57 protein-coding genes, 1 other RNA gene, 1 pseudogene and 1 riboswitch (2 of these 60 cut by a window edge) are annotated in these 54,877 nt (G+C 60.9%); of the genes and pseudogenes, 39 read left to right on the forward strand and 20 right to left on the reverse strand.

Annotated features, from left to right (window positions below; genetic code table 11):
- The 5 genes in view from lptB to ACVWVP_RS04750 are tightly spaced (at most 8 nt apart) and all read right to left on the reverse strand, a layout consistent with a single transcriptional unit that may run on beyond the window.
- A protein-coding gene (gene lptB / locus ACVWVP_RS04730) for an LPS export ABC transporter ATP-binding protein (protein ID WP_016974288.1) crosses the window boundary here: on the reverse strand, positions 1-458 show its 5' portion. 268 nt of this gene lie to the left of the window's left edge; only the first 458 of its 726 coding nucleotides appear in the window; its start codon is at positions 456-458; the stop codon falls past the left edge of the window.
- The gene (gene lptA / locus ACVWVP_RS04735; protein WP_178922699.1) at positions 458-991 is read right to left on the reverse strand and encodes a lipopolysaccharide transport periplasmic protein LptA; all 534 of its coding nucleotides are present in this window, start codon (positions 989-991) and stop codon (positions 458-460) included. The genes lptB and lptA overlap by 1 nt, the downstream gene beginning before the upstream one ends.
- On the reverse strand, positions 978-1,550 hold the full coding sequence (lptC, locus tag ACVWVP_RS04740) for an LPS export ABC transporter periplasmic protein LptC (protein WP_178922701.1): 573 nt from the start codon (positions 1,548-1,550) through the stop codon (positions 978-980). Before lptC ends, lptA begins: the two co-directional genes overlap by 14 nt.
- Before the next feature lie 8 nt (positions 1,551-1,558).
- Positions 1,559-2,083 (reverse strand): KdsC family phosphatase, encoded by a 525-nt coding sequence (locus ACVWVP_RS04745; RefSeq protein ID WP_178922703.1) that lies wholly within the window; start codon positions 2,081-2,083, stop codon positions 1,559-1,561.
- Positions 2,083-3,057 (reverse strand): KpsF/GutQ family sugar-phosphate isomerase, encoded by a 975-nt coding sequence (locus ACVWVP_RS04750; protein WP_178922705.1) that lies wholly within the window; start codon positions 3,055-3,057, stop codon positions 2,083-2,085. The genes ACVWVP_RS04745 and ACVWVP_RS04750 overlap by 1 nt, the downstream gene beginning before the upstream one ends.
- A gap of 312 nt (positions 3,058-3,369) precedes the next feature.
- Between ACVWVP_RS04750 and ACVWVP_RS04755 the strand changes: the two genes are divergently transcribed.
- The 10 genes from ACVWVP_RS04755 to hisC all read left to right on the forward strand — a co-directional run bounded on the left by ACVWVP_RS04755 (position 3,370) and on the right by hisC (position 11,408).
- Complete coding sequence (locus ACVWVP_RS04755) at positions 3,370-4,179, forward strand: ATP-binding cassette domain-containing protein (protein WP_053254426.1); 810 nt, start codon at positions 3,370-3,372, stop codon at positions 4,177-4,179.
- Positions 4,179-4,976: a lipid asymmetry maintenance ABC transporter permease subunit MlaE gene (gene mlaE, locus ACVWVP_RS04760; protein ID WP_178922707.1), complete on the forward strand. Its 798-nt coding sequence runs from the start codon at positions 4,179-4,181 to the stop codon at positions 4,974-4,976. The genes ACVWVP_RS04755 and mlaE overlap by 1 nt, the downstream gene beginning before the upstream one ends.
- Entirely contained in the window at positions 4,976-5,443 is a 468-nt protein-coding gene (gene mlaD, locus ACVWVP_RS04765) for an outer membrane lipid asymmetry maintenance protein MlaD (RefSeq protein ID WP_005784855.1), read from the forward strand. Before mlaE ends, mlaD begins: the two co-directional genes overlap by 1 nt.
- Positions 5,444-5,454: 11 nt before the next feature.
- Complete coding sequence (locus ACVWVP_RS04770; RefSeq protein ID WP_176995074.1) at positions 5,455-6,105, forward strand: MlaC/ttg2D family ABC transporter substrate-binding protein; 651 nt, start codon at positions 5,455-5,457, stop codon at positions 6,103-6,105.
- On the forward strand, positions 6,102-6,407 hold the full coding sequence (locus ACVWVP_RS04775) for an STAS domain-containing protein (protein WP_457404552.1): 306 nt from the start codon (positions 6,102-6,104) through the stop codon (positions 6,405-6,407). The genes ACVWVP_RS04770 and ACVWVP_RS04775 overlap by 4 nt, the downstream gene beginning before the upstream one ends.
- A 114-nt stretch (positions 6,408-6,521) precedes the next feature.
- Positions 6,522-6,761, forward strand: coding sequence for a BolA family protein (locus tag ACVWVP_RS04780; protein ID WP_178922711.1), 240 nt, complete (start codon positions 6,522-6,524; stop codon positions 6,759-6,761).
- A 23-nt stretch (positions 6,762-6,784) separates the two neighbouring features.
- Positions 6,785-8,050 carry a UDP-N-acetylglucosamine 1-carboxyvinyltransferase gene (gene murA / locus ACVWVP_RS04785; RefSeq protein ID WP_178922713.1) on the forward strand — a complete coding sequence of 422 codons (1,266 nt, stop codon included), beginning with the start codon at positions 6,785-6,787 and terminating at the stop codon, positions 8,048-8,050.
- A gap of 215 nt (positions 8,051-8,265) precedes the next feature.
- The gene (hisG, locus tag ACVWVP_RS04790; protein ID WP_003188599.1) at positions 8,266-8,901 is read left to right on the forward strand and encodes an ATP phosphoribosyltransferase; all 636 of its coding nucleotides are present in this window, start codon (positions 8,266-8,268) and stop codon (positions 8,899-8,901) included.
- A gap of 128 nt (positions 8,902-9,029) precedes the next feature.
- On the forward strand, positions 9,030-10,352 hold the full coding sequence (gene hisD / locus ACVWVP_RS04795) for a histidinol dehydrogenase (RefSeq protein ID WP_457404553.1): 1,323 nt from the start codon (positions 9,030-9,032) through the stop codon (positions 10,350-10,352).
- Positions 10,353-10,355: 3 nt separating this feature from the next.
- Entirely contained in the window at positions 10,356-11,408 is a 1,053-nt protein-coding gene (gene hisC, locus ACVWVP_RS04800; RefSeq protein WP_178922717.1) for a histidinol-phosphate transaminase, read from the forward strand.
- Positions 11,409-11,538: 130 nt separating this feature from the next.
- Here hisC and ACVWVP_RS04805 read toward each other — a convergent pair whose 3' ends face one another.
- Together ACVWVP_RS04805 and upp are read right to left on the reverse strand one after the other, a co-directional pair.
- Positions 11,539-12,813 (reverse strand): uracil-xanthine permease family protein, encoded by a 1,275-nt coding sequence (locus tag ACVWVP_RS04805; RefSeq protein WP_016974275.1) that lies wholly within the window; start codon positions 12,811-12,813, stop codon positions 11,539-11,541.
- Positions 12,814-12,815: 2 nt separating this feature from the next.
- Complete coding sequence (gene upp, locus ACVWVP_RS04810) at positions 12,816-13,454, reverse strand: uracil phosphoribosyltransferase (RefSeq protein WP_105520868.1); 639 nt, start codon at positions 13,452-13,454, stop codon at positions 12,816-12,818.
- A 164-nt stretch (positions 13,455-13,618) separates the two neighbouring features.
- Here upp and ACVWVP_RS04815 point away from each other — a divergent pair, with 164 nt between their 5' ends.
- The 4 genes from ACVWVP_RS04815 to ACVWVP_RS04830 all read left to right on the forward strand — a co-directional run bounded on the left by ACVWVP_RS04815 (position 13,619) and on the right by ACVWVP_RS04830 (position 15,648).
- Positions 13,619-14,176 carry a hypoxanthine-guanine phosphoribosyltransferase gene (locus ACVWVP_RS04815; RefSeq protein ID WP_176995068.1) on the forward strand — a complete coding sequence of 186 codons (558 nt, stop codon included), beginning with the start codon at positions 13,619-13,621 and terminating at the stop codon, positions 14,174-14,176.
- Between the two features lie 3 nt (positions 14,177-14,179).
- A complete protein-coding gene (locus ACVWVP_RS04820) occupies positions 14,180-14,647 on the forward strand; it encodes a WbuC family cupin fold metalloprotein (RefSeq protein WP_178922719.1) in 468 nt (155 codons plus the stop codon).
- A gap of 35 nt (positions 14,648-14,682) precedes the next feature.
- Complete coding sequence (locus ACVWVP_RS04825) at positions 14,683-15,168, forward strand: hypothetical protein (RefSeq protein WP_178922721.1); 486 nt, start codon at positions 14,683-14,685, stop codon at positions 15,166-15,168.
- 192 nt (positions 15,169-15,360) lie between these two features.
- A complete protein-coding gene (locus tag ACVWVP_RS04830; protein ID WP_016976601.1) occupies positions 15,361-15,648 on the forward strand; it encodes a PA4642 family protein in 288 nt (95 codons plus the stop codon).
- 69 nt (positions 15,649-15,717) lie between these two features.
- Here ACVWVP_RS04830 and mqo read toward each other — a convergent pair whose 3' ends face one another.
- A complete protein-coding gene (gene mqo / locus ACVWVP_RS04835; RefSeq protein ID WP_457404554.1) occupies positions 15,718-17,226 on the reverse strand; it encodes a malate dehydrogenase (quinone) in 1,509 nt (502 codons plus the stop codon).
- A gap of 724 nt (positions 17,227-17,950) precedes the next feature.
- A complete protein-coding gene (locus ACVWVP_RS04840) occupies positions 17,951-18,184 on the reverse strand; it encodes a hypothetical protein (RefSeq protein ID WP_178922725.1) in 234 nt (77 codons plus the stop codon).
- Between the two features lie 182 nt (positions 18,185-18,366).
- Between ACVWVP_RS04840 and ACVWVP_RS04845 the strand changes: the two genes are divergently transcribed.
- A complete protein-coding gene (locus ACVWVP_RS04845; protein ID WP_178922727.1) occupies positions 18,367-18,954 on the forward strand; it encodes a YajG family lipoprotein in 588 nt (195 codons plus the stop codon).
- Between the two features lie 57 nt (positions 18,955-19,011).
- Here the strand turns inward: ACVWVP_RS04845 and ACVWVP_RS04850 are convergent, their stop codons facing one another.
- Positions 19,012-19,221, reverse strand: a complete 210-nt coding sequence (locus ACVWVP_RS04850) for a hypothetical protein (protein WP_176995062.1) — start codon at positions 19,219-19,221, stop codon at positions 19,012-19,014.
- Between the two features lie 182 nt (positions 19,222-19,403).
- On the opposite strand from ACVWVP_RS04850, the gene ACVWVP_RS04855 reads away from it, so the two are divergent.
- Entirely contained in the window at positions 19,404-19,661 is a 258-nt protein-coding gene (locus tag ACVWVP_RS04855) for a hypothetical protein (protein WP_176995061.1), read from the forward strand.
- A 157-nt stretch (positions 19,662-19,818) separates the two neighbouring features.
- Here ACVWVP_RS04855 and ACVWVP_RS04860 read toward each other — a convergent pair whose 3' ends face one another.
- Positions 19,819-20,982 carry a 1-acyl-sn-glycerol-3-phosphate acyltransferase gene (locus tag ACVWVP_RS04860; protein ID WP_176995060.1) on the reverse strand — a complete coding sequence of 388 codons (1,164 nt, stop codon included), beginning with the start codon at positions 20,980-20,982 and terminating at the stop codon, positions 19,819-19,821.
- A 132-nt stretch (positions 20,983-21,114) separates the two neighbouring features.
- Between ACVWVP_RS04860 and ACVWVP_RS04865 the strand changes: the two genes are divergently transcribed.
- The 3 genes from ACVWVP_RS04865 to ACVWVP_RS04875 are packed head-to-tail and all read left to right on the forward strand — an operon-like array spanning position 21,115 to position 22,226.
- Positions 21,115-21,297, forward strand: coding sequence for a CPXCG motif-containing cysteine-rich protein (locus ACVWVP_RS04865; RefSeq protein ID WP_457404555.1), 183 nt, complete (start codon positions 21,115-21,117; stop codon positions 21,295-21,297).
- 11 nt (positions 21,298-21,308) lie between these two features.
- Positions 21,309-21,569, forward strand: a complete 261-nt coding sequence (locus ACVWVP_RS04870) for a putative signal transducing protein (RefSeq protein WP_457404556.1) — start codon at positions 21,309-21,311, stop codon at positions 21,567-21,569.
- Positions 21,570-21,605: 36 nt separating this feature from the next.
- Positions 21,606-22,226, forward strand: a complete 621-nt coding sequence (locus ACVWVP_RS04875; RefSeq protein WP_259171940.1) for an SOS response-associated peptidase — start codon at positions 21,606-21,608, stop codon at positions 22,224-22,226.
- Between the two features lie 125 nt (positions 22,227-22,351).
- Here ACVWVP_RS04875 and ACVWVP_RS04880 read toward each other — a convergent pair whose 3' ends face one another.
- Positions 22,352-23,194: a methyl-accepting chemotaxis protein gene (locus ACVWVP_RS04880; RefSeq protein WP_371262124.1), complete on the reverse strand. Its 843-nt coding sequence runs from the start codon at positions 23,192-23,194 to the stop codon at positions 22,352-22,354.
- Positions 23,195-23,209: 15 nt separating this feature from the next.
- Positions 23,210-24,490, reverse strand: a pseudogene (locus ACVWVP_RS04885) (HAMP domain-containing protein); the annotation flags it as partial.
- Positions 24,491-24,718: 228 nt separating this feature from the next.
- On the opposite strand from ACVWVP_RS04885, the gene ACVWVP_RS04890 reads away from it, so the two are divergent.
- A complete protein-coding gene (locus ACVWVP_RS04890; RefSeq protein WP_178922737.1) occupies positions 24,719-25,537 on the forward strand; it encodes a M48 family metallopeptidase in 819 nt (272 codons plus the stop codon).
- 162 nt (positions 25,538-25,699) lie between these two features.
- On the opposite strand, the gene ACVWVP_RS04895 is transcribed toward ACVWVP_RS04890, so the two are convergent.
- From ACVWVP_RS04895 to ACVWVP_RS04905, 3 genes are all read right to left on the reverse strand, one after another.
- Complete coding sequence (locus ACVWVP_RS04895; protein ID WP_101266603.1) at positions 25,700-26,284, reverse strand: TMEM165/GDT1 family protein; 585 nt, start codon at positions 26,282-26,284, stop codon at positions 25,700-25,702.
- Between the two features lie 88 nt (positions 26,285-26,372).
- Positions 26,373-26,494, reverse strand: a riboswitch (yybP-ykoY riboswitch).
- A 50-nt stretch (positions 26,495-26,544) separates the two neighbouring features.
- Positions 26,545-27,543 (reverse strand): methyltransferase, encoded by a 999-nt coding sequence (locus ACVWVP_RS04900; protein ID WP_457404557.1) that lies wholly within the window; start codon positions 27,541-27,543, stop codon positions 26,545-26,547.
- A gap of 30 nt (positions 27,544-27,573) precedes the next feature.
- Entirely contained in the window at positions 27,574-28,539 is a 966-nt protein-coding gene (locus ACVWVP_RS04905) for a 2-hydroxyacid dehydrogenase (RefSeq protein WP_457404558.1), read from the reverse strand.
- Between the two features lie 84 nt (positions 28,540-28,623).
- On the opposite strand from ACVWVP_RS04905, the gene ACVWVP_RS04910 reads away from it, so the two are divergent.
- The 7 genes from ACVWVP_RS04910 to ACVWVP_RS04940 all read left to right on the forward strand — a co-directional run bounded on the left by ACVWVP_RS04910 (position 28,624) and on the right by ACVWVP_RS04940 (position 39,529).
- Entirely contained in the window at positions 28,624-29,256 is a 633-nt protein-coding gene (locus tag ACVWVP_RS04910; protein ID WP_176995052.1) for a LysE family translocator, read from the forward strand.
- A gap of 265 nt (positions 29,257-29,521) precedes the next feature.
- Positions 29,522-31,204 carry a fatty acid--CoA ligase gene (locus ACVWVP_RS04915; RefSeq protein ID WP_457404559.1) on the forward strand — a complete coding sequence of 561 codons (1,683 nt, stop codon included), beginning with the start codon at positions 29,522-29,524 and terminating at the stop codon, positions 31,202-31,204.
- A gap of 333 nt (positions 31,205-31,537) precedes the next feature.
- On the forward strand, positions 31,538-33,397 hold the full coding sequence (locus ACVWVP_RS04920) for a DUF1302 domain-containing protein (RefSeq protein ID WP_178922748.1): 1,860 nt from the start codon (positions 31,538-31,540) through the stop codon (positions 33,395-33,397).
- Positions 33,398-33,440: 43 nt separating this feature from the next.
- Positions 33,441-34,805, forward strand: a complete 1,365-nt coding sequence (locus ACVWVP_RS04925; RefSeq protein WP_178922750.1) for a DUF1329 domain-containing protein — start codon at positions 33,441-33,443, stop codon at positions 34,803-34,805.
- A gap of 256 nt (positions 34,806-35,061) precedes the next feature.
- Positions 35,062-37,791, forward strand: a complete 2,730-nt coding sequence (locus ACVWVP_RS04930; RefSeq protein ID WP_457404560.1) for a LuxR C-terminal-related transcriptional regulator — start codon at positions 35,062-35,064, stop codon at positions 37,789-37,791.
- A 90-nt stretch (positions 37,792-37,881) separates the two neighbouring features.
- Positions 37,882-38,526: an MBL fold metallo-hydrolase gene (locus ACVWVP_RS04935; protein ID WP_178922754.1), complete on the forward strand. Its 645-nt coding sequence runs from the start codon at positions 37,882-37,884 to the stop codon at positions 38,524-38,526.
- A 232-nt stretch (positions 38,527-38,758) separates the two neighbouring features.
- Positions 38,759-39,529, forward strand: coding sequence for an OmpA family protein (locus tag ACVWVP_RS04940; protein ID WP_178922755.1), 771 nt, complete (start codon positions 38,759-38,761; stop codon positions 39,527-39,529).
- A 66-nt stretch (positions 39,530-39,595) separates the two neighbouring features.
- On the opposite strand, the gene ACVWVP_RS04945 is transcribed toward ACVWVP_RS04940, so the two are convergent.
- The 4 genes from ACVWVP_RS04945 to ACVWVP_RS04960 all read right to left on the reverse strand — a co-directional run bounded on the left by ACVWVP_RS04945 (position 39,596) and on the right by ACVWVP_RS04960 (position 43,042).
- A complete protein-coding gene (locus ACVWVP_RS04945; protein ID WP_178922757.1) occupies positions 39,596-40,177 on the reverse strand; it encodes a BON domain-containing protein in 582 nt (193 codons plus the stop codon).
- A complete protein-coding gene (locus tag ACVWVP_RS04950) occupies positions 40,174-40,767 on the reverse strand; it encodes a phosphoheptose isomerase (RefSeq protein WP_024073509.1) in 594 nt (197 codons plus the stop codon). Before ACVWVP_RS04950 ends, ACVWVP_RS04945 begins: the two co-directional genes overlap by 4 nt.
- 92 nt (positions 40,768-40,859) lie before the next feature.
- Positions 40,860-41,231, reverse strand: coding sequence for a YraN family protein (locus ACVWVP_RS04955; RefSeq protein ID WP_259171935.1), 372 nt, complete (start codon positions 41,229-41,231; stop codon positions 40,860-40,862).
- Positions 41,231-43,042 carry a penicillin-binding protein activator gene (locus ACVWVP_RS04960; RefSeq protein ID WP_178922760.1) on the reverse strand — a complete coding sequence of 604 codons (1,812 nt, stop codon included), beginning with the start codon at positions 43,040-43,042 and terminating at the stop codon, positions 41,231-41,233. Before ACVWVP_RS04960 ends, ACVWVP_RS04955 begins: the two co-directional genes overlap by 1 nt.
- Before the next feature lie 176 nt (positions 43,043-43,218).
- On the opposite strand from ACVWVP_RS04960, the gene rsmI reads away from it, so the two are divergent.
- The 12 genes from rsmI to murG all read left to right on the forward strand — a co-directional run.
- Positions 43,219-44,124, forward strand: a complete 906-nt coding sequence (gene rsmI / locus ACVWVP_RS04965; protein WP_178922761.1) for a 16S rRNA (cytidine(1402)-2'-O)-methyltransferase — start codon at positions 43,219-43,221, stop codon at positions 44,122-44,124.
- 96 nt (positions 44,125-44,220) lie between these two features.
- Positions 44,221-44,574, forward strand: an RNA gene (gene rnpB / locus ACVWVP_RS04970) — RNase P RNA component class A.
- A gap of 355 nt (positions 44,575-44,929) precedes the next feature.
- Complete coding sequence (gene mraZ, locus ACVWVP_RS04975) at positions 44,930-45,385, forward strand: division/cell wall cluster transcriptional repressor MraZ (protein ID WP_003171868.1); 456 nt, start codon at positions 44,930-44,932, stop codon at positions 45,383-45,385.
- Positions 45,382-46,329: a 16S rRNA (cytosine(1402)-N(4))-methyltransferase RsmH gene (gene rsmH, locus ACVWVP_RS04980; RefSeq protein WP_372339928.1), complete on the forward strand. Its 948-nt coding sequence runs from the start codon at positions 45,382-45,384 to the stop codon at positions 46,327-46,329. The genes mraZ and rsmH overlap by 4 nt, the downstream gene beginning before the upstream one ends.
- On the forward strand, positions 46,326-46,619 hold the full coding sequence (ftsL, locus tag ACVWVP_RS04985; protein ID WP_003171871.1) for a cell division protein FtsL: 294 nt from the start codon (positions 46,326-46,328) through the stop codon (positions 46,617-46,619). The genes rsmH and ftsL overlap by 4 nt, the downstream gene beginning before the upstream one ends.
- Positions 46,619-48,361: a peptidoglycan D,D-transpeptidase FtsI family protein gene (locus ACVWVP_RS04990; RefSeq protein ID WP_176995252.1), complete on the forward strand. Its 1,743-nt coding sequence runs from the start codon at positions 46,619-46,621 to the stop codon at positions 48,359-48,361. The genes ftsL and ACVWVP_RS04990 overlap by 1 nt, the downstream gene beginning before the upstream one ends.
- Positions 48,361-49,824 carry a UDP-N-acetylmuramoyl-L-alanyl-D-glutamate--2,6-diaminopimelate ligase gene (locus ACVWVP_RS04995; protein ID WP_178922762.1) on the forward strand — a complete coding sequence of 488 codons (1,464 nt, stop codon included), beginning with the start codon at positions 48,361-48,363 and terminating at the stop codon, positions 49,822-49,824. The genes ACVWVP_RS04990 and ACVWVP_RS04995 overlap by 1 nt, the downstream gene beginning before the upstream one ends.
- Entirely contained in the window at positions 49,817-51,187 is a 1,371-nt protein-coding gene (locus ACVWVP_RS05000; RefSeq protein WP_457404562.1) for a UDP-N-acetylmuramoyl-tripeptide--D-alanyl-D-alanine ligase, read from the forward strand. The genes ACVWVP_RS04995 and ACVWVP_RS05000 overlap by 8 nt, the downstream gene beginning before the upstream one ends.
- On the forward strand, positions 51,187-52,269 hold the full coding sequence (mraY, locus tag ACVWVP_RS05005; RefSeq protein ID WP_123714635.1) for a phospho-N-acetylmuramoyl-pentapeptide-transferase: 1,083 nt from the start codon (positions 51,187-51,189) through the stop codon (positions 52,267-52,269). Before ACVWVP_RS05000 ends, mraY begins: the two co-directional genes overlap by 1 nt.
- A 6-nt stretch (positions 52,270-52,275) precedes the next feature.
- Positions 52,276-53,622, forward strand: coding sequence for a UDP-N-acetylmuramoyl-L-alanine--D-glutamate ligase (gene murD, locus ACVWVP_RS05010; RefSeq protein ID WP_259171932.1), 1,347 nt, complete (start codon positions 52,276-52,278; stop codon positions 53,620-53,622).
- Entirely contained in the window at positions 53,619-54,842 is a 1,224-nt protein-coding gene (ftsW, locus tag ACVWVP_RS05015; protein ID WP_176995035.1) for a putative lipid II flippase FtsW, read from the forward strand. The genes murD and ftsW overlap by 4 nt, the downstream gene beginning before the upstream one ends.
- Positions 54,832-54,877 carry the 5' portion of an undecaprenyldiphospho-muramoylpentapeptide beta-N-acetylglucosaminyltransferase gene (murG, locus tag ACVWVP_RS05020; RefSeq protein WP_178922765.1) on the forward strand. 1,025 nt of this gene lie beyond the right edge of the window, so only the first 46 of its 1,071 coding nucleotides appear in the window; its start codon is at positions 54,832-54,834; the stop codon falls past the right edge of the window. Before ftsW ends, murG begins: the two co-directional genes overlap by 11 nt.

The following is a 54,877-nucleotide window of genomic DNA, read 5'->3' on the forward strand; positions in this document are numbered from 1 at the left end:
GCCAATGCGCGGGCGATTTCCACACGGCGACGCTCGCCACCGGACAGGCTCATGCCCAGGTTGTCGCGGATGTGGTTGATATGGAATTCCTGCAGCAGGCTTTCCAGCTCCTTACGGCGGCCGTCACGGTCGAGTTCCTTACGGGTCTCCAGGATCGCCATGATGTTGTCCGAAACCGACAGTTTGCGGAAGATCGACGCTTCCTGGGGAAGATAGCCGATACCGGCGCGAGCACGACCGTGCATCGGCTGGTGGCTGACATCCAGGTCGTCGATCAGTACGCGACCCTGATCTGCCTGGACCAGGCCGACGATCATGTAGAAACAGGTGGTCTTGCCGGCACCGTTGGGGCCGAGCAGGCCGACGATCTGGCCGCTGTCGATCGACAGGCTGACGTCGCGCACGACCTGACGGCTTTTGTAGGCCTTGGCCAGATGCTGGGCTTTCAGGGTTGCCATTACTCGGCCTTCTTCTTCGGCTGGATAACCATGTCGATACGCGGACGAGGTGCGGTGACCTTGTTGCCATTGGCGCGACCGGCGTTGGCGACCTGTTTCACGGTGTCATAGGTGATTTTTTCACCTTCCGTGGTGTTGCCGTCGGTGCTGACGACCTTGGCCTGGTCAATCAGGACAATGCGGTTCTGCTGGGCGTGATACTGAATGGTCTTGCCATAGCCCTTCATCGGGGCGGTGTCGGCAGGTGCCTGCTTCTGTTCGAAATAGGCCAGGTTGCCCACCGAGGTCACGACGTCGATGTCGCCGCTCTTGGTGCGGGTCAGTGTCACCGTGTTGCCAGTGATCTTCATCGAGCCCTGGGTAATGATCACGCCACCGGTGTAGGTCGCGACGCCTTGCTTGTCATCCAGCTGCGCATCGTCAGCCTGGATGTGGATCGGTTGCTGGCTATCGTTCGGCAGAGCCCAGGCGCTCACGCTTCCCAGTGCTGCGCCCAGACCGAGCAAAATAGGGAGAGTTTTAACGAGCCTCATACTGTCCTCTTACGTTCGATAGCAGGTGTATCCTGCTTTCTTTCAAATACGCTTTCATTCCCTTGCCAGTCGATACACCGCCAGCGCCGTCGATTCTAACGTCTTGCTCGGTCTGCGCATATTGCTTCTGCGGGAATACGGTCATGCGACTGGTGGTGATCACGGTGTCGCGGTTCTTGTCGTCAGTGCGCGCAACGCGTACCGAGTCGATCAGTTCTACTTGGGTGCCGTCCGGGTTGACCTCGCCACGCTTGCTGGTGACGTGCCACGGAAACTCGGTGCCGCGATAGATGTTCATGTCGGGATTGGTCAGCAAGGTCACTTCAGTAGCCTTCAAGTGCTCGACCTTGTCCGACGTCATTTCGTACTGCACCTTGCCGTCGGGCAGGAACTGCACGCTTTTGGCGTTGATGGCGTAATAGTCGATGGCCCCGTCGTCAACCTGCGCTACAGGCTTGTCGAGGAAGCGCTCCGGGCTGATATTCCAGTAGCCCACCGCGAGGAACAGCGCGGCGATGACCCCGAATAGCAGGAAGTTGCGAATCTTTTTGCTCAGCATAAAACGCTCTATAAGTAGGCGGCGTGGGCCGCTTCAAGGCTGCCCTGGGCGCGCAGGATCAATTCGCAGAACTCACGCGCGGCACCTTCGCCGCCACGGGCCGTGGTGATGCCATGGGCGTGTTCACGAACAAATGCCGCCGCGTTGGCGACAGCCATGCCCAGGCCTACCCGGCGAATGACCGGCAGGTCGGGCAGGTCGTCACCGAGGTAGGCGACCTGCTCATAGCTTAGGTTGAGTTGGCCAAGAAGCTCGTCCAGAACCACCAGTTTATCCTCACGGCCCTGATACAGGTGAGGAATCCCCAGGTTTTGTGCACGACGTTCCACAACCGGGGTCTTGCGACCGCTGATAATGGCCGTTTGCACACCTGCCGCCATCAGCATCTTGATGCCCTGGCCGTCGAGGGTATTGAACGTCTTGAATTCGCTGCCGTCTTCGAGAAAGTACAGGCGGCCATCGGTCAGCACGCCGTCGACGTCGAAAATCGCCAGCTTGATGTTCTTGCCGCGTTGCAACAGGTCGCCTGTCATTACATTACTCCCGCACGCAGCAAGTCGTGCATGTTCAGGGCGCCGATAGGGCGGTCATCTTCATTGACCACCACCAGCGCGCCGATCTTGTGGTCTTCCATGATCTTCAGCGCTTCTGCAGCCAGCATTTCCGGGCGTGCGGTCTTGCCATGAGGGGTCATGACCGCATCGATGGTCGCGGTGTGGATGTCGATGGTGCGGTCCAGGGTGCGGCGCAAGTCGCCGTCGGTGAATACCCCGGCCAGGCGGCCATCGGCTTCCAGGATAACGGTCATGCCGAGGCCCTTGCGGGTCATTTCCATCAGCGCGTCCTTCAGTAGCGTGCCGCGCTGGACGTGAGGCAATTCATCGCCTGCATGCATGACGTTTTCCACTTTCAACAGCAGGCGGCGGCCCAGGGCGCCACCCGGATGGGAGAAAGCGAAGTCTTCTGCGGTAAAACCGCGGGCTTCCAGCAGGGCAACGGCCAGCGCATCACCCATGACCAGGGCGGCGGTGGTCGAGGACGTCGGCGCCAGGTTCAGCGGGCAGGCCTCGTGGGCCACGTGAACGTTGAGGTTCACTTCGGCGGCCTTGGCCAGCGTCGATTCCGGGTTGCCGGTGATGCTGATCATCTTGATGCCCAGGCGCTTGATCAACGGCAATAGGGTGACGATTTCGTTGGTGGTGCCGGAGTTGGACAGCGCCAGGATGATGTCATCCTTGGTGATCATGCCCATGTCGCCGTGGCTGGCTTCTGCCGGATGCACGAAAAACGAGGTGGTCCCGGTGCTTGCCAGCGTGGCGGCGATCTTGTTGCCGATGTGTCCGGATTTACCCATGCCGACCACAACAACGCGGCCTTTGCTGGCCAGAATCATCTCGCAGGCGCGTACGAAATCCGCGTCGATATGGGCCAGCAAGCCCTCTACGGCTTCGAGCTCGAGGCGGATGGTGCGCTGTGCGGATTGAATAAGGTCGCTGGATTGGCTCATGTCTGAAATCGTATAGCCTGACGAAAAGTCGGCGATTATAGCGGTAATGATCAATTCCCTCACGCAAGTTCGTCAGGCTTTATTCACAAGGCGTCAGAGATTCCGCTCCCGCCCAACACAGTCGGCAATGTTTTTCCCTGTCGTCAATCTGAACAAGCGCAGTTCCGGCCTTGGGGGCGCCGCACCAGCAGTGATATAGTTCGCCGCCAGTTCGGTTCACCCAACCCATGTGGCTACCTGCTTGCACATCCGTTGCAAACGAATGTCGTACACATGGTGTCTGAGTGAGAGGCTGCATCCCAAGGAGTTTAGATGAGTGCCGATAACGCCTACGCGGTCGAGCTGAAGGGCCTTACCTTCAAGCGCGGGACGCGCAGCATCTTCAATAACGTCGATATTCGCATTCCCCGCGGCAAGGTCACGGGCATCATGGGCCCTTCAGGCTGTGGCAAGACCACCCTGTTGCGCCTGATGGGCATGCAATTGCGGCCCAGTGCCGGCGAAGTGTGGGTCAATGGACAGAACCTGCCGACGCTGTCGCGCAGCGACCTGTTCGATGCGCGCAAGCACATGGGTGTGCTGTTCCAGAGCGGTGCGTTGTTCACCGATCTCGATGTATTCGAAAACGTGGCGTTTCCGCTGCGGGTGCATACCCAGCTGTCCGATGAAATGATTCGTGACATTGTGTTGCTGAAACTGCAGGCCGTGGGCCTTCGCGGTGCCGTCGACCTGATGCCTGACGAACTGTCCGGTGGCATGAAGCGCCGTGTCGCACTGGCGCGGGCCATCGCCCTCGACCCGCAGATCCTCATGTACGACGAACCGTTCGTGGGCCAGGATCCGATCGCCATGGGCGTATTGGTACGCCTCATTCGACTGCTCAACGATGCGCTGGGTATCACCAGTATCGTGGTTTCCCATGACCTGGCCGAAACCGCGAGCATCGCCGACTACCTCTATGTCGTCGGTGATGGCCAGGTGTTGGGGCAGGGCACTCCAGAAGAGTTGATGAACGCCGATAACCCGCGCATTCGCCAATTCATGACCGGCGATCCTGATGGCCCGGTGCCTTTTCATTTTCCGGCAGCGGACTACCGCTCAGATCTTCTGGGGAAGCGCTGATGCGCAAGACATCTCTTATCGAAAAGGTTCGCCTTTTCGGCCGCTCGGGCATCGACATTGTCGAAGTGCTGGGCCGTTCCACCCTCTTCCTGTTTCATGCCTTGCTCGGTCGTGGCGGCATCGGCGGCGGTTTTGGCCTGCTGATCAAGCAGTTGCACTCGGTGGGCGTGATGTCCCTGGTGATCATCGTCGTTTCCGGCGTGTTCATTGGCATGGTGCTGGCGCTGCAGGGTTTCAACATTCTGTCCAGTTACGGTTCGGAGCAGGCGGTGGGGCAGATGGTCGCCCTGACGCTGTTGCGTGAACTGGGGCCGGTGGTCACCGCCTTACTGTTTGCCGGGCGCGCCGGTTCTGCCCTGACGGCAGAAATCGGCAATATGAAGTCCACCGAACAGCTGTCCAGCCTGGAAATGATCGGCGTGGACCCGCTCAAGTACATCGTCGCCCCGCGCCTGTGGGCCGGCTTCATTTCCCTGCCGCTGCTGGCAATGATCTTCAGCGTGGTCGGTATCTGGGGCGGTTCGTGGGTGGCGGTTGACTGGCTGGGCGTCTATGACGGTTCCTACTGGGCCAACATGCAGAACAGCGTGACCTTCAGTGGTGACGTGCTCAACGGCATCATCAAAAGCATCGTTTTCGCCTTTGTAGTGACCTGGATCGCCGTATTCCAAGGCTACGACTGTGAGCCCACCTCAGAAGGGATCAGTCGCGCCACCACCAAGACCGTTGTGTACGCCTCGCTGGCGGTACTGGGCCTTGACTTCATTTTGACCGCCTTGATGTTTGGAGATTTCTGATGCAAAACCGCACTGTGGAAATCGGTGTCGGCCTTTTCTTGCTGGCTGGCATCCTGGCTTTACTGTTGCTGGCCCTGCGGGTCAGTGGCCTGTCGGCCAGCCCCACCGCCGATACTTATAAACTTTATGCGTACTTCGACAATATCGCCGGTTTGACGGTCAGAGCTAAAGTGACCATGGCCGGCGTTACCATCGGCAAGGTCACGGCAATCGATCTGGATCGCGACAGCTTCACCGGCCGGGTGACCATGCAGGTGGACAAGAAGGTAGATAATCTGCCGACTGACTCCACTGCATCTATCCTCACAGCGGGTCTGCTGGGCGAGAAGTACATCGGTGTCAGCGTGGGCGGGGAAACAGCCCTGCTCAAGGATGGTTCGACCATCCACGACACGCAGTCGTCGCTGGTGCTTGAAGACCTGATCGGTAAATTCCTGCTCAATACGGTCAATAAAGACGCCAAATGAGGAATCTGTTCATGATCTCTACCTTGCGACGTGGCCTGCTGGTATTGCTTGCAGCGCTGCCGCTGCTGGCCAACGCGGCAGGTTCTGCGCACGATCTGGTGCAGGATACGACCAGCAAGATGCTGGCCGACCTGACTGCCAACAAAGAGCAGTACAAGCAGGACCCGAGTAAGTTCTACGACGCGCTGAACTCGATCGTGGGCCCGGTGGTGGATGCCGAAGGCATTTCCCGCAGCATCATGACCGTCAAGTATTCGCGCAAGGCGACCCCGGCGCAGATGCAGACCTTCCAGGAAAACTTCAAGAAGGGCCTGTTCCAGTTCTACGGCAACGCGTTGCTTGAGTACAACAACCAAGGCATCACCGTGGACCCTGCCAAGGACGAGTCGGGCGACCGTACCAGCGTCGGCATGACTGTCAAAGGCAACAACGGCGCGGTCTACCCTGTGCAGTACACGCTGGAGAAGGTCAACGGCGAGTGGAAACTGCGCAACGTGATCATCAACGGCATCAACATCGGCAAGCTGTTCCGCGACCAGTTCGCTGACGCCATGCAGCGCAACGGCAACGACCTGGACAAGACCATCAACGGTTGGGCCGGTGAAGTGGCCAAGGCCAAGGAAGAAACTGACAAGCAAGCTGCCGGGAAGTCCGCACAATGACCGAGTCGGCTGTTCGTCTCGGCGACGCCGGCGAGTTGTTCCTCAGCGGCGTGCTGGACTACCGCACCGGGCCTGACCTGCGCAAGCAGGGCCAGGCGCTGATCAAGACCAGCACCGCGCCTGCACTGGTGCTCGATTGCTCGGCGGTGACCAAGTCCAGCAGCGTTGGCTTGTCGTTATTGCTGTGCTTTATCCGTGATGCCGAGGCGATCAAAAAGCCGGTCAGCATCCGTGCAATGCCCGAGGACATGCGGGAAATTGCCGAGGTTTCTGGCCTGAGCGAGCTGTTGGCGCATCCTTAATAGCCATTTTCAGGAAAGCCCCCCGTCAGAGTCCTGCTATGCGGGGTTCGCAGGCGCGGGGCTTTTTTGTATGATGTGCGACCCGTGCGCACTGGGCGCCGATAGAGGTTGAGCATGCAGGCCCTAGAAGTTAAGCGCTTCCTTGAAGGAAAGCTGCCGGATACGAACGTAGAAGTTGAAGGCGAAGGCTGCAACTTCCAACTGAACGTGATTAGCGATGAACTGGCGGCATTGAGCCCGGTCAAGCGTCAGCAGCAGATCTATGCCCATTTGAACCCATGGATCACCGATGGCAGCATCCATGCGGTCACTATGAAATTTTTCAGCCGCGCGGCCTGGGCCGAGCGCACCTGAGCCCCCAAGGCGTCGAGATTCTTATGGATAAATTGATTATTACCGGCGGTGCCCGCCTTGATGGCGAGATTCGCATTTCCGGTGCGAAAAACTCCGCTCTGCCGATCCTGGCGGCGACCCTGCTGTGCGATGGCCCGGTTACCGTGGCCAACCTGCCGCACCTGCACGACATCACCACCATGATCGAGCTGTTCGGTCGCATGGGCATTGAGCCGGTGATCGACGAGAAGCTGGCCGTCGAAATCGACCCGCGCACCATCAAGACCCTGGTCGCTCCGTACGAACTGGTGAAAACCATGCGTGCCTCGATCCTGGTACTGGGCCCGATGGTTGCCCGTTTCGGCGAAGCCGAAGTGGCACTGCCTGGCGGTTGCGCCATCGGTTCGCGTCCGGTTGACCTGCACATCCGTGGCCTCGAAGCCATGGGCGCGACCATTGACGTCGAAGGCGGCTACATCAAGGCCAAGGCGCCGGAAGGCGGCCTGCGTGGTGCCAACTTCTTCTTCGATACCGTCAGCGTGACCGGTACCGAGAACATCATGATGGCCGCTGCCCTGGCCAACGGCCGCAGCGTCCTGCAAAACGCCGCGCGCGAGCCGGAAGTGGTCGACCTGGCCAACTTCCTGATCGCCATGGGTGCCAATATCACCGGCGCTGGCACCGACACCATCACCATCGACGGTGTGAAACGCCTGCACTCGGCCACCTACAAAGTAATGCCGGACCGTATCGAGACCGGCACTTACCTGGTTGCCGCTGCCGTCACCGGTGGCCGCGTCAAGGTCAAGGACACCGATCCGACCATCCTGGAAGCGGTGCTTGAGAAGCTGCGCGAAGCCGGTGCCGAAATCACCACCGGCGAAGACTGGATCGAGCTGAACATGCACGGCAAGCGTCCCAAGGCCGTCAACGTGCGTACCGCTCCCTACCCAGCGTTCCCGACCGACATGCAGGCGCAGTTCATCTCCCTGAACGCCATTGCCGAAGGCACCGGTGCGGTCATCGAGACCATCTTCGAAAACCGCTTCATGCACGTGTACGAATTGCACCGCATGGGCGCCAAGATCCAGGTCGAAGGCAACACCGCCATCGTGACCGGCACCGAGAAGCTCAAGGGCGCGCCAGTGATGGCCACCGACCTGCGCGCCTCGGCCAGCCTGGTAATATCGGCGCTGATCGCCGAGGGTGACACCCTGATCGACCGCATCTACCACATCGACCGTGGTTACGAGTGCATCGAAGAGAAACTGCAGATGCTCGGCGCGAAAATCCGCCGCGTACCGGGCTAGTTGCTGCTTGTAGTGAGCGGGCTTGCCCCGCGCCGCGGTGTATCAGGTAGGGTTAAGGCGCCTGACACACCACGTCGCGGGGCAAGCCCGCTCACTACAAGTTGAAGAAGCAATATGCTGAATTTGTTTAAAATCGAGGCTGTAATGGCCTCGATCTGTGTCTGGCGCCGTTCGCGACCGGACAGCAATAGCCTGATGAAGGACTGACGTTTCCCATGTTGACCATCGCACTGTCCAAGGGCCGCATCCTTGACGACACTTTGCCGCTTCTGGCTGAAGCGGGCATCGTGCCGACCGAGAATCCGGACAAGAGCCGCAAGCTGATCATCCCCACGACCCAGGACGACGTTCGTCTGTTGATCGTGCGGGCTACCGACGTGCCGACCTACGTTGAGCATGGCGCGGCCGACCTGGGTGTCGCCGGCAAGGACGTGCTGATGGAATACGGCGGCCAGGGTTTGTACGAGCCGCTGGACCTGCGTATCGCGCTGTGCAAGCTGATGACTGCCGGCCGTGTCGGTGATGTCGAGCCAAAGGGGCGCCTGCGCGTGGCCACCAAGTTCGTCAATGTTGCCAAGCGTTACTACGCCGAGCAAGGTCGCCAGGTCGACATCATCAAGCTCTACGGCTCGATGGAGCTGGCCCCGTTGATCGGCCTGGCCGACAAGATCATCGACGTGGTCGACACCGGCAACACCCTGCGTGCCAATGGCCTGGAGCCTCAGGATTTCATTGCTGACATCAGCTCCCGTCTGATCGTCAACAAAGCGTCGATGAAGATGCAGCACGCCCGTATCCAGGCGTTGATCGACACCCTGCGCAAGGCAGTGGAGTCGCGACACCGCGGTTGACTCACCCGCGTAGCTGAACAGCTGCGCCCGTCTATCCGCCTCATAGCCAGAATTCTCAGGTGCCCAAGCGGATCGACTGCTAACTTTCGGCGCCTGAGCATTTTTGCCAATCCTATGAGGCCCTCGCTATGACCACGTCCACTGCAATTGCCCGACTCAACGCTGCCGATCCGGATTTCGCCCATCATCTGGATCATCTGCTGAGCTGGGAAAGCGTGTCCGACGATTCGGTCAACAGGCGGGTGCTCGACATCATCAAGGCCGTGCGCGAGCGCGGTGATGCGGCGCTGGTGGACTTCACCCGCCAGTTCGATGGCCTGGACGTCAAGTCCATGGCCGACCTGATCCTGCCCCGCGAACGCCTGGAGCTGGCCCTGACGCGCATCACTGCGCCCCAGCGCGAAGCCCTGGAAGTGGCGGCGGCGCGGGTGCGCAGCTACCACGAGAAGCAAAAGCAGGACTCTTGGAGCTACACCGAGGCCGACGGCACCGTGCTGGGCCAGAAGGTCACGCCGTTGGACCGTGCCGGCCTGTATGTGCCAGGCGGTAAAGCCTCCTACCCATCGTCGGTGTTGATGAACGCCATTCCCGCCAAGGTGGCCGGCGTGACCGAAGTGGTCATGGTGGTGCCAACCCCGCGTGGTGAAATCAACGAACTGGTGCTGGCGGCAGCGTGCATCGCCGGTGTCGACCGTGTGTTCACCATCGGTGGCGCACAGGCCGTTGCGGCCCTGGCCTATGGCACCGAAAGCGTGCCGAAGGTCGACAAGGTGGTCGGCCCTGGCAACATCTACGTTGCCACTGCCAAGCGCCACGTGTTCGGCCAGGTTGGTATCGACATGATCGCCGGCCCTTCGGAAATCCTCGTGGTATGCGACGGCCAGACCGACCCGGACTGGATCGCCATGGACCTGTTCTCCCAGGCCGAGCACGACGAAGACGCCCAGGCGATCCTGGTCAGCCCGGATGCCGAGTTCCTCGACAAGGTCGCCGCCAGCATCAATAAGCTGATGCCCACCATGGAGCGCGCCGAGATCATCGAGAAGTCGATCAATGGCCGCGGCGCGCTGATCCTGGTGCGTGACATGGAGCAGGCCATCGAAGTGGCCAACCGTATCGCGCCGGAGCACCTGGAACTGTCCGTGGCCGACCCTCAGGCCTGGCTGCCGTCGATTCGCCACGCCGGTGCGATCTTCATGGGCCGCCACACCAGCGAAGCCCTGGGTGACTACTGCGCGGGCCCGAACCACGTACTGCCGACCTCCGGCACTGCACGCTTCTCGTCGCCGCTGGGGGTGTATGACTTCCAGAAGCGTTCGTCGATCATTTTCTGCTCGCCGCAGGGCGCTTCCGAGCTGGGCAAGACCGCTTCGGTACTGGCCCGCGGTGAGTCCCTGAGTGCCCACGCCCGCAGCGCCGAATACCGTATCCTTGAACAGAAGGGGAACTGAGACATGAGCAAATTCTGGAGCCCTTTCGTCAAGGACCTCGTGCCTTACGTGCCCGGCGAGCAGCCGAAGCTGACCAAGCTGGTCAAGCTCAACACCAATGAAAACCCCTACGGCCCATCGCCCAAGGCGTTGGCCGCGATGCAGGCCGAGCTGAACGACAACCTGCGCCTGTACCCGGACCCCAACAGCGACCTGCTCAAGCAGGCAGTGGCCAAGTATTACGGCGTGGATGCCGGCAAGGTGTTCCTCGGCAACGGTTCCGACGAAGTCCTGGCGCACATCTTCCACGGTTTGTTCCAGCACGATCTGCCGCTGCTGTTCCCGGACATCAGCTACAGCTTCTATCCGGTCTACTGCGGCCTGTACGGCATCCAGTCGGCCCCTGTGCCCTTGGACGAGCAGTTCCAGATCCGGGTAGCGGATTACGCCAAGCCCAACGGCGGGATCATCTTCCCCAACCCGAACGCGCCGACGGGCTGCGTGCTGGCGCTGGATGCGGTGGAGCAGATCCTCAAGGCCAGTCCGGATTCGGTGGTGGTGGTCGATGAAGCCTATATCGACTTCGGCGGTGAGACCGCGATCAGCCTGGTTGACCGCTACCCGAACCTGCTGGTGACCCAGACCCTGTCCAAATCGCGCTCACTGGCCGGTTTACGCGTGGGCCTGGCCGTGGGCCACCCGGACCTGATCGAAGCGCTGGAGCGGGTCAAGAACAGCTTCAACTCCTACCCGCTGGATCGCCTGGCGATTGTCGGCGCGGCGGCAGCGTTTGAGGACCGTGAGTATTTCGAGAAGACATGCCAACTGGTGATCGACAGCCGCAATAAGGTGGTCGCTCAGTTGGAAGGCAAGGGGTTTGAGGTGTTGCCTTCGGCGGCCAACTTCATCTTTGCCCGTCATCCCAAGCACGACGCTGCCGGCCTGGCGGCCAAACTGCGTGAGCAGGGTGTGATCGTGCGGCACTTCAAGCAGGAGCGGATTGCCCAGTTCCTGCGGATCAGCATCGGTACGCCGGAGCAGAATCAGGCGCTGATCGACGGCCTGGGCGAGCTCTAAGCTCCCTGAAGATCAAAAAATGTGGGAGCGGGCTTGCTCGCGAATGCGGTGGTTCAGTCACTGATGTGCTGAATGACACACTGCATTCGCGAGCAAGCCCGCTCCCACATTTGGTTTTGCGTTGAGGCAGTTAGATCAACGGCTCATCCGACTTCTTGTTCTTCCAACCATCATTGCCCGGCAGCAGCAGGTTCAAACCAATCGCCACCACCGCACACAGGGCAATGCCCTTGAGGCCGAAATCATCCGGGCCGGTGCCGGTGCCAACCAGCACACCGCCAATCCCGAACACCAGCGTCACCGACACAATCACCAGGTTGCGCGCTTCGCCCAGGTCGATCTTGTGGCGGATCAGTGTGTTCATCCCCACCGCCGCAATCGAGCCGAACAGCAGGCACAGAATCCCGCCCATCACCGGCACCGGAATGCTCTGCAGCAACGCGCCGAACTTACCGATAAACGCCAGGCTGATGGCAAAGATGGCCGCCCAGGTCATGATCTTCGGGTTGTAGTTCTTGGTCAGCATCACCGCACCGGTCACTTCGGCGTAGGTGGTGTTCGGCGGGCCGCCAAACAAACCGGCTGCCGTCGTGGCGATGCCGTCACCCAGCAGGGTGCGATGCAGGCCGGGCTTCTTCAAGTAGTCGCGACCGGTCACGCTGCCCACCGCAATCACGCCACCGATGTGTTCGATCGCCGGGGCCAGGGCCACTGGGACGATAAACAGGATGGCCTGCCAGTTGAACTCCGGCGCAGTGAAGTGGGGCAGGGCGAACCACGGTGCAGCGGCAATTTTTGCGGTGTCGACCACGCCAAAGTAGAACGACATGGCAAAACCGACCAGCACGCCGGAGATGATCGGCACCAGGCGGAAAATGCCTTTGCCGAACACCGCCACGATCAACGTGGTCAGCAGCGCCGGCATCGAGATCATCATTGCCGTCTGGTAATGGATCAGTTCGCTGCCATCACCGGCCTTGCCCATCGCCATATTGGCCGCAATCGGCGCCATCGCCAGGCCAATGGAGATAATCACCGGGCCGATGACCACAGGGGGCAGCAACCGGTCGATAAACCCGGTGCCCTTGATCTTCACCGCCAAGCCCAGGAAGGTATAAACGAAACCGGCCGCCATCACCCCGCCCATGGTCGCGGCGAGGCCGAACTGGCCCTTGGCGAGAATGATCGGCGTGATGAAGGCAAAGCTCGACGCCAGGAAAACCGGCACCTGACGACCTGTCACCAGCTGGAACAACAACGTGCCCAGGCCGGCGGTGAACAGTGCAACGTTTGGATCAAGACCTGTGATCAGCGGCATCAACACCAGCGCGCCAAATGCCACGAAGAGCATTTGTGCGCCAGACAGGATCTGGCGCCAAAGCGGGTCGTTGAATTCATCCTGCATGCTCACGCGTCCTTCTGCTTGGTGCCGAAGATCTTGTCACCGGCATCGCCCAGGCCCGGGATGATGTAGCCGTGCTCGTTCAGGCGCTCATCAATGGACGCGGTGTAGATCTGCACGTCCGGGTGGGCTTTCTCGACAGCGGCGATACCTTCCGGCGCAGCCACCAGCACCATGGCGCGGATGTCCTTGCAGCCGGCTTTTTTCAGCAGGTCGATGGTGGCAACCATGGAACTGCCGGTGGCGAGCATCGGGTCGATGATCATGGCCAGGCGCTCGTCGATTTCCGGGACGAGTTTTTCCAGGTAGGTATGGGCTTCCAGCGTTTCTTCATTGCGGGCCACGCCTACGGCGCTGACCTTGGCGCCCGGAATCAGGCTGAGGACGCCTTCGAGCATGCCGATACCGGCGCGCAAAATAGGCACCACAGTGATTTTCTTACCAGCGATCTTCTCGACCTGGACGGGACCGGCCCAACCGGGGATCTCGTAGGTTTCCAGGGGCAGATCCTTGGTGGCTTCGTAAGTGAGCAACGCTCCGACTTCCTGAGCAAGCTCACGGAAATTCTTCGTGCTGATGTCGGCGCGGCGCATAAGGCCGAGTTTGTGTCGGATCAGCGGGTGGCGGATCTCGCGAGTGGGCATGGGAAAGGCTCCGGCGGCGGGCAAAAAAACCGGCCTAGATTAATCTATCCGAGGGTGTTGTCCTATAGACATCTAGTACGTTAGTCCATTAAGGCTTGCTCGGAGCGCACGAGAAGCGTACCTTCGCCCGCTTTTCTTGCCACAGCACCCCCTTGGAGAGCGCCATGTCCGCTGATCTTGAGCATATCCGTCAAATCATGCGTGAGGCTGACTGCCTGTACACCGAAGCGCAAGTCGAAGCAGCGATCGCCGAGGTCGGCGCACACATTACTCGCGAAATGGCCGACACCAACCCGGTGGTCTTCTGCGTGATGAACGGTGGCCTGATCTTCGCCGGCAAATTGCTGACCCACCTGCAATTCCCGCTGGAAGCGTCCTACCTGCACGCCACCCGTTATCGCAACGAGACCAGCGGCGGCGACCTGTTCTGGAAAGCCAAGCCAGAAGTCTCGTTCATCGACCGTGACGTGCTGATCATCGACGACATCCTCGACGAAGGTCACACCCTGGGCGCGATCATCGACTTCTGCAAACACGCCGGCGCGCGCAAAGTGCACACCGCCGTGCTGATCGACAAGGACCACGACCGCAAGGCTCGCCCAGACCTGAAAGCCGATTACGTGGGCCTGCCGTGCATCGACCGTTACATCTTCGGTTACGGCATGGACTACAAAGGTTACTGGCGCAACGCCAACGGTATCTATGCCGTCAAAGGGATGTAAGCCATGACTCGCTTTCTTGATCAGACGCTGTTTGCCGAATTGGCCGAGAAAGCGGGCGCCAGCCCCCGTGGCCGGACCCACCACAACTTCCACCAGATGGAAGAGCCGTGCCATCGCATGGCGGTGGGGCTGCAGCCCAGCACCTATATTCCGCCTCACCGACACTTGGGGGCTGACAAGGCAGAAACCTTGCTGGTCCTTCAAGGGCGCCTGGGCCTGCTGGTGTTCAGCGAAGCCGGCGAAGTGATTGCCAAGCGCGTGATGCAGGCGGGCGGCGAGTGCTCCGGTGTCGATCTTGCGCCCGGCATATTCCACGGCCTGGTGGTGCTTGAGCCCGGCACGGTGATGTTCGAATGCAAGGCCGGCCCCTATCGGCCGGTGGGGGAGGGCGAGCAGCCTGAATGGGCGCCTCGCGAAGGCGATGCCGGCGTGGCCGAGTATCAACGCTGGATGCTTGCCCAGTTCGATTGAGCTACAGTGCTCGGCCACCTTTTCTGGAGCGGCCCATGAGCCTGTTGATACGCACCTGCGCTGCCCTGGCGCTGACCCTCAGCTTGCCACTGGCGGCTGCGCCTGCGGTGATGCACAGCCAGTTTTTGCCGCCCGACGACCTGACCCTGCGCGCAGAGGCTGCCGACCAGCAGCAACTGTTGCAAGTCACGGAGTACGCGGTTGTCGTCGGCAACCAGCGTCAGTCCACCCAGCAGCCGATTCCGGTGACCTCGCCGCTGATGATCCGCCTCAAGGGCAAGTCCTTGAACAAGGGCGCTACCATCGCCCAGGTGGTGCTCAACTTCGATGCCGAAAGCAAAAGCCTGAAAAAGCCGGCCTACGACGACAAGAGCAAGACCCTGACCTTGTCCTACCCCGTGGCCCAGTACCGTGTGATCGTCGACTTGCTGCGCAATGAAACGGTGTATGTGCAATTCCTGAGCTACGCCAATGGGCATATCTGGGCGGATCTGCATACCGGCGCCGTGCGTACCCAGTAGCCAGAACACAGTAGATCCAATTGTGGGAGCGGGCTTGCTCGCGAATGCGATAGGTCAGTCAACTTATCTTTAACTGACATTCCGCATTCGCGAGCAAGCCCGCTCCCACATTGGATCTTCATTGTTTCCGAAGCACGCGCGCCGCAGGTAAACTGCTTTTCCCGTGTAAATGTCTGCAGGCTGGAGTCGGTAATGCGTAAAGATAAGAAACAGGTGATTGGTGACGAGATCGGCGACGACCAGATCAAGTTGTTCCTGGACTTCGAACCGGTTGATGCGACTTCGCCGTCCCTGCACAAACTGATCAAGGCCTACCGTGGCCTGCGTATCGACGATTTCGAGCGATTCCTGGGCTTCTTCAAGGAGGCCGGCCTGGACCTCGACGGCAAGGACGAGCATGGCCAGACCTTCGTCGACCTGATCAAGGACCAGCGCAACGCGGACGAGTACATCGAATTGATCGAAAACGCTCGCGGCTGATTATCCGAGGCATAAAAAAACGCCCCGTTCTCATGCAGAGGACGGGGCGTTTTTTATGGCTTCAAGGCCTCAAGCGTAGCTCTCGGTCTCGGCGGCAGGCACAACCAGCTCCAGGCTGATGTTGTTCTGCGCGTTGATCTTGCGATACAGCTCGGCGTCCGTTTCCAGGACTTTTTCCCGCGCCGGGAAGATCTCGTGCAGTTTGGCAGCCCATTCGCCGGCGGCTTTCTGCGGGAAGCACTTCTCGATCAACTCCAGCATGATCGAAACCGTCACCGAAGCACCCGGAGAGGCGCCCAGCAGAGCGGCCAGCGAGCCGTCCTTGGCCGCGACAAGCTCGGTGCCGAATTGCAGCACGCCGCCTTTCTTCGGGTCTTTCTTGATGATCTGCACCCGTTGGCCGGCCACTTCCAGGCGCCAGTCTTCGGCTTTCGCTTCCGGGTAGAAACGACGCAGGGATTCCAGGCGCTGTTCCATGGACTGGCGCACTTCGCTGACCAGGTACTTGGTCAGGTCCATGTTGTCACGGGCTACCGCCAGCATCGGGCCGATGTTGCCGGCGCGAATCGACATGGGCAGGTCAAGGAACGAGCCGTGCTTGAGGAACTTGGTGGTGAAGCCAGCGTATGGCCCGAACAGCAGAGACTTCTTGCCATCGACCACGCGGGTGTCCAGGTGCGGCACGGACATCGGCGGCGAACCTACGGCAGCCTGGCTGTAGACCTTGGCCTGGTGGTGCTTGACCACGTCCGGGTTGTCGCAACGCAGCCACTGGCCACTGACCGGGAAGCCGCCAAAGCCTTTGCTTTCCTCGATGCCCGAGGCCTGCAGCAGCGGCAGGGCAGCGCCACCGGCGCCGAGGAACACGAATTTGGCATCCACTTCACGGCTGTTGCCGCTGTTCACGTCCTTGATGCTCACGGTCCAGCCGGCACCGTTGCGCTTCAAGCCAGTCACGCGCTTGCAGTACTTGACCTGCGCGTCGGGCGAACTGGTCAGGTGGCTCAGCAGTTGGTTGGTCAGCGCACCGAAATTGACGTCGGTGCCGTTCATGACACGGGTGGCTGCGATTTTTTCATCGAGCGGGCGGCCCGGCATCATCAGCGGCATCCACTCAGCCATCTCGCTGCGGTCTTCGGTGTAGTGCATGTCCGAAAACGCGTGGTGCTGGCTGAGGGATTCAAAACGCTTCTTGAGGAAGGACACGCCTTTTTCGCCCTGCACGAAGCTCAGGTGCGGTACCGGGCTGATAAAGGATTTGGACGAGCCAAAGGTGCCCTTTTTGGTCAGGTATGCCCAGAACTGCTTCGACACCTCGAACTGAGTGTTGATGTGCACGGCTTTCTTGATATCGATGGAGCCATCGGCGGCCTGCGGCGTGTAGTTCAGCTCACACAGCCCGGCGTGGCCGGTACCGGCGTTGTTCCACGGGTTGGAACTTTCCGCGGCACCCGAATCCATCAGCTCAACGACTTCCAGCTTGAGGCCGGGGTCGAGCTCTTTGAGCAGTACGGCCAGGGTGGCACTCATGATGCCGGCCCCTACCAGTACTACGTCGACTGCTTCGTTATGCGCCATTTAACGCGTCTCCAAAATCTGCAGCACCAAATTGACGGCATGGCTGCCAGGAGTGATGGGGCGGTTCACGTGTTGCCCCAGATTACCCATGGCCAGGATCGCCATGTCCGATTCGCAATTCCTTGCACCTTCAGCACACGCTTCCTGCCGGGCTAATCTGCCTATGAACGCATTCATGGGCGCCTGTGGCAATTCGACTTATGGTCAAAGCGTGTGATTCGTGCAACCAATCCGTAGCGGACAGGCTCAAGCTCCGGTTGTTGAGGCGTGCTCGGTCCTGTGTGGTTGGGCTGTTCCAGACGCTGATGGTGCTTGTACAAACGCCAAACTATTCATTTGCTCGCCACACTCTTGTGAAGTTGTGAAAACCCGTTTTTTCACGCTCTTTTGAAGACGTGAACCTCAAAAAAGGGCTGCCCCAGCCTGGCACCTGGCCCGGATACCTTGCCGACACGCGGCAAAAACGGGCAAACAACACAAGTGGCCGAGCGCAATGGCAGCTCTGGCAGATGCGATACAGAGGAGTGGTGTGCAACGACAGCAGCAAGCACGCCAGCTCTATTCGATCTGTGTGGGCGGCTCTCTGTGGGCGATTGGGGGTTAATGCCGAGGCATTAACGATGCTGCGAGGCCCGATCAGGAGACGTCCTTATAATCGGGGGGAGATTGTAGCGAAGAACGCCAAGGAAATGGGCGTGTTTTATGACTTTTATTAAGGCTTTGGTCAGGAAGCCAGCGCGTGACGTGGATGCTCGTGTGCCACCCTCGTGTTCACCCGGGCGCTGGCCGGCAGCGGACGGTGCATCCAGCCCAGATGGGTCTCGGCCACTTCCACCCAGCCTTCGCCGACTGGTGGCAAGCTGCATTGCTTGAACGCCAGGCAATGGCCGTGTGCGTCAAGCAGGGCATAGTGGCGATGACGGGCGTTTGGCATGAACAGCGATTTGAGAAGGCGCATGGCTTTGTACCTATTACGTTACATGCTCGAAGGTTGCCAGTGTGCCATGACATTGAAATGACGGATTTATGCGAAATTGTAATTTCAACCCGGCTTCAGCCGCCGTTCAGGATGGCTGGTGAGTGGCGGGCGTGCACCGTTATACTGCTGGCCTGTTTGCGCCTAGTCCTGGAGAAATGAGTATGTTGCAACGCCTGTTGTTCGGTTTGATCACTGTGACCAGTTTGACCCTGGTTGGCTGCGCCAACAGCCCGCAACAACTCAGTCCAGAGCCGAAAGTCACCTCGCAGCTGGCGCCGGTCGGGCATGGCCAGCCGGTGTCGGTGCGTGTGGTCGATGGCCGTCCGTCGCCTACCCTCGGTTCGCGCGGTGGCCTGTACCCTGAAACCGCTTTGGTTTCTGTGAATGCCCAGGACGTACTGCCCAAGCTGCAGGCCCAGGCGGAAGCCGCCGTGCGCCTGCTGGGCTTCACGCCAAGCCCCAATGCGCCGGGTGCGCCGCAGCTGACCATCACCCTGGCCGAGCTGAAGTACCAGTCGCCTAAAGAAGGCCTGTACGTGACCGAGGCGTCCATTGGCGCCACCTTCAAGTCCGACGTCTCCGCCGGCACCCGCCGCTACAGCGGCCGTTACGGTGCGTCCCTGAACCAGCGCTTCGGCATGGCGCCGAACCAGGAAACCAACACCAAGCTGGTCAGCGATGTGCTGAGCGATGCCTTGACCCGCCTGTTCAAGGACCCAAGCATCGGCCAACTGCTCAGCTCGCAGTAACCGCTTATAAAAAAACCGGGCTCAGTGATGAGCCCGGTTTTTTTGTGCCTGTAGCGTTCATGCAGCCGTTTCGACATAAAAGTCCAGCACACTCACGCCAGTGAGCAGGTCCTGCTCCGGCAGGTCGGCGTGCTGGTGTCCGCCGAGCGCGCAATACACCAGCCAATGACGGTCCTGAACGTTGAAGGCGAGGCCGCCGACGAGGGCCTCCTGCTCATCGCTTTGAGCAATCAGATACAGCCGATCCTGGTTTTGCGCATGCAGCATGACAAGCTCCCGAACGTTCGAAGGGCAACAGAGTGGCTTGTTAAGGTGACGTTCAGGTGACGATGTAAATTACTGGATACATTAGCCGTTAATGGGGGACGGAGTGGTTAGGCGCAGGAGGCGACTATCGTTCAGGTTTGTATCTGAATTGATACCTGGATACTGATTCACCGAGGTTTGCGATGGCGCTGCCCGCACTGCTGATCAATGCTGTTGCTTTATTGGTGGCCTGCCCGGCTGCCGCGCTGCTGTTTATTACCCGTCTGCGAGAGCAGCGAGCGATGGCCGACCTGACCGCCCAGAGCGAAGATCGCGCGATCGACCAGCCGATGCTGTTTCTGGATGTGCGCACCGAGCGGGCGCACCGGTTGGCTTACCGCATCGGGTTTGCCTGCCTGGGCCTGGCGCTGGCCGTTTCCTGGATCAGCACCCGCCTGTAAAAAACACCACAAAACAACTGAGCTGGCTTGCTGTGGCGAGCAAGCTTGCTTGCGCTGGGGTGCGAAGCGCCCCCAAAGAGCCGGCTCCAGCTACGCTGTCGAGCGGGAGCAAGCTCCCTCGCCACAGCAAGCCAGCTCCCACCGTTTGAATCGGTGTCTACAGGGGGATTCCTGCCTTCACCCGATACTGATTGCGCACTGGCGTTGCATATTGCACCACCAGAAACGGCCGGTGCTCGGCCGGGCATTCGTTCAAGCGTCGCTCCCACTCCGCCTTGGCCTTGGCCAGCTCATCGGCCGGGAATACCTCGGCTGCCGTCGGCACCTGCAATTGCGGGTCGGCGTCGCTCCATTGGGCGTACGCCAGGTAATGCACCGGGAACAACCGATAACCGCCGAGAATCTGGCGGTCCATTTCCACCGCCAGCAACTTGGTGTCCTCGAAGCGTTCGGTGATCGGCGGCGCGAAGTTCACGTGCACGCGGCCCTTGTAGCCGGTTATGCCCAGCGCAATGCTCACGTCGTCTTCACCCGGCGCCTTGCTGTAGGTGCCGGTGGTGGCGCGGATGTACAGCTCGCGGGCCTTGGCTGAATCGCAGGGGTCGTATTCGTAGCTGATGGACACCGGCGTCAGGTTCAGCGACTGGATCACCTCGGCAAACGGCTCGTCCTTGCGGCTGACGTGGAACATCTTGAGGATCGCCGACTCAGTGCGATCGTCCCCATCCTTGGCACGGCCTTCGGCCTGGGCGATCCAGATCGACGCGCCGTCATTGCGGATAGAGTGGTTGATATAGGCTGACAGCAACTGGTAGGCCGCCATTTTCTCTTTTCGCCCGGTGATCGAGCGGTGCACGATGAAGCTCTTGTTCAGGCGCATCAGGTCGCTGACAAACGGCTTTTGCAGCAGGTTGTCGCCGATGGCGATACGCGGCGTTGGCAGGCCGGCGTGGTACACGGCGTAGTTGACGAAGGCCGGGTCCATCACGATGTCGCGGTGGTTGGCGAGGAACAGGTAGGCGGTGCCCGACTTGAGCTGCTCGACCCCGGTGTAGGTCACGCCGTCGGTCGCACGGTCGATGGTGTGGTCGACGTAATACTCGACTTTGTCCTGCAGCGTGGCCACGGTGGTGACGCCGGCGAACTCACGGCGTAGTTTGCGGGCGATCATCGGCTTGAGCAGCCAGCCCAGGGCGCCGGCAAAGCGCGGGAAGCGGAAGTGGGTCAGGATGTCCAGAAAGGCCTTGTCACTGAACAGACGTGCCAGCACTGCCGGGACTTCGCTGTCGTTGTAAGGTCGGATGGTATCGAATTCGCCCATCATGCTCTCTTGTTAGAAACGGCTAGGGTAAGTAAAGGAAATACCAGGGTGCGGCCCGAGTAATGGGCTCGGCCGAAAATAGCCCTGTAAATAGACCGGCCATTATACGCACAAGTCACCTTGGAGGCTGCGATGCTGGAAAACGCGACGTACGATTGTCCTTATTGTGGTGAAGCGGTCGATACAACGGTGGACCTTTCCGGTGGTGATCAGCGCTACATAGAGGACTGCCAAGTGTGTTGCCGGCCGATCATTTTCGATCTGCAGGTGCATGGGGAAGAGTGGATGCTTGAAACCCGTACTGAAAACGACTGACAGGTACGCCCATGCAGCGAATCTACGAGCCGGAAAACCTGATGGAGGGCGAGCTGTTGCAACAGATGCTCGCCAGCGAGGGCATCGAGGCGCACCTGGTGGGCCGGCATTTGCTCGGCGGCACCGGGGAATTGCCGATTTTCGGGCTGTTGGGCCTGGAAGTGGATAACGACCGTGCGGTCTACGCGCGCGAGCTGATCACGGCTTATATCGGTGCCCAACCCCTGCCCGGCGATGAACCCGACAGCTTCCCCGACGTGCTGGTCTGTTAGGCTGTTGTTCGGTTTACCCAAGAGTCGTGTTGCCCCATGTGTGGACGTTATGCCCTGTTTCGCTGGAACCCTGCCTTTGCCGCCTTGCCGGGCTTTCCGGCCGACCAGCAGGCCCAGTGGAATATTTCTCCGAATGATTCGGTGCTGATTCAGCGCGCCATCGACGGCCAGCGCACCCTGGCCCGTGCACGCTGGGGCCTCACGCCGCCGTGGCTGACGGACCTTTCCCGCACGCCCGCCCACGCTCGTGCCGAAACCCTGGCCGAACAACCGATGTTTCGCGAAGCCTTTCGCCAGCGCCGTTGCCTGCTGCCCGCCAATGGCTTCTACGAATGGCGCGGTACCCAGCGCAAGCGCCCGTATTGGCTGACCCCGGGGGAGGGCTCCACGCTGTTTTTTGCGGCGATCTGGGAAGCCTACCCGGTGCAGGAGCAAGTGTGGCTGAGCACGGCGGTGGTGACGCAGCCGGCGCAGAACCAGCGGCGGCCGCTGATCCTGGATGCGGCGGGGCAGGAGGCCTGGTTGAACCCGGAGACACCGCTGCATGCGCTGCAAGCGTTGCTGGCAAGTGAGCCCTTCGCATTGCGCGAACGGGTGTTGGCCAATATGGTCAATGATCCCAAGCTCAATGGGCCGGAGTGCCTGACCCCGGCTTGAATTTCTCTGTTGTCTGTTCTGGCCTCTTCGCGAGCAAGCCCGCTCCCACATTTTGAAGGCGTTCACAGATCAAAATGTGGGAGCGGGCTTGCTCGCGAAGGCGGCCTGATGAACGCCGCAGCTCTTTAAACTTTGAACTGGTTGATCAGCCGCCGCTGCTGCTCCGCCAACTTGGTCAAATCCGCACTGGCCGCACTGGACTCATCCGCGCCGCCCGCCACTTCATTGGCCACTTGGCCGATATTGATCACGTTGCGGTTGATGTCCTCGGCCACTGCGCTTTGCTCCTCAGCCGCGCTGGCGATCTGGGTGTTCATGTCGTTGATCACCGACACCGCCTGAGTGATCGTCTCCAGCGCCTCGGCCGCCTTGGCCGCGTGTTGCACGCTTTCATCGGTGCGGTTCTGGCTGTCTTCCATCACCCGCACCACGTCCCGCGTGCCTTGTTGCAGCTGCTGGATCATGGTCTGGATTTCTTCGGTGGCCTTCTGGGTTTTCTGCGCCAGGTTGCGCACTTCATCAGCCACCACGGCAAAACCACGGCCCTGCTCGCCGGCCCGCGCCGCCTCGATGGCGGCGTTGAGCGCCAGCAGGTTGGTCTGCTCGGCAATCCCACGGATCGCGGTGAGGATGGCGTTGATGTTCTCGCTGTCTTTGGCCAGGGTTTGCACCACGCCCACTGCCTTGCCGATTTCCTCGGCGAGGGCGCCGATGGAGGTGGAGGTGTCGCGCACGATGCGCATGCCCTGGCTCGCCGCCTGGTCGGCATGGCTGGCGGCCTGAGCGGCCTGGGTGGCATTGCGTGCTACGTCTTGCGCAGTGGCGGTCATCTCATGCACGGCGGTCGCGACCTGGTCGATCTCCACCATCTGTTTATGCACGCCCTGGTTGGTGCGAATCGCGATGTCGGCGGTATGTTCCGACGAGTCGCTGACCTTCTGCACCGAACTCACCACTTGGGTGATCATGCCCTGAAGCTTGATCAGGAAGGTATTGAAGCCGCTGGCAATCGCGCCCAGCTCATCGGCGCGATCGCTGGTCAGGCGGCGGGTCAGGTCACCTTCGCCCTGGGCGATATCGTTGAGCATGGCCACCATTTGTTTGAGCGGGCGGGCGATACCGTGGCCCACCAGCCAGATCACCAGCAAGCCGATGCCGGCGATCAGCAGGCCGACCATGGCCATGCCGAAGGTGTCGGTCTTGCGTTGGGCTTGCAGGTCGCTTTGCAGCTTCTGCGAGTCGGCCATCACCGCGCTGAGCGGCAGTTGCAGCATCAGGGTCCAGCGGGCTTCGGCCTGGCCGATGTTAAACGGCAGGAACAGTTCGATGTGCCCGTGTGCCTTGTCGATGTCGTAGCGCACTTCGCCGACTTTCAGTTGGCTGAGGTTGGCCAGTTCGTTGCTGTCGAGCAGGTCGGAGGCTTTTTCACCGAGCTTGCTGGCGTCCTTGGTATAGGCCACCAGGCGTCCGTTGCTGGAGATCAGGGCCAGTTCGCCAGCGCCGTTGTAGAGGTTCTGGTCGGCGCGGGTGAGCATTTCCTGGATGAAGTTCACCGACAGATCGGCGCCGACGATGCCCTGGAAGGTGCCATCGATCATGATCGGTTCGATAAACGAGGCCAGCATCACCATGGCGTTGCCCACCTTATAAGGGGCGGGGTCGATGGCGCAGGGTTTCTTGGTTTCCTTGGAACACAGGTAGTACTCACTGGCGCGCACGCCGGTGGAGAGGATGTTCTGGTCGTTGACGTCGGCCAGCTTGTCCAGGCCCAGGCTGCCATCGGCGTTGCGGTACCACCACGGCAGGAAGCGGCCGTCGGCGGCCATGCCGACGATGGGGCTGTTGATGTAGGAGGCGTCGTTGTGGTCGATCGCGTTGGGTTCCCAGCCGATGTAGGCGCCGAGGATCTTCGGGTTGCGCACCACGGTTTCATGCAGCAGGCCGATCAGCTGTTCGCGGCCGATCTGCAGGGCCGGCTCGCCCTTGGCGTCTTTCATGCCGAGCAGGGCATTGGTGGTGGCCAGGCCCTTGGCCGTCACCAGGGGCGCTTCCAACTCACGCTGGATCAGCGTGGCCTGGGTTTGCGCCAGGGTGGTGAGGCGTTGTTCGATGATTTGCTCGAACTGCGTCTGGGTGCGTTCCTGCACCATTTCCTGGGTGCGTGCGCCGGCAAACAAGGCGTAGAGCACCAGTACTGCGACCACGCTCAGCACGATGGCCCCGGTCAGTGCCGCGACAGAAAACTGAATCGACTTGAATTTCATGAACGCTCCGGACGCAGGGGGAGATTGGCTGCTTTTTTGTATCGGCCACGGGGTCGGGAGGCTTAAGGCTTGTCCTACAAAATAGTGCGGGGTGTCGCAAATGAGACTTTCGCTGCCGCAGTGAAGGTGTGGGATGTATCCGAAATCCAGCGGTTACACGTCTGGTGTATCTGGCGCCAATACAATTGACCGCCTACGATACGCGGCATGTTTTCAGGGAGCGTGTTCATGAAGAAGTCTTGGGCGGTAAGTGGTTTGGTTGCGGCGTTGCTCATGGCGGGTTGCCAGGCGGTCAACACCACCAGTGGCGGCGCAGTAGGCGTTGAGCGCAAGCAATATATGTACAGCATGTTGTCGAGCCAGGAAGTCGACCAGATGTACGCGCAGTCCTACCAAAAGACGTTGACTGAGGCCAGTGGCAAGGGCGTTGTCGACAAGACCAGTGCCAATGCCAAACGCGTGCAGGCCATTGCCAAGCGTTTGATTGTCCAGGTGCCGGCTTTCCGCCCGGATGCGGCGCAATGGCAATGGGAAGTGAACTTGATCAAGAGTGACGAGATCAACGCCAACTGCGGGCCAGGCGGCAAGATTTTTGTCTATAGCGGGCTGATCGAAACGCTCAAGCTGACCGATGATGAGTTGGCGGCGGTAATGGGCCATGAAATCGCCCACGCCTTGCGCGAGCACAGCCGTGAAGCCATGTCCAAGGCATACGGTATCGAGATGGCCAAGCAGGGTGCTGCCGCGATCTTTGGCCTGGGTCAGAACAGCATGGCACTCGGTGATGCAGCCGTTCAGTACGGCATGACCTTGCCCAACAGTCGCGCCAATGAAAACGAAGCTGACTTGATTGGTTTGGAGTTGTCCGCTCGTGCCGGCTACAACCCGAATGCAGCGATTACCTTGTGGAACAAGATGGCCAAGGCTTCGGAAGGCGCGCCTCCTGAGTTCATGAGCACACACCCGGCTTCCGACAGCCGAATCGCTTCGTTGCAAGCCGCGATTCCAAAAGTGATGCCGCTGTACCAGCAGGCCAAAAAATCCTGATGCTCCAGGTTCGCTGATGATCCAAATGTGGGAGCTGGCTTGTCGGATCGCCGCACCGCTGCGATAGCATCGGCTCGGTTCATCTGTTAGACCGAGTCGCCTGCATCGCAGCGATGCGGCGACCCGACAAGCCAGCTCCCACATTGGATTGGGTTTACAGATCTAGATCCAGCCGCTGCTCTGCATGGCCTTGTACACCGCCACCACGGCCAGGATAAAGAACGCCGTGGCTGCCAGTCGGCGAATCAAGGTCAGCGGCAGTTTCTCCGCCGCGAAATTCCCCGCCAATACCACCGGCACGTTGGCAATCAGCATGCCCAGGGTGGTGCCGATGATCACCAGCCACAACTCCGGGTACTGCGCCGCCAGCATCACCGTAGCGATCTGCGTCTTGTCACCGATTTCCGCCAGGAAGAACGCAATCAACGTGGTCAGGAACGGCCCGAATTTGCGCGTGGTGCTGGCTTCGTCATCGTCGAGCTTGTCGGGTACCAGGGTCCACAAGGCCGTGGCGCAGAAACTCGCCGCGAGGATCCAATGCAGCACCGCATCCGAGAAGAAGCTTCCGAACCAGGCCCCCACGGCACCGGCCGCCGCATGGTTGGCCAGGGTCGCGGCGACGATGCCGGCGATGATCGGCCAGGGCTTGCGAAAGCGTGCGGCAAGGATGAGCGCGAGCAGTTGCGTCTTGTCGCCGATTTCGGCCAAGGCAACGATTGCGGTAGGTACGAGTAATGAATCCAGCATCAGGTAGGTTTCCAGGGGCGGGTCGACACGGCTATGACACGTACAGCCTTCCCGCCCCGGGTAAGGTGTGCGTGTCATAGGTCTTGTCAAACCCCGGTCCGTCTGTGCGGACTCCTGGGTCGCATACGCCATGGTCTGCTGACCAAGTATGTTGACGTATGCCGGACGAGCGTGGCGCTCGTGGGAGACTACTCCCCTAGGACGGAGCGGATTCTGCCTAGGCAAAACCCATTCGGCAAGCCTTCTTTTTCAAACGCCCGTCAGCCGCGCTTGGCACGGTAAATGCGGAAACCATTGCCTTCGGCCTTGATTGCGCACACGCCCAGATGCTCTTCGATCAGCGGTTGGTACTTGAGGAAGCTGTTGGCAACCAGGCGAAGTTCGCCGCCTTTTGCCAGGTGTTTCGCCGCTTTTCGCAGCAGATTTTCCGTAGCGAAATAATCCGTGTGCACCCCGACATGGAACGGCGGGTTGCTCAAAATCGCGTTCAAACCCATTGGCGCGGCGTCGATTCCGTCACCGGTCAGCACCTCGGCTTCCAGACCATTGGCAGCCAGCGTCAGGCGGCTGCTGGCGGCGGCGAAGGCATCCACATCGAGCAGGGTCACGCTGTTGTGCGGGTAGCGACGTTTGACCGCAGCCCCCAGCACGCCGGCGCCGCAACCGAAGTCCAACAGGTGGCCGCTGGGCAGCTTGTCCAAGTGTTCCAACAGCAATTCGGTGCCGCGATCCAGTCGCCCGTGGCTGAACACGCCGGGCAGGCTGACCACCTTGAGGGGGCCTTCGGCCAGCGGCACATCGAACACCTGGGCCAGGCTTTCCAGTTCGACCGCGTGCGGGGCATTGGCCACGGTGACTTGCCACAACTGGCAGTGCCGCGCGTTATCCAGCTTGCGTGGCTTGCCAAACGGGATCATCTGTTTGGCGGCGCTTTCGATGCCGGCCTTTTTCTCCCCTACCAGAAACAGCTCGGCGCCGGGCAGGCGTGCGGCCACGGCGTTGAGCAGGTAGTCGGTGAGGTCCTTGGATTTGGGCAGGAAAATCACGGCGGCATCGAACGCACGGTCGGGCACGTTTACGCCGAATTGGCTGCGCTCGGGGAAGCGTGCGTCCAGGGCTGCCTGGTCGCCCGCGTGCCAGCTCCAGCCGTGGGCATTGGGCAGGCGGCCCAGCAAGTCGTCGGCAGGCAACCCGACCAGCAGCAGGTTGCCTTGAAAAAGTTCGGCCTGACGAAGCAGTACTTCACTGCGCGGATCCATGGTCTGCTCCTTGAAAAGGGGCGCAGTTTATCAACTCACGACGCGCAACGGTGCGCCGCTGAAAAAGCCCCGGGCGTTTTCCGCCAGTTGGCCGACGATGCGCTGACGTGCTTCGCGACTGCCCCAGGCGTTGTGCGGGGTGACGATCAGTCGGGGGATGTCGTCGGCCAGCAGTGGGTTGCCATTGACCGGCGGCTCCACGCTCAGCACATCGGTGGCCGCGCCGCCCAGGTGACCGCTGCGCAACGCATCGGCCAGCGCCTGTTCGTTGATCAAGCCGCCGCGTGCGGTATTGACCACAAACGCGCCAGGCTTGAGCAACGCCAGTTCACGGGCGCCGATAAAGTCGCGGGTGTGTTCGTTGAGCGGGCAGTGCAGGGTCAGCGCGTCCACTTGGGCCAGCAACTCATCCAACGGCACGCGATCGGCGCGGGCAGGGCGCCCCGGAATCGCACCGAGCAGCACGCGCATGCCGAAGGCCTCAGCCAGGCGCGCTACCGCGCCGCCCAACTCGCCGTGGCCGAGCAGGCCGAGGGTCTTGCCTTCCAACTCGACAATCGGGTGGTCCAGCAGGCAGAACTGCTTGGCTTGTTGCCATTTGCCGGCGCTGACATCCCGCTGGTAGTCCTTCAAGCGCGTGGCCAGGTTGAGCAACAGCATGAGCGTGTGCTGCGCCACCGACGGCGTGCCGTAGCCCTGGCAATTGCTCACGGTGATGCCGTGCGCGCGGGCGGCGTCGAGGTCGACGTTGTTGGTGCCGGTGGCCGACACCAGGATCAGCTTGAGTTCCGGGCAGGCCGCCAGGGTGTCGGTGCTGAGGGCGATCTTGTTGCTGATGACGACGTGGGCGCCTTGCACCCGTTCAACCACGTTCTGTGGCGTGGTATCCGTGTACAACTGCAACTCGCTGAAGCTGTCTCGCAGCTCGCTGAGGTCAAGGTCCCCCAGGTCCAGGGAAGGGTGATCAAGGAAGACCGCACGGCGATTGTTCGTCATCAACTGTACCTTTTGCGACAGGGTTTGAAGGCGTAATCTCCGGAGCCTATCAGATGAAATAATCAGTTACTTAATGGAGTGAGCATGTACGTCGCCGAGTTTTTGACCGTAGCCTTGATTCACTTGTTGGCGGTGGCCAGCCCCGGCCCGGATTTCGCCGTGGTGGTGCGTGAAAGTGTGACCCACGGCCGTCGCGCCGGAACCTGGACAGCCCTGGGTGTGGGGTCGGCGATTTTTCTGCATGTGGGTTACTCGTTGCTTGGCATTGGCTTGATCGTGTCCCAGTCCATCGTGCTGTTCAACGCACTCAAATGGGCGGCCGCGGCGTACCTGCTGTACATCGGCTTCAAGGCCCTGCGTGCGCAGCCCGCCAAACCACCGGTCGAAGGCGAGTTGCACCGCGAAGCGGGCGAGCGCACCCCGCGCGGCGCGTTTACCGCAGGCTTCGTGACCAACGGCTTGAATCCCAAGGCCACGCTGTTCTTCCTGTCGCTGTTCACGGTGGTGATCAACCCGCACACCCCGCTGGCGATCCAGGCCGGTTACGGCGTGTACCTGGCGGTGGCGACAGCGCTGTGGTTCTGCCTGGTGGCCATGCTGTTCAGCCAGCAGCGCGTGCGCGCCGGCTTTGCCCGCATGGGCCACTGGTTTGACCGCACCATGGGCGCGGTGCTGATTGCGATTGGGGTGAAGCTGGCGTTTACCAGCATGAAGTAAACGATATCTCTGGATGAGCACAGTCCAAATGTGGGAGCGGGCTTGCTCGCGAATACGGTGGATCAGCAATGAAGGTATTGCCTGACACACCGCATTCGCGAGCAAGCCCGCTCCCACATTGGATCTGTGTAAGGTATCGGTAATGGCTCAAAGCTAGCATTCATTGGGCGCTGCAAATCATTCCTTTGGCTGATTTGGCTGAAACATAAGGTCTCTAAAGTGCAAGTCTTCAAGCCAAGACCGTGCAGTCAGATAAGGGATTCGTATGTTGCAGACCCGTGTTATCCCACCCGCCGAAGGCGCGTACCAATACCCGCTGTTGATCAAACGCCTGTTGATGTCCGGGACCCGCTACGAGAAAACCCGGGAAATCATCTACCGCGACAAACTGCGCTACACCTACCCCACCCTGATCGAGCGGGTGGCCCGACTGGCCAATGTGCTGACCGAGGCCGGGGTGAAGGCCGGCGATACCGTGGCAGTGATGGATTGGGACAGCCATCGCTACCTCGAATGCATGTTCGCCATCCCGATGATCGGCGCGGTGATCCACACCATCAACGTGCGCCTGTCGCCGGAACAGATCCTCTACACCATGAACCACGCCGAAGACCGCTTCGTGCTGGTCAACAGCGAGTTCGTGGGGCTCTACCAGGCGATTGCCGGGCACCTGACGACCGTCGACAAGACCTTGCTGCTCACCGACGGTGACGCCAAGACCGCCGAGCTGCCAGGCCTGGTGGGCGAGTACGAAACCCTGCTGTCCGCCGCCAGCCCCTCGTACGACTTCCAGGATTTTGACGAAAACTCGGTCGCCACCACCTTCTACACCACTGGCACCACCGGCAACCCCAAGGGCGTGTACTTCACCCACCGCCAACTGGTCCTGCACACCATGGGCGTGGCGACGATCATGGGCAGCGTCGACAGCGTGCGCCTGTTGGGCACCAACGACGTGTACATGCCGATCACGCCTATGTTCCACGTACACGCCTGGGGCCTGCCGTATGTGGCGACCATGCTTGGCTTGAAGCAGGTCTACCCCGGCCGCTACGACCCCGAGTACCTAGTGGAGCTGTGGCGCAAGGAAAAGGTCACGTTTTCCCACTGCGTGCCGACCATCCTGCAGATGGTGCTCAATGCCAAGGCAGCCCAGGGCGTGGATTTTGGCGGTTGGAAAATCGTGATTGGCGGCAGTGCGCTCAATCGGACCTTGTACGAAGCCTCCAAGGCCCGTGGGATTCAGCTGACGGCCGCGTACGGTATGTCCGAGACCGGGCCGCTGGTGTCCTGTGCCCACCTCAATGAAGAGCTGATGGCCGGCACCGAGGATGAACGCACCACCTACCGCATCAAGGCCGGTGTGCCCGGGCCGCTGGTGGAGGCGGCAATCATCGACGCTGACGGCAACTTCCTGCCTGCTGATGGCGAGTCCCAGGGCGAGCTGGTACTGCGGGCGCCGTGGCTCAGCGAAGGTTATTTCAACGAGCCTCAGAAGGGCGCCGAGCTGTGGGAAGGCGGCTGGATGCACACCGGTGACGTGGCCACGTTGGATGCATTTGGCGTGATCGATATCCGTGACCGCATCAAGGATGTGATCAAGACGGGCGGGGAGTGGATCTCGTCCCTGGCCCTGGAAGACCTGGTCAGCCGACACCCGGCGGTACGCGAAGTAGCGGTGGTGGGCATTGCCGATCCGCAGTGGGGCGAGCGTCCGTTTGCCTTGCTGGTGGTGCGTGATGGCCATGTGATAGGTGCGCGGGAGCTCAAGGAACACCTCAAGCCCTTCGTTGAATTGGGCCACCTGAGCAAGTGGGCGATTCCGAGCCAGATCGCGGTTGTTACTGAAATTCCCAAGACCAGCGTAGGAAAGCTCGACAAAAAACGTATCCGCATCGACATCATCGAATGGCAGGCCAACAACAGTACGTTCCTGTCCACCCTGTGATGCTTTCCGCCGCGCCCGTTCGGGCGCGGCAATGCTCTATCTGGCGCCTTCACTTGTGATTTGCCGATTTTCAGCCATCCTTGCCCCGCCGACCTTTGTCGGCATGGCGAAAGGGTTGCGGCAGACGGGTCGGTGATGCAAATCACACTTTAGAGGGATCAAGCGATACCCCCTGCTGGCTATAGTCCTTCCCAGAGTTTTTCAAGGATGTTGCGCTTCGGGCCATGGGGGCTCGGTTGCCGTCCGGCATTGGAATCGTTGTATTCCGGCCGTTACATGCATCTGTAAGAAAAAGCTCACTGCCATAACAATAATGCACATGGAGTAGCGTCGATGACCTCAGTAAACCAGTTCTGGCGCCGGGCAAGACTGCCCTTGGCCGTCAGTCTCGCTTCTACGCTCGCCGGGCCCGCATTCGGCGTCAGTTTCAACATCGGTGAAATCGAAGGCAGCTTTGACTCCTCCCTGTCGGTGGGGGCGAGCTGGTCGACGGCCAAACCCAACCAGGATCTGATCGGGGTCAACAACGGCGGCAAGGGCCTGTCCCAGACCTCCGATGACGGCCACTTGAACTTCAAGCGCGGGGAGACGTTCTCGAAGATCTTCAAGGGCATTCATGACCTGGAACTGAAATACGGCGACACCGGCGTGTTTGTGCGCGGCAAGTACTGGTACGACTTCGAACTCAAGGACGAAAGCCGTCCGTTCAAGGACATCAGCGACAACAACCGCAAGGAAGGCGCCAAGTCTTCTGGCGGGCAGATCCTCGACGCGTTCATCTACCACAACTACAACATTGCCGATTTGCCGGGCAACGTGCGTTTCGGCAAGCAGGTGGTGAGCTGGGGTGAAAGTACCTTCATCGGCGGCGGCATCAACTCCATCAACCCGATCGACGTGTCCGCATTCCGTCGCCCGGGGGCCGAGATCAAGGAAGGCCTGATTCCGGTCAACATGTTCTATGTGTCGCAAACCCTCACCGACAACCTGTCGGCCGAGGCGTTTTACCAGCTGGAATGGGACCAGACGGTGACCGACAACTGCGGCACGTTCTTCTCGCAGCCCGATATCGTGTCCGACGGTTGCAACAACAACCTGCGTGTCTTGAACAAGCGCTCGACCATCCCGACGGCATTCCTGCCGGCACTGGCTGCCCGTGGCGTAGACATCAACAACGAAGGCGTCTTGGTGCGTCGCGGTGGCGACGACGATGCGCGTGACAGCGGCCAGTGGGGCGCGGCGCTGCATTACAACTTCGAACCACTGGACACCGAGTTCGGCGCGTACTTCATGAACTACCACAGCCGTGCGCCGATCTTCAGCGCGCAAGCGGCTTCCCAGGCGGCGTTCAACAGTGCGGCACCGTTGGGCCAATTGGCACCGTTGGTCGTGGCGGGTAACTCCCGGTACTTCATGGAATACCCGGAAGATATTCGCCTCTATGGCCTGAGTTTCTCCACCACGCTACCTACCGGCACCGCCTGGAGTGGTGAGTTGAGCTATCGCCCGAATGCGCCGGTTCAAATCAGCTCCACTGACATCCTGTATGCCGGTGTTACGCCTTTGCCAGGCCTGGGTGATGCGTCGATCATCAAAGGCTCGCCGGGCCAACTGCTCCACGGCTACAACCGCAAGGAAATCACCCAGTTCCAGACGACCTTTACGCACTTCTTCGATCAGGTCATGGGCGCCAGCCGCCTTACGCTGGTGGGCGAAGTCGGGGTTACTCACGTGGGTGGCCTGGAAAGCAAAAATGATGTGCGTTATGGCCGCGATCCAGTGTTCGGCCCTGGCACCTTGCCCAATGGTTTCTGCCCGACGCTCAACGGGCGGACTGTCGCCGGTGCAGGCCCGGGAGCCGATGCCAGCAACGTCTCCGCCAACTGCAACAACGACGGTTTCACCACGTCCACCTCGTGGGGCTACCGTGGTCGTGCCATCTGGGAATACCCGGATGTGTTCGCCGGTGTGAACCTCAAGCCGAGCGTTGCCTGGTCCCATGACGTCAAGGGTTATTCGCCAGGTCCTGGTGCCAACTTCGAAGAAGGTCGTAAAGCGGTCAGCCTGGGTCTGGATGCGGAATACCAGAACACCTACACCGCCAGCCTGAACTACACCAACTTCTTCGGCGGCGACTACAGCACCGTGAATGACCGCGACTTTGTCGCCCTGAGCTTCGGCGTGAACTTCTAAGCACACACTCTTTTTGCAGTCTGTATTTCAGGAAGACCAGAACATGAAAATAACCAAAAGTCTGTTGCACGTGGGTGTGCTTGGGCTGTCGATCCTGGCGAGCAACGTCATGGCGGCAGTGTCGGCGGATGAAGCCGCCAAGCTGGGCACGACCCTGACGCCGATGGGCGCTGAAATGGCCGGTAACGCGGCGGGCACCATTCCGAAGTGGTCGCCGCTGCCGACCAACGCTGGCGCTGTCGACGCCCGTGGTTTCCTGGCCAACCCTTACGCCAGTGAACAACCGCAGTTCACCATCACCGCGGCAAACGTCGAACAGTACAAAGACAAGCTGGCGCCGGGGCAGTACGCAATGTTCAAGCGCTACCCGGACACCTTCAAGATGCCGGTCTACCCGACCCATCGCGGCGCCACCGTGCCGGCGGATGTGTTCGCGGCCATCAAGAAGAACGCCACCACCACTAACCTGGTGTCGGGCGGCAACGGCCTGGAGAATTTCGAAACCGCCGTACCGTTCCCGATTCCAAAAAGCGGCGTGGAGGTCATCTGGAACCACATCACCCGTTATCGCGGTGGCAGCGTAACCCGCCTGGTAACCCAGGCCACGCCGCAAACCAACGGCTCCTTCAGCCTGGTGTATTTCAAAGACCAGTTCGTGTTCCGCGACAAGATGAAAGACTTTGACCCGAAAAACCCGGGCAACGTGCTGTTCTACTTCAAGCAGCAAGTGACCGCGCCGGCCCGCCTGGCCGGTGGCGTGCTGCTGGTGCACGAAACCCTGGACCAGGTGAAGGAGCCGCGTTCGGCGTGGGTCTACAACGCCGGCCAGCGCCGTGTGCGCCGGGCGCCGCAAGTGTCGTATGATGGCCCGGGTACTGCCGCCGACGGCCTGCGTACTTCCGACAACCTCGACATGTACAACGGCGCACCGGACCGCTACGACTGGAAGCTGGAAGGCAAGAAAGAAATCTACATCGCCTCCAACAGCTACAAGATCGACGATCCGAAGCTCAAGTACGCCGACATCATCAAGGCCGGTCACATCAACCAGGACCTGGCGCGTTACGAGTTGCGCCGCGTCTGGCACGTGGTCGCCACCTTGAAGGAAGGTCAGCGTCACATCTACGCCAAGCGTGACTTCTTCATCGACGAAGACACCTGGCAAGCCGCGGTGATCGACCATTACGATGGCCGTGGCCAACTGTGGCGCGTCGCCGAAGCCCATGCCGAGAACTACTACGACAAGCAAGTGCCGTGGTACGCCCTGGAAACCCTCTACGACCTGCAGTCCGGCCGCTACCTGGCCCTGGGCATGAAGAACGAAGAGAAACAGGCCTATGACTTCGGCTTCACCGCCACCACCAGCGACTTCACCCCGGCGGCCCTGCGCCAGGATGGCGTCCGCTAACCCGCGATAATTCGCCAATGTAGAAGCTGGGCTTGTGTGGGAGCTGGCTTGCCTGCGATAGCATCACCTCGGTAGGTCTGACAGACCGAGGTGGCTGCATCGCGGGCAAGCCCAGCTCCCACATTTGTTTGTGTTGAGATTTTTTGTCGCAGTTCTTTTTCAGGCAAATGTTGCAAAGATCTACAAACCCGCCGCTTTTACCGCTAGTCTGCGGACATCTGCAATGCCGACAACAGCCTTCTACAAGAGCCCGGCGATGACTGATCTGTCCCGAATCCCAGGGCCTGCAAGCGTCGTGATTCCGCCCCTGGAAGCACGCTTTTTCAGGCCACCGCTGCCTGACGGCTACGTGCTGCGGCCTCGCCTGTGCGAGCGCCTGAGTGCGGGGCTGGAGGGGCGCTTGCTGCTGGTCAGCGCGCCAGCGGGGTTCGGCAAGAGTTCGTTGGCGGTTGAGTTCTGCCAGGGCCTGCCGGCCCACTGGCAAAGCCTGTGGCTGGGGCTGAGCCCCCGGGATAACGACCCTGGCCGTTTCCTCGAACGCCTGCTCGACGGCCTGCAGCAATATTTCCCCCAGATCGGCGCCCAGTCCCTGGGATTGCTGAAAATGCGCCAGCGTCACCAGCCGTTTGCTTTTGAAGAATGGCTCGATGGCTTGCTAGACGAGCTGACGCTGCACCTTTCCACGCGCGCACCGTTGCTGCTGGTACTGGATGACTACCATCTGGCCCAGGGGCCGGTATTGGATCGCTGCCTGCAGTTTTTCCTCAATCATTTGCCCGACGGCCTGGTGGTACTGGTCACCAGTCGCCAGCGTCCGGATTGGCACCTGGCGCGGTTGCGCCTGTCACGGCATCTGCTGGAGTTGCACGAGCAAGACCTGCGGCTGACCCACGATGAGTCGTTGGCCGTATTGCACCAGCACAGCAACTCACTGCGCGGCGAGGCGCTGGATAACCTGATCCGGCGCAGTGAAGGATGGGTGGCTGGCCTGCGTTTCTGGTTGCTGGCCGCCTCTGAGGCCGGCAATGAAGGTGCCTTGCCGCAGAGCCTGCACGGCGGGGAAGGGCTGATTCGCGATTACCTGCTTGAAGAGGTGATCGATTGCCTGCCTGCCGAAGTCCAGGCGTTCCTCTACGACACCGCCCCCCAGGAACGTTTTTGCGCCGAACTGTGCGACGCAGTGCGCGATGCCCACGACAGTGCCGAAACCCTGCGCTACCTTCAGGCACATCAAGTATTCCTGGTGCCACTGGACGAGCAGGGCCACTGGTTCCGGTATCACCATCTGTTTTCCGATTTGCTGCGCACCCGTCGCGCAAAAAACGCCACATTGCCGGTGGCCAGCCTGCACCTGCGAGCGTGCCGCTGGTTCAACGCCCAGGGATTGATCGATGAAGCGGTGGAGCAGGCGTTGCGCGCCGGTCATCTCGACGTGGCGGCGAACCTGGTTCAGAACCTGTCCGAAGAGCAATTGCTGGCCGAGCAGAACGTGGGCATGCTGTTGCGCTGGAAGATGGACTTGCCCGACAGCCTGCTGATCAGCACGCCGCGCTTGATCGTGCTCTACAGCTGGGCCCTGGGGCTGGCGTGCCAGCTGGATGCGGCGGAAGAGTTGTCCGGCTACCTCAGTCGCTTCCTGCCGGCACCGTCGGCCACCGCGCAAAAGTCGATGCTGGCCCAGTGGCTGGCACTGAGCGGGATCATCGCCCGGGGGCGCGGCGACCGCGAACTGACCCAGCGCTATTGCGGCGAGGCCCTGGAAAGCTTGCCGCAAAAGCGCTACGGCCAGCGCCTGATGTGCCTGTCGACGCTGTCCAACCTGGCCATTGTCGACGCCGACCTGTGGCGCGCCCGTGGCCTGAACCGCGAGTCCCTGGAGCTGGCGCAGCGCGTCGGCAACCCGTTGTTCGAAGCCCTGGCCCATTACGACCGCGCCCGCGTGTTGCAGGCCCGGGGCGAAATCCTGCGCTCGCTCGATGAGGTGCGTCAGGGCCTGCAGCGTTTGCATGGCCTGGCGCCCCAGCGGCTGTACGCCGTGCGTGCGCGCTTATCACTCTACGAAGGTTATTTGCTGCTGGCGCGCTATCAGCCTGAAACCGGCTTGGCGCGCTTGCGTGCCGGCTTGGCCGAAGCGCGTGCCTGCCGGGATATCAGTGTGCTGATCGGGCATTGCGTCATCGCCAACTTCGAAGGGCGGCGCAATGATTTTCCCAAGGCGTTCGCCGAACTCGCCGAAGCCGAGCGCCTGATGCATATCTGGGATGTGCCGCCGATCTACTACCTGGCGATGATCACCCTGATCAAATGCGAACTGTGGCTGGCCCAGGGCCGCACCGACCTGGCCGATGCCTGGCTGGCGCGGTTGGGGCAGACCTACAACGGCGAGCATGCCGCTGCGGCCCCGGAGTTTCATCCGCACCTGCCGCAACACATCGGCCTGCAGCAAGCCGCGCTGGACGCCACACGCCATCAACCTGCCGCCGCCCTGCAACGGCTTGATGAGCTGGCCCAACAGGCACACAACGACGGCCGCCAGATGATTGCCCTGATGGCGCTGACCCAACAGGCGCATCTGCTGCTCGAAACCGGCCAGGAAGCCAAGGCGCGGTCGGTGCTGGCCCGGGCCCTTGAAGCGGGAGCCGGTGGTGCGCTGCAACCCTTCCAGCGCTTGCTGGAGAGCCACCCCGACTGGATGCGCGAGCAGTTGGGCAAAGACCCCCATGGCTTGCTGAATCAAAGCCTGTTGGGGCTGCTTCCGGTGGTTGCGGTTGTCGAAACCTCACCCGGCCACGAAACCTTGAGCAACCGCGAACTGGCGGTGCTGCAGCTGATCGCGCAAGGCTGTTCCAACCAGGAGATCAGCAATCGGTTGTTCATTTCGCTGCACACGGTGAAGACCCATGCGAGCCATATCAACAGCAAGCTGGGCGTAGAGCGGCGCACGCAGGCGGTGGCAAGGGCGCAGGAGTTGCGGTTGATTGGCTAGGAAGGAGGCTGCCCAGTCTGGTTTACTGGTGCAATTATTCTGGCGAGAACGTCCGAAAAATGCCTATTCACTCGCACTTGAGGCCTTCTGATGCAACCTGAACTGCCGACGCTTATTCGCGAAACCTTCCCCGTCGGTCCGTTGCAGTGCAACTGCACCATCATTGGCGATCCGATCACCAAAAACGCCATCGTGGTCGACCCGGGCGGCAACCATGAACTGATCCTGGCCCGTCTCGACGCGCTGGGCCTCAAGGTGGTGAGCATCATCCATACCCATGCCCACCTTGATCATTTCCTCGCGTCCGGCCAGTTGAAAGAGAAGACCGGTGCCACCTTGCATCTGCACAAGGAGGATCAATTCCTCTGGGATAACCTGGAAATGCAATGCCAGATGTTTCGTGTGCCCTACACGCCAGTGCCTTCCCCGGATCGCTGGCTTGAGCACGAAGAGGAACTGGCCTGCGGCTGCGGCGTGGCGCTGCATACCCCAGGGCATACACCGGGCTCTATGAGCTTCTGGTTTGCCGATGCCAAATTGTTGATTGCCGGCGACACCCTGTTTCGCCGTGGCGTGGGGCGAACGGACCTGTGGGGTGGGGACCAGGCGACTATCGTGCGGTCGATCAAGCAGCGCCTGTACACGTTGGATGAGGGCGCCACGGTCGTGGCGGGTCATGGTCCGGACACGCGGTTGGGCGATGAGATGCGTGAGAACCCTTTTGTGCGGGCATAGGCCGCGACTCGGTGTTTTTCCGGATACCAAGAGGCGACTGTCCTACGACTCTTATAGAGAAAATGACAATCACCGTTCAGGAAGCGTCTGCTAGGGTTTTAGTGTGCCCACCTGTTGTGGAGCGGGGGTCTGCCGGGCAGGGAATTTTTGCCGTTTGTCGTGTTCCAAGCTCGGCACAGGTCCATTGCCAATGTCCTCTGCATCACAGAATGCAAAAGTAGGAGCTTCCTTCATGTTCACTTCGCGTCGTCTGCTTGTCGTTGCCACGGCTGTTGCCCTGTTGTCCGGCTGTGCGTCTCCTAATCCATACGATGGCAGCCAAGGACAGGCGAACGGCTCATCGGGTATCAGCAACACAGCGAAGTACGGCGGCCTGGCTGCACTGGCCGGTGGTTTGGCCGGCGCCGCCATCGACCATAACAACCGTGGCAAGGGTGCCCTCATTGGCGCCGCCGTGGCCGGCCTGGGTGGCGCGGGTTATGGCTACTACGCCGACCAGCAGGAAAAGAAACTGCGGGCCAGCATGGCCAACACCGGGGTTGAAGTTCAGCGCCAGGGTGACCAGATCAAGTTGATCATGCCGGGTAACATCACCTTCGCTACCAACTCGGACGCGATCTCCAGCAGCTTCTATCAGCCGCTGAACAACCTGGCCAACTCGCTCAAGCAGTTCAACCAGAACACCATCCAGATCGTCGGCTACACCGACAGCACCGGCAGCCGCCAACTGAACATGGACCTGTCCCAGCGTCGTGCGCAGAGCGTGGCCAACTACCTGACGTCCCAAGGCGTGAGCCCGACCAACCTGAGCGCACGCGGTGCCGGCCCGGATAACCCGATCGCCAGCAACGCCGACGTCAATGGCCGTGCCCAGAACCGTCGTGTAGAGGTGAACCTGGGTCCGATCCCTGGTCAGCAATATGGCCAGCCTGCCCAACAGCAGCAACAGGCGCCACAGCAGAACAACCAGTTCCAGGGCAACCCGTACCAGCAGTACCAGTAAACGCTGGCCACTAAAAAGGGCGCCGTGCAGTCAATGCACGGCGCCCTTTTTTATTGCTCGGCTGTATCAGTCGATGTATTCGAACAGCTTCACGATCTTTTGCACGCCCGACACGCCCTGTACCAGGTTGGCGGCGCGGGTGGCTTCTGCCTGGGTCAGCAGGCCCATCATGTAGACGATGCCGTTATCGGTGATCACTTTGATCCGCGAGCCGGGAATGGCGTTGTCGGTCAGCATCTGCGCCTTGATCTTTGTGGTCAGCAAAGCATCGTTGCTGATGGCCAGCAGCGTGATCGGGTCCATGACCTGCAGTTCGTTGTGCACCTTCTTCACGCGCTGCACGGTCGAGGCGGCTTGTTCGGCCTGCGCCTTGAGGTCGGCACGCGGCGTCTGGCCGGCCAGCAGCACCACGCCGTTGAAGCTGGTGACCACGATGCGCGAAGCGCCATTGCCCAGATCGGTAGCAGCCTTGGCAACGTTGACTTCAACCTTGGTTTCGATCAGCGAGTCATCGATCTTGCTGCCGAAAGTACGAGTGCCCTTGTCGTCCTGGATAGGGGTGTCACGTGTTGCAGTGATGGCCGTGCTGCAGCCGCTGATAGCGAGGCACAGGGTGATGGCCAAAAGGCTGAGGCGGTTAACGGTCATTCTTCACTCCCAAACAGTTGGCTGTCGATCAGATCGCACAGGCAGTGGATCGCCAGCAGGTGGACTTCCTGGATACGTGCGGTGACAGTGGCCGGGACGCGAATTTCCACGTCCTCTGGCAGCAGCAGTGACGCCATGCCGCCGCCATCGCGGCCGGTCAATGCTACGACAATCATTTCTCGATCATGTGCGGCCTGGATCGCCTGAATAATATTGGCCGAGTTGCCGCTGGTGGAGATCGCCAGCAATACATCGCCGGGTTGGCCCAAGGCGCGGATCTGCTTGGAGAAGATTTCGTTGTAGCTGTAGTCGTTGGCGATCGAGGTGATCGTCGAGGAATCGGTGGTCAGGGCAATGGCGGGCAGGCTCGGGCGCTCGCGCTCGAAGCGGTTGAGCAGCTCCGAGGAGAAGTGCTGGGCATCGCCGGCCGAACCGCCGTTGCCGCACGAAAGCATTTTGCCCTCGTTGAGCAAGGCATTGACCATGACCTGACTGGCTTGCTCGATGTGCGGTGCAAGTACGTCCATCGCCTGTTGCTTGGTGTCGATGCTGGCCTGGAAAAGCTGGCGAATTCGGGATTGCATGTCCATCTGTGTGACCTTAAGTAGCGCGGCTGTTTGGCACAGGAATGTGCAGCCCGCAAAGCAAAGAGCAAAAGTGTGTGGTGAAGGTGCCCGGTGAATCAGCTGTCGAAGGCATCTTGGAGCCAACTCAGATCAGCCTGACCAGACGGTGTGCTTTCTATGGCAACCACATCGAAACGGCAGGGGGAATCAGCCCAGCGATGCTCTTTTTGCAGGAAAAACTGCGCGGCGAGTATCAGCTTCTGACGCTTGCGCCCGTCGATACTGGCGAGCGCGCCACCCCATTGTGCGTGTTTTCTGTAGCGGACTTCGACGAATACTACTGTATCGCCGTCAAGCATGACCAGATCAAGCTCACCGCGTTTACACAACCAGTTCTGCGCCAGGAGGCGCAGACCCTGTTGTTGCAAGTGCTTCAGCGCTTGTAGTTCGGCATCCTTGCCGCTTTGTGCGCTGGACCGCTCGGGCATCAGCGCGGGGTGTCTGGCAGGCGCTGGATGTCGCCGCCCACGAACTTCGCCCATGGCATCTGGCGATCAACGCGCTGGTTGGCGTTGATGCCCAGGCTGCCCGACAGGCCGTCAACGCGGGTGTCCGGCAGTGCCTTGAGCTGGCCCAGGCGCGGCGCCAGGCGGTAGGCATCGACGCCCATCGCATACAGGCGGCCCAGGCTTCCATTGGCTTGCGGCCATTGTGCGGCGACCTGGTTGCGCAGCGGGTCGGTGGTGCTGAGCAGCCAAGGGGTTTCGCAGAACATGACGTTGGTCATGTCCAGGTACTGGTTCTTGTCGCCGCTGGCGCTGAACACGTGGGAGGTCGCGTAGACAGGCACATCACCGGCGTACTGGAAGTTCAGGGTCGGCTTGATCTGCTGGGCCAGTTGCGGGGTCACGGCCAGGAAGATGAACTCGATGTCCTGACGACGCGACGGCTGTGCTGCTACGTCGGTACCTACCGTGCTTTGCAGGCTCTTGGCGCGACCTTCGCTTTTGCGTAGTTGGAACAGGTCGGCGATCTGCTGGGCGAGGGCCACCGGCTGGTCGACGTACTCGACGCCGACGACAGTGCCGCCATTGGCTTCCCAATCCTGGCGGAAGGCCTTGTAGACACGCTCGCCCCACTCGCCACGCGGCACCATGGCGGCAGCGCGGTGCAGGCCGTCGGCGCGGGCACGACGCGAGACTTCGCGGGCTTCGTCTTCAGCGGCCAGGCCAAACTGGAACAGCTGCGCCGGGTTCTGATCGGTCTCGCTGTAGTTCAGGGCCAGGGTGGTGATCGGCAACTGAGGGCGGGCAGCGAGTTGTTTGACCAGTGGTTTCTCCAGCGGGCCGACAACCAGTTGCACGCCGGCAGCCTTGGCCTTGGTGTAGAAGTCGTCAAGGGAGGTCAGGCGCGAGCTGTCAAAGAACTCGATGACTGGTGGCTTCTGCCCGGCTTGTTCGGCCTGGTAGTGAGCGGCCATGAAGCCTTCACGCAATGCTTTGCCGACGGAGGCCAGCGGGCCGTCCTGTGGCAGCAGCAGGGCGATCTTGTTCAGGGGCTGGCTGGCCAGCTCCTTGAGTTTGGTCAACGGCAATGGCAGTTCCACTGCGGCCGGGTGGCCCGGGTTCTGCGCGCGCCAGGTGTCGATGGCGGCCTGTTGCTGTTCCAGGGTACCGGCACCCTTAACCGCCTGGGCCAGGGTGATCCAACCGTCCAGGGTCGGGTTGCCACTGGCTTGCAACTGCTCGGCCGGCAGGGCGGCAATCAGCGCCCAGATGGCTTCATGGTTGTTTTTAGCCGCATCACCGCTGAGCAGCGGGGCCATGGCTACGCGTTCGCGCGCGGCGGCCAGGGTTTGGCCGTCGGCTTCATAAGCGCGGGCATGCACGGTGCCGGTACGTACCTGCTGGTCTGCCGGCAAGTCACGCAGGCTTTGCAGGCTCGGGTGGCTCAGGGCAGTCAACGCAGCCTTGGGCTGGTTGCGCGCCATGGCCAGCTCGGCAGCCAGGGTGCTGGCAAAGACTTGCGCGGCGGGCTTGAGAGCATCCAGCGGCACCTGTGCAAGGATCTGCGAGGAGCGGGCAGGATTGTTCTGCTTGTAGGCCATGTCTGCCGCACTCAGGCGCAACAGGGCGGCCTTTTCTGGCGTCTTGGCGGTAGTGGCCTGTTCGAGCAGTTGCTCGATACTGGCATCCGGGGTCCGTGGAAGGTCGCCAAGGCTGGACGAGGGCGAGCTGGCGCAAGCGGCCAGCAAGGCAGCGAGGCAGAGGGCGGAGAGCAGCCGCAGGCAAGCGATCATGTAAGTGTTCCTGATACCGATCAAATTAGCGTGGAATTGTACCCAAGCACTGGCCCAGGCGCGATGTTACTGGCGTGAAACCGTCGATTTAGGTCGTGCAAATGTTGCTATTGGCGATCGGCGGCTGAAAAGGCATCGGCCGTGATGGCATATTTTCGAGGCATCTACGCGCTACAATGGCGCTTTTGCCAACCATCGAGGTGTGCGTTTTGACTGCTCCAGGTCCTTTGAATTCCACTGCAGGCTCGCTTTTTGTCGTGGCGACGCCCATTGGCAACCTGGACGACATCAGTGCCCGGGCGCTGAAAGTGTTGCGCGACGTAAAATTGATCGCGGCCGAAGACACCCGTCACTCTCAACGCCTGATGCAGCATTTTGGTATCAGCACGCCATTAGCGGCCTGTCACGAGCACAACGAGCGTGAAGAAGGCAGTCGCTTTATCGTGCGCCTGTTGGCCGGTGACGACGTGGCGCTGATCTCCGATGCGGGCACGCCGCTGATCTCCGATCCAGGCTATCACCTGGTTCGCCAGGCGCGGGCCGCTGGTATCAATGTAGTGCCTGTTCCGGGAGCGTGCGCACTGATTGCCGCGTTATCGGCAGCGGGGCTGCCTTCGGACCGCTTTATCTTTGAAGGTTTCCTGCCGGCCAAGGCGGTGGGGCGGCGTGCTCGCCTGCAGGCGCTGAAGGAAGAACCGCGCACCCTGATCTTCTACGAAGCCCCCCATCGCATCCTTGAATGCCTGCAGGACATGGAGTTGGTGTTCGGGGGCGAGCGCTTGGCGTTGCTGGCGCGCGAACTGACCAAAACCTTTGAAACCCTCAAAGGCCTGCCGCTCGAAGAGCTGCGGGCCTTTGTCGAGGGGGACAGCAACCAGCAGCGTGGCGAGTGCGTGGTGCTGGTGGCGGGTTGGGCCGCTCCCGAGAATGAAGACGCGGTCGGCAGCGAGGCCATGCGTATTCTGGATCTATTGCTCGCGGAGATGCCGCTTAAAAGAGCAGCGGCGTTGGCAGCGGAAATTACCGGTGTGCGCAAGAATCTCTTATATCAAGCCGCGCTGGATAAACAAAAAGGCGAATAGTTCCGGGGTTAATCCTGTATTCCGTCTGAACGTGATGGCCATTCTGAACTTTTATTACTTGTCCTAAGTCCGTCGTGCCGTTAACCTGCGCGGCGGAGAGTCGATTGGACAGTCGCTGCCCTCTATGAGAATTAGGGGGGGGAGGAAAGTCCGGGCTCCATAGGGCGAAGTGCCAGGTAATGCCTGGGAGGCGTGAGCCTACGGAAAGTGCCACAGAAAATAACCGCCTAAGCACTTCGGTGCCGGTAAGGGTGAAAAGGTGCGGTAAGAGCGCACCGCACGACTGGCAACAGTTCGTGGCTAGGTAAACCCCACTTGGAGCAAGACCAAATAGGGTCCCAAGGCGTGGCCCGCGCTGGGACCGGGTAGGTTGCTAAAGATGTCCAGTGATGGCCATCGTAGACGAATGACTGTTCAAGACAGAACCCGGCTTATAGATCGACTCTCCACCTTTTTTCCTTCTGTCCGAATCTCGAGCAGAAACCCGGTAGTAACGCAAGAATCCCTCCCTGCCGAATCATTGGCAGATGCATCTTCGTAATACCAAAAAAATCTTACTCTTAATAAATCACTTTAACTTTAAGCCATAGCTCTTTGAGCTATTTGTGCTTGTTGGGCCAAAAACATCGCCGAACTCTGGTTTCTCCTCCTTTTACGCTCCTAAATCTCCGTTCTGTAAGGCTTTTCCTTGAATCCGCGCCTTGACGGTGTGGTGGGCGCATTCCTATAGTGTGCGCAAGTGGCGGAAAGTGGCACAAAGTGGGTTTTTTGAACGTAAAACGCTAAAATTTGGAGAAACGCATCTGTGTTTCGCGGAGCTAACGCTATCAGTCTCGATGCAAAAGGCCGTCTCGCCATGCCGAGCCGGTATCGTGACGAGCTCATTTCGCGAAGTTCCGGACAGTTGATCATCACCATTGATGCCGTTGACCCTTGTTTGTGTGTTTACCCGCTCGATGAGTGGGAGTTGATTGAAACCAAGTTGCGCGCGCTGCCTTCATTGCGTGAAGAAAACCGTCGCCTGCAGCGTTTGCTGATTGGTAATGCCGTCGACCTCGAGCTCGATGGCAGTGGTCGTTTCCTGGTGCCGCCGCGTTTGCGCGAGTACGCCAAGCTGGACAAGCGCGCAATGCTGGTGGGCCAACTGAACAAGTTCCAATTGTGGGACGAAGATGCCTGGGATGCTGTGTCTGCAGCGGACCTGGCTGCTATTCAACAACCGGGCGCCATGCCTGATGAACTGCGTGATTTGATCCTGTGACTATTGATAGCGGCTTTAACCACATCACCGTACTGCTTGACGAAGCCGTTGAGGCTCTCGCCGTACGCGCGGATGGCTGCTATCTGGATGGCACCTTCGGCAGGGGCGGGCATAGCCGGCTGATACTCAGCCAGCTCGGGTCCGACGGCAAACTCCTCGGGTTCGACAAAGACCCTCAAGCGATTGCCACCGGGCAAGCGCTAGCGGCCGAAGACGGCCGCTTTGTCGTTGTGCAGCGTAGCTTTGCCGAGTTGGGGGCCGAAGTGGCCGAGCGCGGCATGGCAGGCAAGGTGGCCGGGGTTTTGCTCGACCTGGGCGTGTCCTCGCCCCAGCTCGATGACCCGGAGCGCGGCTTCAGTTTCATGAACGACGGCCCTCTCGACATGCGCATGGACCCCACGCGGGGTATCAGTGCTGCGCAGTTCATCGCCACCGCACCGGTGGAAGAAATCGCCCGCGTCTTCAAGGAATACGGTGAAGAGCGTTTCGCCGGCCGCATGGCCCGTGCCGTGGTCGAGCGCCGCGAGATCCAGCCATTTGAACGCACCGCCGACCTGGCTGAAGTGCTGAAGGTCGCCAACCCTGCGTGGGAAAAAGGCAAGAACCCGGCGACCCGTGCGTTCCAGGGCCTGCGCATTCACGTCAACAACGAATTGGGCGACCTGGAGGCTGGCCTTGAGGCTGCCCTTGAGTCGTTGGAAGTGGGCGGTCGCCTGGTGGTGATCAGCTTCCACTCCCTGGAAGACCGTATCGTCAAACTGTTCATGCGTCGTCTGGTCAAGGGCGAGTCCGACAACCTGCCGCGCAACCTGCCGGTACGTTTCGAAGCCTTTGTGCCGAAAATCAAAATCCATGGCAAAGCGCAGTTCGCTTCCGAAGCCGAACTCAAGGCCAACCCACGTGCCCGTAGCGCTGTCATGCGTGTTGCGGAGAAGTTGCGGTGAGCAAGCTTTTCGCCAAGCCCCTTCCGGGCGGCAGCTTCTTCATGTTGCTGCTGTTTATCGGCGTGCTGGTATCCGCGATTGCGGTGTCCTACAGCGCCCACTGGAACCGTCAGTTGCTCAACACCCTGTATGGGGAATTGAGCGTGCGTGACAAGGCGCAGGCGGAGTGGGGGCGGTTGATCCTCGAACAAAGCACCTGGACGGCCCACAGCCGTATCGAAGTGCTGGCCACCGAACAGCTGAAAATGCACATTCCAGGCGCGGCGGAAGTCCGCATGGTGGCGCCATGATGAAACTTGAAGGCGCACTCTACCCATGGCGCTTCCGCGTGGTGCTGGGCTTGCTCGCGTTGATGGTGGGCGCGATTGCGTGGCGCATCATCGACCTGCAAGTGGTCGATCGCGACTTCCTGATCGGCCAGGGCGATGCCCGCAGCCTGCGTCATATTCCTATTCCTGCACACCGCGGCCTCATCACCGACCGTAACGGTGAGCCCCTGGCCGTCAGTACCCCGGTCACCACCCTGTGGGCCAACGCCAAGGAACTGCAGGTGGCCAAGGACAAGTGGCCGGAACTCGCCGCCGCCCTTGGCCAAGACCCGAAGGCACTCGCCGAGCGCCTGGAAGCCCAGGCCAATAAAGAATTCATCTACCTCGTTCGTGGGCTGACCCCCGAGCAAGGCCAGCAAGTGCTCGATCTTAAAGTCCCCGGTGTCTACGGCATCGAGGAGTTCCGTCGTTTCTACCCGGCCGGTGAAACCACCGCCCACATGGTCGGCTTTACCGACATCGATGACCACGGTCGCGAAGGGGTGGAACTGGCCTACGACGAATGGCTGGCCGGGGTTCCCGGCAAACGGCAAGTCATCAAGGATCGGCGCGGCAGACTGATCAAGGATGTCCAAGTCACCAAAAACGCCAAGGCCGGTAAGCCCTTGGCGTTGTCGATTGACCTGCGCCTGCAATACCTGGCCAACCGCGAGCTGCGTAACGCGATCATCGAGAACGGCGCCAAGGCCGGCAGCCTGGTGATCATGGACGTGAAGACCGGCGAGATCCTCGCCATGGTCAACCAGCCGACCTACAACCCGAACAACCGTCGCAACCTGCAGCCGGCGATGATGCGTAACCGCGCCATGATCGACGTGTTCGAGCCGGGTTCGACCATGAAAGCCATCTCCATGAGTGCCGCCCTCGAAACCGGACGCTGGAAACCCAGCGACAAGGTCGAGGTGTACCCTGGCACCCTGCAATTGGGCAAATACACCATTCGTGACGTATCGCGTACCGAAGGCCCGGTGTTGGATCTGACAGGTATCCTGATCAACTCCAGTAACGTGGGCATGAGTAAGGTCGCCTTCGATATCGGCGGCGAGACCATCTACCACCTGGCGCAAAAAATCGGCCTGGGCCAGCCCACCGGCCTCGATTTTCCAGGTGAGCGCGTCGGTAACCTACCGAACTACCGTGACTGGAAAAAAGCCGAAACCGCCACGCTGTCCTACGGCTACGGCCTGTCGGTGACTGCCATCCAACTGGCTCACGCCTTCTCCGTATTGGCGAACAATGGCCGCATGGTGCCCCTGAGCCTGATCCATGTCGACGAAGCGCCGAAATCGACCCAGGTGATTCCGGAAAACGTCGCCAAGACCATGCAAGGCATGTTGCAACAAGTGATCGAAGCACCCCGCGGTGTGTTCCGTGCCCAGGTGCCGGCGTATCACGTGGCGGGCAAGTCGGGTACTGCGCGTAAGACGTCGGTGGGCACCAAGGGCTACGCCGAGAACTCCTACCGTTCGCTGTTCGCCGGCTTCGGCCCGATGAGCGACCCACGCTACGCCATCGTCGTCGTGATCGATGAACCGAGTAAAGCAGGCTACTTCGGTGGCCTGGTATCGGCGCCGGTGTTCAGCAAAGTGATGTCCGGCACCCTGCGCCTGATGAACATCACGCCGGACAACCTGCCGCCGACCCAACAAGCGAACGCCGGACCACCGGCCGCTGCTGCAAAAGCCAATGGAGGGCGCGGCTGATGTCTCTTAGCCTAAATAAGATTTTTGCCCACGCCGGTCGTGATCTGCTGATTCGCGAGTTGAGCCTGGACAGCCGTAACGTACGCGCCGGTGACCTGTTCCTGGCGGTACCCGGCGGCAAGTTCGATGGTCGCGCGCACATCGCCGACGCGTTGCAGCGCGGTGCGGCCGCCGTGGCGTATGAAGTAGAAGGCGCCACCGTATTGCCGATCACTGACGTGCCGCTGATTCCGGTCAAGGGCCTGGCTGCACAACTGTCGGATATCGCCGGGCGTTTTTATGGCGACCCGAGCCGCCAGCTGAACCTGGTCGGCGTCACCGGCACCAACGGCAAGACCAGCGTGACCCAACTGATCGCCCAGGCCCTGGATCTGCTGGGGCAACACTGCGGCATCGTTGGTACGTTGGGCACTGGCTTCTATGGCGCGCTGCAAAGCGGCCTGCACACCACGCCAAACCCGATTGCCGTGCAAGCGACCCTGGCCGACCTGAAAAAGGCCGGGGCCAAGGCGGTTGCCATGGAAGTGTCGTCCCACGGCTTGCACCAAGGGCGCGTTGCGGCGCTGGCCTTTGATGTGGCGGTGATGACCAACCTGTCCCGCGATCACCTGGATTACCACGGCACCATGGAGGCCTACGCTGCCGAGAAGGCCAAGCTGTTTGCCTGGAATGACCTCAAGTGCCGCGTGGTGAACCTGGATGACGCATTCGGCCGCCAACTGGCAGCCGAAGACCGTGAATCGCGCCTGATCAGCTACAGCCTGGAAGATTCCAGTGCGTACCTGTATTGCCGTGATGCCCACTTCAATGACGAAGGTGTGCTCGCGACCTTGGTAACGCCGCAGGGCGAACATCATTTGCGCAGCAGCTTGCTCGGCCGCTTCAACCTGAGCAACACCCTGGCGGCTATCGGCGCCTTGCTCGGCCTGGATTACGCACTGGATGAAATCTTGCGTGTACTGCCCAAGCTGGAAGGCCCGGTAGGTCGCATGCAGCGCTTGGGTGGCGGCAAGCAGCCGCTGGTGGTGGTCGATTACGCCCACACCCCGGACGCCCTGGAAAAAGTATTGGTCGCCCTGCGCCCACACGCCAAGGGCAAGCTCCTGTGCCTGTTCGGCTGCGGCGGTGATCGTGATCGCGGCAAGCGTCCGCTGATGGCCGAGATCGTCGAGCGCCTGGCCGACGGTGTGCTCGTCACCGACGACAACCCGCGCAGCGAAGACCCGAGCCAGATTTTCGATGACATCCGTGTCGGTTTTAAAGACGCGTCCCACGCGACCTTCGTTGCTGGTCGTGGCGCAGCCATCGCCCAATTGATCGCCAGCGCCAGTGCTGACGACGTGGTGGTGCTGGCCGGTAAAGGTCACGAGGACTATCAGGAAATCAACGGCGAGCGTCATGCCTTCTCCGACCTGGTCGAGGCGGATCACGCCCTGACCGCCTGGGAGGTCGCCCATGCTTAAAGCGATGACATTCAGCGAACTGACCCAGGCCCTGTCGGCCCGTGTGTTGTCGAGCGATTGCAGCTTCGACGGCGTCAGTATCGACAGTCGCAACATCAAGCCGGGGCAGTTGTTCGTAGCACTGGCCGGCCCGCGCTTCGATGGCCATGACTACCTGAATGATGTCGCCGCCAAAGGCGCCGTAGGTGCCTTGGTGCAGCGCGAAGTGGCAGAGTCCACCTTGCCGCAGCTGCTGGTCGCTGACACCCGCCTGGCCCTGGGCCAGCTGGGTGCGCTCAACCGCGCCGCGTTTGACAAGCCAGTGGCCGCCGTCACCGGTTCCAGCGGCAAGACCACCGTCAAGGAACTGCTCGCCGGTATCCTGCGCACGCGCGGGCCGGTACATGCCACCCGTGGCAACCTGAACAATGACTTCGGCGCACCGTTGACCCTGCTCGAACTGGCCCCGGAACACACGGCGGCCGTCATCGAGCTGGGCGCTTCGCGTATCGGCGAAATCGCCTACACCGTGGCGTTGACCAAGCCCCACGTGGTAATCATCAACAATGCCGGCACCGCCCACGTGGGCGAGTTCGGCGGCCCGGAAAAAATCGTCGAGGCCAAGGGTGAAATCCTTGAAGGTCTTGATGCCTCGGGCACCGCTGTACTGAACCTGGACGACAAGGCTTTTGAAACCTGGCGCGTACGCGCTGCCGGGCGCAAGGTCCTGACGTTTGCCGTGCTCAACGCCGCCGCCGACTTCCATGCCTCCAGCATCACCGTGGATGCCCGTGGTTGCCCGTCTTTCACCTTGCATACCCCGCAAGGCAGTGAGCACGTGCAGTTGAACCTGTTGGGCAACCATAACGTCGCCAATGCCCTGGCGGCTGCGGCTGCGGCTTACGCCTTGGGCGTGTCGCTGTTCGGCATCGCCACAGGCTTGGGCGCCGTGCAGCCGGTCAAAGGGCGCACCGTCGCGCAACTGGCCACCAATGGCATGCGCGTCATTGATGACACTTACAACGCCAACCCGTCCTCGATCAATGCCGCCGTTGACCTGCTCAAGACCTTTGCCGGGCGCAAAGTGCTGGTGCTGGGTGACATCGGCGAGTTGGGTGATTGGGCCGAGCAAGGTCACCGCGAAGTGGGTGCCTACGCCGCTGGCAAAGTCGACGCGCTCTACGCGGTCGGCACGAACATGGCCCATGCCGTCGACGCCTTCGGCCTCGGCGCGCGGCATTTCGCGAGCCAGGCCGAGCTGATCCAGGCGCTGGTCACGGCTGAACAAGACAAACAGACAACCATTTTGATCAAGGGATCGCGCAGCGCGGTGATGGAAAACGTCGTCGCGGCCTTGTGTGGCTCAAGTACGGAGAAACATTAATGCTGCTGCTGCTGGCTGAGTATCTGCAACAGTTCTACAAAGGCTTCGCGGTCTTTCAGTACCTGACCCTGCGCGGGATCCTGGGTGTGCTGACCGCGCTGTCTCTGTCGCTGTTCCTGGGGCCGTGGATGATCCGCACCCTGCAGAACCTGCAAATTGGTCAATCGGTTCGCAATGACGGCCCGCAGTCTCACCTGTCCAAATCCGGCACCCCGACCATGGGCGGTGCGTTGATCCTGTCGTCCATTGGTATCAGCACCCTGCTGTGGGCCGACCTGCACAACCGCTACGTGTGGGTGGTGCTGCTGGTAACCCTGTTGTTCGGCGCCATCGGCTGGGTCGATGACTACCGCAAAGTGATCGAGAAAAACTCCAAGGGCCTGCCGAGCCGCTGGAAATATTTCTGGCAGTCGGTGTTCGGCCTGGCCGCAGCGATCTTCCTCTACACCACGGCGCCAAGCGCGGTGGAAACCACCTTGATCATCCCGATGCTCAAGGATGCCAGCATTCCACTGGGCATCGGCTTCGTGGTGCTGACCTATTTCGTGATCGTGGGCTCCAGCAACGCGGTCAACCTGACTGACGGCCTCGACGGCCTGGCGATCATGCCGACGGTGATGGTGGGCGGCGCGCTCGGCATCTTCTGCTACCTGTCGGGTAACGTGAAATTCGCGGAATACCTGCTGATCCCCTACGTACCGGGCGCAGGTGAGTTGATCGTGTTCTGCGGCGCGCTGATTGGTGCCGGCCTGGGCTTCCTGTGGTTCAACACCTACCCGGCGCAAGTCTTCATGGGTGACGTCGGCGCACTGGCGCTGGGCGCGGCCCTGGGCACCATCGCGGTGATCGTTCGCCAGGAAATCGTGTTGTTCATCATGGGCGGTGTGTTCGTGATGGAAACCCTGTCGGTGGTCATCCAGGTGGCCTCCTTCAAATTGACCGGGCGCCGTGTATTCCGCATGGCGCCGATTCACCACCACTTTGAACTCAAGGGCTGGCCCGAGCCACGCGTGATCGTCCGCTTCTGGATCATCACTGTGATTCTGGTGCTGATCGGCCTTGCCACCCTGAAACTGAGGTAGAAACGAGTGTCCCTGATCGCTTCAGACCACTTCCGCATCGTTGTCGGCCTCGGCAAGAGCGGCATGTCCCTGGTTCGCTTCCTGGCGAACCGGGGCACGTCGTTTGCCGTGGCCGACACGCGGGAAAATCCACCGGAGCTGGTCACGCTGCGCCGTGACTACCCGCACGTGGAAGTGCGTTGTGGCGAGCTGGATGTCGAGTTTCTGTGCCGTGCCGACGAGCTCTACGTGAGCCCCGGCCTGGCCCTGGCGACACCGGCCCTGCAAGCCGCTGCGGCCCGTGGCGTGAAGCTGTCCGGCGACATCGACCTGTTCGCGCGTAACGCGAAGGCGCCCATCGTGGCCATCAGCGGCTCCAACGCGAAAAGCACCGTGACCACCCTGGTCGGCGAGATGGCGGCTGCGGCCGGCAAGCGCGTGGCCGTGGGCGGCAACCTTGGCACCCCGGCGCTGGACCTGCTCAGCGACGATGTCGAGCTGTACGTGATGGAGCTGTCGAGCTTCCAGCTGGAAACCACCCACGACCTCGGCGCCGAAGTGGCGACCGTGCTGAACGTGAGTGAAGACCACATGGACCGCTACAGCGGCCTGCCGGCTTATCACCTGGCCAAGCACCGGATCTTCCGGGGTGCCAGGCAAGTGGTGGTCAACCGCCAGGATGCCCTGAGCCGTCCGCTGATGGGCGAAGGCCTGCCGTGCTGGACCTTTGGCCTGGGCAAACCCGATTTCAAAGCCTTTGGCATTCGTGAGGAGAATGGCGAGAAATACCTGGCCTTCGAATTCCAGAACCTGATGCCGGTGCGTGAGTTGAAGATCCGTGGCGCGCATAACCAGTCCAATGCCCTGGCGGCGTTGGCGCTGGGGCATGCCGTGGGCCTGCCGTTCGATGCCATGTTGTCGAGCCTGCGCACCTTCGCCGGGCTTGAGCACCGTTGCCAGTGGGTGCGCGACTTGAATGGCGTGAGCTACTACAACGACTCCAAGGCCACTAACGTTGGTGCTGCATTGGCCGCTATCGAAGGCCTGGGTGCCGATATCGAAGGCAAGCTGGTGCTGATCCTTGGTGGTGACGGCAAAGGCGCCGACTTCAAAGACCTTAAAGGCCCGGTGGCTGCTCAGTGCCGCGCCGTGGTGCTGATGGGCCGCGACGCCGACGTGATCGCCGCCGCCCTCGGTGACGGCGTGCCGCAGGTACGTGCCACCTCCCTGGACGATGCCATCGCCCAATGCCACGCCCTGGCCCAACCCGGCGATGCCGTGTTGCTGTCGCCGGCGTGTGCCAGTTTCGACATGTTCAAGAACTACGAAGAGCGCGGCCAGCTGTTCGCCCGCGGCGTGGAGGCCTTGGCATGAGTATCAACTTCCGTAACATCATCAAGCCCTACCCGTCGCCGATCATTACCGGCCGTGGCATCGACCTGGATTTCCCGATGCTCGCCGGTTGCCTCGCGCTGCTGGGCCTGGGCCTGGTGATGATCACCTCGGCGTCGTCTGAAGTGGCCGCCGTGCAGTCGGGCAACACCCTGTACATGATGATCCGTCACCTGGTGTACCTGGTGATCGGCCTCGGCACGTGCATCGTCACCATGATGATCCCTATCGCCACCTGGCAACGCCTGGGCTGGTTGATGCTGATCGGTGCGTTTGGCTTGCTGATCATGGTGATCCTGCCCGGCATCGGCCGCGAGGTGAACGGTTCGATGCGCTGGATCGGCTTCGGCGCGTTCAACGTACAGCCGTCGGAAATCGCCAAGGTGTTTGTGGTGATCTACCTCGCCGGTTACCTGGTGCGTCGTCAGAAGGAAGTGCGCGAAAGCTGGATGGGCTTCTTCAAGCCGTTCATCGTGCTGCTGCCCATGGCCGGCCTGTTGCTGATGGAGCCCGACTTCGGTGCCACCGTCGTGATGATGGGCGCGGCGGCGGCGATGCTGTTCCTCGGGGGCGTGGGCCTGTTCCGCTTCACCTTGATGGTGGTGCTGGCGGTGGCGGCCGTGACCATTCTGGTCCAGGCGCAACCCTACCGGATGGCCCGTCTGATCACCTTTACCGACCCATGGTCCGACCAGTTCGGCTCCGGCTACCAGTTGACCCAGGCGCTGATCGCCTTCGGTCGCGGCGAGTGGCTGGGCGTGGGCCTGGGCAACAGCGTGCAGAAGCAGTTCTACCTGCCGGAAGCGCACACCGACTTCGTGTTCTCGGTACTCGCCGAAGAGCTGGGTGTGGTCGGTTCGCTGTGCACCGTCGCGCTGTTCGTATTCGTGTGTGTGCGTGGCATGTACATCGGCTTGTGGGCCGAGAAGGCCAAACAGTATTTCGCCGCGTATGTGGCCTACGGCTTGTCGTTCCTGTGGATCGGCCAGTTCCTGATCAACATCGGTGTGAACGTCGGCTTGCTGCCGACCAAGGGCCTGACCTTGCCGTTCCTCAGTTACGGCGGCAGTTCGTTGGTGATCTGCTGCGCGTGCCTGGGCTTGTTGCTGCGCATCGAGTGGGAGAGTCGAACTCACTTGGGCAGCGAAGAGATGGAGTTCAGCGAAAGCGACTTCGCCGAGGAGCCGACCCATGGGCGCTAATGTGCTGATCATGGCAGGCGGTACCGGGGGCCACG

This window comes from Pseudomonas sp. TE24901 (assembly GCF_054058375.1).

Bases quoted from the DNA above. Each gene is read 5' to 3' on its own strand.
- ACVWVP_RS04770 (WP_176995074.1), top strand. From the start codon at position 5,455: ATGATCTCTACCTTGCGACGTGGCCTGCTGGTATTGCTTGCAGCGCTG.
- mqo (WP_457404554.1), bottom strand. From the start codon at position 17,226: ATGGCGCATAACGAAGCAGTCGACGTAGTACTGGTAGGGGCCGGCATC.
- ACVWVP_RS04775 (WP_457404552.1), top strand. From the start codon at position 6,102: ATGACCGAGTCGGCTGTTCGTCTCGGCGACGCCGGCGAGTTGTTCCTC.
- ACVWVP_RS04865 (WP_457404555.1), top strand. From the start codon at position 21,115: ATGCTGGAAAACGCGACGTACGATTGTCCTTATTGTGGTGAAGCGGTC.
- ACVWVP_RS04915 (WP_457404559.1), top strand. From the start codon at position 29,522: ATGTTGCAGACCCGTGTTATCCCACCCGCCGAAGGCGCGTACCAATAC.
- ACVWVP_RS04820 (WP_178922719.1), top strand. From the start codon at position 14,180: ATGACTCGCTTTCTTGATCAGACGCTGTTTGCCGAATTGGCCGAGAAA.
- rsmI (WP_178922761.1), top strand. From the start codon at position 43,219: ATGGCGCTTTTGCCAACCATCGAGGTGTGCGTTTTGACTGCTCCAGGT.
- ACVWVP_RS04905 (WP_457404558.1), bottom strand. From the start codon at position 28,539: ATGACGAACAATCGCCGTGCGGTCTTCCTTGATCACCCTTCCCTGGAC.
- ACVWVP_RS04995 (WP_178922762.1), top strand. From the start codon at position 48,361: ATGTCTCTTAGCCTAAATAAGATTTTTGCCCACGCCGGTCGTGATCTG.
- upp (WP_105520868.1), bottom strand. From the start codon at position 13,454: ATGCCCACTCGCGAGATCCGCCACCCGCTGATCCGACACAAACTCGGC.
- ACVWVP_RS05000 (WP_457404562.1), top strand. From the start codon at position 49,817: ATGCTTAAAGCGATGACATTCAGCGAACTGACCCAGGCCCTGTCGGCC.
- lptC (WP_178922701.1), bottom strand. From the start codon at position 1,550: ATGCTGAGCAAAAAGATTCGCAACTTCCTGCTATTCGGGGTCATCGCC.
- mlaE (WP_178922707.1), top strand. From the start codon at position 4,179: ATGCGCAAGACATCTCTTATCGAAAAGGTTCGCCTTTTCGGCCGCTCG.
- ACVWVP_RS04755 (WP_053254426.1), top strand. From the start codon at position 3,370: ATGAGTGCCGATAACGCCTACGCGGTCGAGCTGAAGGGCCTTACCTTC.
- ACVWVP_RS04825 (WP_178922721.1), top strand. From the start codon at position 14,683: ATGAGCCTGTTGATACGCACCTGCGCTGCCCTGGCGCTGACCCTCAGC.
- ACVWVP_RS04910 (WP_176995052.1), top strand. From the start codon at position 28,624: ATGTACGTCGCCGAGTTTTTGACCGTAGCCTTGATTCACTTGTTGGCG.
- ACVWVP_RS04895 (WP_101266603.1), bottom strand. From the start codon at position 26,284: ATGCTGGATTCATTACTCGTACCTACCGCAATCGTTGCCTTGGCCGAA.
- ACVWVP_RS04900 (WP_457404557.1), bottom strand. From the start codon at position 27,543: ATGGATCCGCGCAGTGAAGTACTGCTTCGTCAGGCCGAACTTTTTCAA.
- ACVWVP_RS04815 (WP_176995068.1), top strand. From the start codon at position 13,619: ATGTCCGCTGATCTTGAGCATATCCGTCAAATCATGCGTGAGGCTGAC.
- ACVWVP_RS04805 (WP_016974275.1), bottom strand. From the start codon at position 12,813: ATGCAGGATGAATTCAACGACCCGCTTTGGCGCCAGATCCTGTCTGGC.
- ACVWVP_RS04850 (WP_176995062.1), bottom strand. From the start codon at position 19,221: ATGCTGCATGCGCAAAACCAGGATCGGCTGTATCTGATTGCTCAAAGC.
- hisC (WP_178922717.1), top strand. From the start codon at position 10,356: ATGAGCAAATTCTGGAGCCCTTTCGTCAAGGACCTCGTGCCTTACGTG.
- ACVWVP_RS04750 (WP_178922705.1), bottom strand. From the start codon at position 3,057: ATGAGCCAATCCAGCGACCTTATTCAATCCGCACAGCGCACCATCCGC.
- ACVWVP_RS04855 (WP_176995061.1), top strand. From the start codon at position 19,404: ATGGCGCTGCCCGCACTGCTGATCAATGCTGTTGCTTTATTGGTGGCC.
- ACVWVP_RS04950 (WP_024073509.1), bottom strand. From the start codon at position 40,767: ATGGACATGCAATCCCGAATTCGCCAGCTTTTCCAGGCCAGCATCGAC.
- ACVWVP_RS04745 (WP_178922703.1), bottom strand. From the start codon at position 2,083: ATGACAGGCGACCTGTTGCAACGCGGCAAGAACATCAAGCTGGCGATT.
- ACVWVP_RS04845 (WP_178922727.1), top strand. From the start codon at position 18,367: ATGTTGCAACGCCTGTTGTTCGGTTTGATCACTGTGACCAGTTTGACC.
- ACVWVP_RS04880 (WP_371262124.1), bottom strand. From the start codon at position 23,194: ATGATCACCCAAGTGGTGAGTTCGGTGCAGAAGGTCAGCGACTCGTCG.
- ACVWVP_RS04925 (WP_178922750.1), top strand. From the start codon at position 33,441: ATGAAAATAACCAAAAGTCTGTTGCACGTGGGTGTGCTTGGGCTGTCG.
- ACVWVP_RS04920 (WP_178922748.1), top strand. From the start codon at position 31,538: ATGACCTCAGTAAACCAGTTCTGGCGCCGGGCAAGACTGCCCTTGGCC.
- murA (WP_178922713.1), top strand. From the start codon at position 6,785: ATGGATAAATTGATTATTACCGGCGGTGCCCGCCTTGATGGCGAGATT.
- mlaD (WP_005784855.1), top strand. From the start codon at position 4,976: ATGCAAAACCGCACTGTGGAAATCGGTGTCGGCCTTTTCTTGCTGGCT.
- ACVWVP_RS04890 (WP_178922737.1), top strand. From the start codon at position 24,719: ATGAAGAAGTCTTGGGCGGTAAGTGGTTTGGTTGCGGCGTTGCTCATG.
- ACVWVP_RS04945 (WP_178922757.1), bottom strand. From the start codon at position 40,177: ATGACCGTTAACCGCCTCAGCCTTTTGGCCATCACCCTGTGCCTCGCT.
- ACVWVP_RS04840 (WP_178922725.1), bottom strand. From the start codon at position 18,184: ATGCGCCTTCTCAAATCGCTGTTCATGCCAAACGCCCGTCATCGCCAC.
- ACVWVP_RS04930 (WP_457404560.1), top strand. From the start codon at position 35,062: ATGACTGATCTGTCCCGAATCCCAGGGCCTGCAAGCGTCGTGATTCCG.
- ACVWVP_RS04935 (WP_178922754.1), top strand. From the start codon at position 37,882: ATGCAACCTGAACTGCCGACGCTTATTCGCGAAACCTTCCCCGTCGGT.
- ACVWVP_RS04940 (WP_178922755.1), top strand. From the start codon at position 38,759: ATGTTCACTTCGCGTCGTCTGCTTGTCGTTGCCACGGCTGTTGCCCTG.
- ACVWVP_RS04870 (WP_457404556.1), top strand. From the start codon at position 21,309: ATGCAGCGAATCTACGAGCCGGAAAACCTGATGGAGGGCGAGCTGTTG.
- ACVWVP_RS04860 (WP_176995060.1), bottom strand. From the start codon at position 20,982: ATGGGCGAATTCGATACCATCCGACCTTACAACGACAGCGAAGTCCCG.
- lptA (WP_178922699.1), bottom strand. From the start codon at position 991: ATGAGGCTCGTTAAAACTCTCCCTATTTTGCTCGGTCTGGGCGCAGCA.
- ACVWVP_RS04875 (WP_259171940.1), top strand. From the start codon at position 21,606: ATGTGTGGACGTTATGCCCTGTTTCGCTGGAACCCTGCCTTTGCCGCC.
- ACVWVP_RS04960 (WP_178922760.1), bottom strand. From the start codon at position 43,042: ATGATCGCTTGCCTGCGGCTGCTCTCCGCCCTCTGCCTCGCTGCCTTG.
- ACVWVP_RS04990 (WP_176995252.1), top strand. From the start codon at position 46,619: ATGAAACTTGAAGGCGCACTCTACCCATGGCGCTTCCGCGTGGTGCTG.
- ACVWVP_RS04955 (WP_259171935.1), bottom strand. From the start codon at position 41,231: ATGCCCGAGCGGTCCAGCGCACAAAGCGGCAAGGATGCCGAACTACAA.
- hisD (WP_457404553.1), top strand. From the start codon at position 9,030: ATGACCACGTCCACTGCAATTGCCCGACTCAACGCTGCCGATCCGGAT.
- ACVWVP_RS04830 (WP_016976601.1), top strand. From the start codon at position 15,361: ATGCGTAAAGATAAGAAACAGGTGATTGGTGACGAGATCGGCGACGAC.
- ftsW (WP_176995035.1), top strand. From the start codon at position 53,619: ATGAGTATCAACTTCCGTAACATCATCAAGCCCTACCCGTCGCCGATC.
- mraY (WP_123714635.1), top strand. From the start codon at position 51,187: ATGCTGCTGCTGCTGGCTGAGTATCTGCAACAGTTCTACAAAGGCTTC.
- ACVWVP_RS04780 (WP_178922711.1), top strand. From the start codon at position 6,522: ATGCAGGCCCTAGAAGTTAAGCGCTTCCTTGAAGGAAAGCTGCCGGAT.
- hisG (WP_003188599.1), top strand. From the start codon at position 8,266: ATGTTGACCATCGCACTGTCCAAGGGCCGCATCCTTGACGACACTTTG.